Here is a 57,671-nt window from a genome sequence, read left to right as displayed (position 1 = left end):
GCATACACCCAATGTTGAAACTTCTGAAGAAAACCCAGACGAGTTATTTGATGCAGTGTTAATGACAGTTAAATATGTAATGAGAGAAGCTAATATTGCTAAAAAAGATCTTAAATTAATCTCATTTAGTGCTCAGATGCACAGTTTGATAGCAATGGATGCGAGTAACCAACGATTAACTGAAAATTTAACTTGGGCAGATAATCGCGCAAGCCAATATGCTGAACAGATTAAAAATGAACATAATGGTAATGAAATTTATCAGAGAACTGGCACGCCAATTCATCCTATGTCCCCATTAGCTAAAATATTTTGGATGAAACACGAACAACAAGAAATTTACAATCAAACTGCTACTTTTGCTGATATTAAGACATATATTTTCTATCAATTATTTGAGCAATTTGTTATAGACCAATCTATGGCATCGTCTACAGGGATGCTGAATTTAGAAACATTAGCTTGGGATAAAGAAGCGCTGGAATTGTTAGGTATTGAAGAAACACAATTACCAGAAGTTGTACCAACAACACACGTATTAAAAGGTATGAAACATCGCTATGCAAGCTTGATGGGCATAGATGAAAATACACCGATTGTCGTTGGTGCTAGTGATGGTGTGCTTTCCAATTTAGGTGTAAATGCATTTAAAAAAGGTGAAGTCGCTGTGACGATAGGAACGTCAGGAGCGATAAGAACCGTGATAGATAAACCACGTACAGATTATAAAGGACGTATCTTCTGTTATGTGTTAACTGAAGATCATTATGTGATAGGAGGTCCCGTAAACAATGGAGGTGTCGTATTACGTTGGCTTCGTGATGAATTATTAGCTAGTGAAGTAGAGACTGCCAAACGTTTAGGCGTCGATCCATATGACGTGTTAACTAAAATTGCTAACCGAGTTAAACCAGGTGCAGAAGGATTGATTTTCCATCCATATCTCGCGGGTGAACGTGCCCCATTATGGAACGCAGATGCTAGAGGTTCATTTTTTGGATTAACACTAACTCACAAAAAAGAACATATGATTCGTGCTGCATTAGAAGGTGTACTTTATAATCTGTATACTGTTTATCTTGCGCTAATCGAAGTAATGGATGAAACGCCATCCACGATTAAAGCAACAGGTGGTTTTGCGAAAAGTGAAGTGTGGCGTCAAATGATGGCAGATATTTTTGATACCAATTTAATTGTACCTGAAAGTTATGAAAGTTCTTGTTTAGGTGCATGTGTATTAGGAATGAAAGCACTTGGAGAGATTGATGATTTTTCTATTATTGAAGAAATGGTTGGTACTACAAATGAACATAAACCAAACCAAGATAATGTGAAAGTGTATCAACAACTTATTTCTATATTTATCAACTTAAGTCGTTCATTAGAGGAGCGCTACACAGAAATTGCAACATTCCAACGTGAACATATGACGGATGACAAATCATAGTAAGGATATATAGATAATACCTTTAAAGAGAAAAGTGACAAGTAAACAAATAATAGTTATGTTATGAAAACTTGTCATATACTCTTTAAAATTTTAATTATGAAAGAAAGCGGTACCATGATTGATTAGTTACATGTCTGTTAAGTTCTAATTCAATCTTTAATTTGAAAGGGGAGAACGATTATGTTTGAAACAATTTGGCCATTGATTACGGTGGTAATAGGAATTATCGTATTATTATCACTGATTATTTTCTTGAAGTTAAACACATTTATTTCATTAATTATTACATCAATTGTAACTGCAATTCTACTAGGTATGCCTTTAGATAAAATCATTGAAACAGTAGAAAATGGTATGGGAAGTACTCTTGGACATATTGCATTGATCTTCGGGTTAGGGGCTATATTAGGGAAACTGCTCTCCGATGGTGGAGGCGCGACACGTATTGCTGACACGCTTATCGATAAGTTCGGACCTAAACACGTACAGTGGGCAATGTTGGTGGCTGCGTTTATTGTAGGGATTGCCTTATTCTTTGAAGTAGGTTTAGTATTATTGATTCCTTTAGTATTTACAATTGCTAAACGTGCGAATGTTTCACAGTTAAAATTAGGTTTTCCAATGGTTGTGGCGTTATCCGTAACGCACGGATTTTTACCACCACATCCAGGGCCAGTGGTTATAGCTAAAGAATTAGACGCAAACCTAGGACACGTATTACTTTACGGTATGATTATTGCAATTCCAGTTACAATTATAGCTGGACCATTATTTAATAAAATTGCACAAAAAATTGCACCAACTGCTTATACACGTGAGGGAGATATATCAGCCTTAGGTGCACAAAAAGAATTTTCAGAAGAAGAAATGCCTGGATTCGGAGTCAGTTTATTAACTGCGATTTCTCCTGTTATTTTGATGTTGTTATCAACAATTGTACAATTGATTACAGGTCATGAAGAAGCTACAAATGGCTTTGAATCATTTATTTACTTTATTGGTACTGCAGCTACGGCAATGCTTATAGCCGTACTGTTTGCAATCTTTACTATGGGTATTAAACAAGGACGTAAAAACTCAGAAATTATGGATTCAGTATCTAATGCGATTTATCCAATTGGGATGATGATCTTAATTATTGGTGGTGGCGGTACTTTCAAAGAAGTATTAATTGAAGGTGGCGTTGGAGATACCATTGCTACATTGTTTGAAGGTACAGAAATGTCTCCGATATTCTTAGCATGGCTTGTTGCTGCAGTACTTCGTATTGCCTTAGGGTCATCAACAGTAGCAGCAATCTCATCTACAGGTATAGTCTTACCATTGCTACAAGTATCAGATGTTAACGTTGCACTCGTTGTGCTTGCAATAGGTGCGGGTAGTGTTATTTTATCTCACGTTAATGATGCAGGATTCTGGATGTTCAAAGAATATTTTGGTTTGACTGTTAAAGAGACTTTCTTAACATGGTCATTACTTGAAACTGTGATTTCAGTATCTGGTTTAATCTTTATACTTATACTTAATATATTTGTTTAAAATAGAAAGAAAATCTGTCGACAAAGTCTCACGACTTTGTTGGCATTTTTTTTATGCACGCTTTCCGCGGGTACAGCCTCATCCTATAGTCTTCGGCTAGTGTTTTCCCGCAGGACTCGGCTCAAATAACTACCGTTTTAAACTAAAATAATATAATAGATTAATATCTTGATTGAACTCATATAAAACCAAACACATATAAAAAATATATAACTCAATTAGCAAAAAAGATTATCTTCATTTCGAATAAGAATTAATGAACGAATATTATATCAATAAAGGAGAACCTAGGGCATAAATACATATGTCAAACTCAATTGTTATACTGACAGTAGTTGACTGAATTGAAAATACACTTATATCAAGATTTTGTATTCCATTTCTTAGACATCCTTGACGGGAGATAAATGAAAGCTTATTAGAAAAATTAGATTTCTGTCTACTCCCTTGTTAATTCATTTGTTATGAATTTTTAAATTTTTGTTGTGATTTTACGTTACTAAAATATAGATGTGGTGGAGAAGAACAACATCAAATCGTTTTAAAATGATAAAATAGAATCAATATCATATTTTTAAACGGTGTCGAAACGTCTATCTCAACCTTTTCGAGTAATAGAAATGTGAGTTATTGATGTTACACAAATATACAAGTATTGAAAATTTACACAACTCATTTATAGTAAGTAAAATAGGGGGCTTAATTATGAAAAGAATATTACTGATCGCAAGCGCATTTATCGGCGTCATTGTAGGAGCTGGATTTGCATCAGGGCAAGAAGTACTTCAATACTTCACGAGCTTTGGCATTATGGGGACATTTGGCGCTATCATTACTACAGCATTATTTGCTTATGTGGGTATGATGCTTGTTTGGTTAGGAAGTAAATCTAAGACGGATTCTCATAAAGAAGTTATACATAATATCACAGGAAAATCTATATTTGGTAAAATTTTAGGCTGGGTTATTGATTTAGTCATTATCTTTACACTCTTCGGTGTAGGTGTCGTTATGATTGCAGGGGCTGGATCAAACCTTAACCAACAATTTGGATTACCTTCAATAGTTGGTACCATACTTATGACAATACTTATTTTACTTGCAGGTATGATGAAAGTAGAAGGGGTTGTTAAAGTTATTGGGAATATCACCCCATTTTTAATTATATTCATTATAATAATTTCAGTTTATAGTTTTATGACAACAGATACATCATTTTCACAACTTAATACAATTTCAGATGCGAAACCATCAACATTACCTAACTGGTTTGTAGCAGGTGTAAACTATGCATCATTTAATACAGCAGTTGGGGCTTCTATGGCAATTGTTATGGGTGGTTCTGAGAAAAATACAAAAGTTGCAGCATTAGGTGGTTTATTCGGCGGACTTGCATTAGGCGTTATGATTGTATTAAGCCATTTAGCTATCTTTACACAAATCGATATTGTTGGAGAAATGGAAATGCCTATGTTAGGTATCGTTAACCATATTTCACCTATACTCGGTGTCGTTATGGCTTTCGTCATTTTCGGTATGATTTTCAATACTGGTTTAGGTATGTTCTATGCATTCGCAACACGTTTTACAATGGTAGATACAAAACGATTTAAACTTTTCTATACAGTTACAGTCATTATTGGTTTATGTTTGAGTTTCGTAGGTTTTACAGATTTAGTGGCAATCTTTTATCCATTAATTGGTTATTTAGGACTTGTACTAATATTTGTATTATTCTATGCACCATTTAAACTCAAATTTGGTAAGAAAAATTTGAATAAATAAGCGTGTGATTACACTGTGGGTAACCGTTTATCCAGTTTGAATTAATATTTTTAATGAATTCTATTGATAATAAAAAGGAATTACTTATAGAATTATTTGATAAGTTCAAAGAAATTTAATATAAAATTCACACCTCAGTCCTTATTTTTAGATATAATAAAAATATAAGGAATGGGGTGTTTTTATGAATGAGGAAACGCTAGAGATTTTACAGATGCATGCGCTACAATTATTGGGAATACGGCTAGAAGGATATGATATGAGAGATATGAATGGGGTGGTTAATCATATCAAGACGCCGTTTACAAATACTGCACGCAAGCAGTTCAAAAATGAGTTAAAACATTTTATTGTACATATGCATAGTAATAAAATTTATCATTATACGAATCGTTTTGGTGTAAACTTTTTAATCTTCAAATTTAAAAAGTATAAACAGATTTATATAGTTGGCCCATATATGGAGAAGCGGCCTAATGAACGTCGTTGTAATGAGTTGCTCCAAAGCTTGGATATTAAAATATCTAAACTTGCTATATTGAAGCAATATTTACTGACGATACCTTTGTGTCACCAAGTTAAAGCACAAAAAATGTGTCGTTTAGCAATTCGGTTCTTGAAAAAAAGAAATATCAATTATGAAACTGTTAAAATTGATTTTAGTTTTCATTCAAATACAGAAGACTTAGCAGAATCCAAAGCGCAAATGGATTATACGTTAAAAGAAATAGAGTATCGTTATAATATGGAGAATCAGCTACTTACTGCAGTTGAAAATGGCGATGCTAACGAAGCGTTATCAATACTAAATGCGATGAATTTATCAGTGGCAGGATTACGACGTGTAAGAGATGATATTTCAAATGAGCAATATAAGGCATATTTGATTAATACGTTGTGCCGTAAAGCTGGTGAAAAAGCAGGTGTAAGTTTGCTTCATATCGATGAAATATCTGCAAAGTATGCAGCTTTGATAGATCAAACGATGGACATAGAAACTTTAGATGAAATTACTCATTCCATTGTTCAAGAATATACAGATAGAGCGATGAAGGTAAAAGCGAATGCATATAGTCCAAAAGTAAGTAAGGTAATTCAATATATAGAAAGAAACTTAGATAGTGCATTGTCATTAAACGAACTCGCCGCATATGTTGGTTTGGCACCTAGTTACTTATCTAAAATATTTAATAAAGAAATTCATAAATCCATTTCACAATACATCATTGAATCAAGAGTAAAAAAAGGACGGGATCTTATTGCGAGAACTAAAATGACCGTCGCTGAAGTTGCAAATTATGTAGGCTTCAAAGAACAAAGTTACTTTACGCAGTGTTTTAAAAAACAATACGGGACAACTCCATTAAATTATCGAACGAAACATAAAGAGTTTTATTAAAATAATTACAGAAAATGGTAAAATCATCTTTAATCATTCATTTTTAGTTAATATATTATAAAAAATATTAATAAAATGATAATTGTGATGTAAAACCATTGATTAACGTACAAGTTTACAACGTTTATTAATGAAATATATTGTCTGCCAAAGAAAAAAACAAACCGAGTTGATATGACAAAAAGAAGTTGTAGTTACAGAGTTTGTGAATACCCCTATGCTTACGCAGTGTCTATTAAGCGAATTTCATTTTATAACAACGTTGTTATTTTAATGTTGACTGTTCTGTATTTAAAAATATAATAAAGTTAAGGTTCCTATAAATAAGGGTGAGGGATGTGTCTCTATCGACGCCAAAAGCGATTTGATTTATTGGGATAAAAATTTTTAGGTATATAAGAAAACGCTTACATATTCGTGTATCTTATTACCGCTTAATTGTAACAATTACTAATACATACTAAGAAACGATTTTAACATAAAAGTGCAGTCGGAACGTTTCTATAGTGGAAAGAGGTTATCAACATGGTTACAGCAAAATTAAAACCGGCAAATAGTAAGTTAAAGAGTTTTAAAGAAATTCAATCACCAAGATTAAAATTCAAAGAAAAAATTGCGTATGGATTTGGAGATTTAGGTAATGGCTTAATGTTTGATATGGGACAAATCTACTTACTTTTATTCTATACAGATATTTTGGGCATACCATCAGTAGTTGGGGGAGCTGTGTTTCTTGTTGCGAAGTTCTTTGACGCATTTGTAGATACTGGAGTGGGGACTTTAGTAGATAATCAAAGGAACTTTGCTAAACGTGGTAAGTTTAAGCCTTTTATTTTATACGGTACTATACCGCTCGCCTTACTTACAGTTTTAACCTTTATGTCACCAGATATTAGTCAAACGGGGAAAATAATATGGGCATTTGGAACTTACTTATTATTTAATGCAGCATATTCATTTGTGAATATTCCATATGGCTCATTGTCAGCATCTATGACAATTAATGCAGATGATCGTACGCAATTATCAGTATTCCGTAACTTAGGTTCACAAGGAGCTATGTTTATTTCTGGTATTGTAGTTATTCCATTAGTTAGTCTATTCCCAAGTCATGCATTGGGTTATCCAGTTGTAGTAGGGATACTTGCTGTCGCTGGTGTTATATTCCATCTATTGTGTTACAGAGGAGTTAAAGAACGCCATACAGTAGAAAGACCGAAAGAAAAAGGTATTGGTCGTAAAGCATTTTTAAATTTATTGAAAAATAGACCATTTATCATTTTAGCGTTATATACATTAATGACGATTACAGCATTGTTCTTACAACAATCATCGCAACTATATTACTTTAAATACGTACTAGGTGAAGCTAACTTAGTCGGCGTAGTAAGTACATTAAACGTCATTGTTTTAGTGCCAGCGTTGTTCTTAACCACATTTTTAAGTAAAAGAGTAGGTAAGAAAATGACTGCAATCATTGGTGTTTCAGGTTTTATTGTATTCCAATTTATTAACTTCATGTTCTTCTCAGATAATGTGATGTTATTCTTGATTGTTAATACGATTGCGCAATTATTCTTAGTTATTCCTAATACAGTGACATGGGCATTTATTGCAGACGTTGTAGAATATGGCCAATGGCAATCAGGTATTAGATCAGAAGGTATTATTTATGCAAGTTACAGTTTCACTAGAAAAATATCACAAGGGTTAGCTGGCTTCCTACCAGGTTTAGCTTTAACGCTGATTGGTTATGTACCACAAGCAACCCAATCAGCTGAGACAATGACAGGATTAAAAGTATTGTTCTTTATTGTACCTGCTACTCTTTGTTTAATCGCAGTGATATTATTCTTCTTTGCATATCCATTAACTGACCATAGACATAAACAAATTGTTAAAGAATTGGCACTTAGAGAAGAATTATAATACATTTTTAATATAAGTGAACTGTTTTGGAAGGAGTTAAATCATGTTATATCCAGTGATAAATAAAAATAGAAGTATCATTGATTTAAATGGCATCTGGGACTTTAAGTTAGAGGACGTAGATGATCAAATTGATGTGACACGAGCATTAGATACGGATTTAATTATGGCGGTGCCAGGATCATATAACGACCAAGGTGTTACTTCAGATATTCGTAATCATGTAGGTAACGTTTGGTATGAAAGAACATTTACAATACCTAACGTGTTAAGAAGTGAACGTATTGTATTAAGATTTGGTTCCGCAACACATAAAGCAACAGTATATATCGATGGTAAAGAAGTAACATCGCACCAAGGTGGTTTCTTACCATTTGAAGTTGATATCGATTCGGAATTTGGTTCTGGTCAGCATCGATTAACAGTTTGCGTGAATAATATTTTAGATGAAACCACTTTGCCAGTAGGTGAATACAGTGAAACGACTGATAAGGGCGGTAAAATAATTAAGAAAAATTCACCAAACTTTGACTTCTTTAATTATGCAGGTTTGCATAGACCTGTGAAAATATATACGACTCCTAAAGTATTTATACAAGATATTGAAATTGTACCGGAAGTATTATCAGACCGCGCTAACGTAAAATATAAAGTCACTACGAATGAAGCAGTGTCTACAATAGCAGTTAAGTTACGAGATGAAAAGAATAATATTGTAGCTGAAGCATCAGGTGCAGAGGGTATTATAGAAGTAGATAAACCTCATTTATGGCAACCATTAAATGCCTATTTATATCATCTAGAAGTGACCCTGTTAGATAATGACCAAGTCATTGATACGTATGCGGAGCGTTTTGGTATTCGCTCTGTAGAAGTAACAGATGGACAATTTTTAATTAATGGAGAACCATTTTACTTTAAAGGGTTTGGTAAACATGAAGATGCTTATTATAGTGGTCGCGGTATGAATGAAGTTACAAACGTATTAGATTTCAATCTGATGAAATGGATTGGTGCGAATTCATTTAGAACGTCACATTATCCTTATTCAGAAGAAATGATGCGCTTAGCAGATGAACAAGGTATCGTCATCATTGATGAGACGACTGCGGTAGGTGTACATCTTAACTTTAGTGCTATTTTATCTGGTACTACGACGCGAGATACGTTTAAGGAAATTGGTACAAAAGAGGCACATGAAGCGGTGATTAAAGGTCTTATTGATCGTGATAAGAACCATGCATGTGTAGTGATGTGGTCTGTTGCTAACGAACCGGCTTCTACTGAAAAAGGCGCTAAAGCGTACTTTGAGCCTTTAGTAAACTTAGCAAGAGAATGTGATCCACAACAACGTCCGGTGACGATTGTGACAATTCTCACTTCCCAACCAGACACATGTGAAGTACAAGATTTAGTAGACGTGTTGTGCTTAAATCGATATTACGGTTGGTATACACAGACTGGTGATTTAGAAGCAGCTAAAGAGGCATTGAGAACAGAGTTAGATGCTTGGAGTAAGAAACAACCGGGCAAGCCAATTATGTTTACGGAATACGGCGCAGATACATTAGCGGGGATGCACGCAATTAATGATGAATTATTTACGGAAGAATATCAAATTCGTTATTATGAAGCCAATCATGAAGTTATAGATAACTATCCTCAATTTATAGGCGAACAAACATGGAACTTTGCTGACTTTGAAACATCTAGTGGAATTATCAGAGTCCAAGGAAATAAAAAGGGTATCTTCACTCGTGAGAGAAGACCGAAAGCAGTCGCACATTATTTCAAAAAACGTTGGGACAATATTCCTGATTTTGGATATAAAAATTAATACATTTAAGATGCATATTAAAAAATTAAACATAGCTTTCTATTTAAAATTTTCCGATTTTGAAAGTGCGTGATTGCCTGATCTTTTTATCAATACTTAGCCTTATAATTAATTCTTATAACTACGTATATATAAAGTACGATAAATAAAAAAGGGATTTTCCATAAGTGGAAAATCCCTTTTAGTCGTTGATAAGTATTTATGTTCTTAAAAATGTTTCAAAAATATAATATATAAAAATTACTTAATATTATAATTTTGCTTGCCATTTATCTGTCCAAACTAAGTCGTTATGAGTACCTTTGAATTCACTTTCCCCCATGATTTTATCTACTGTTTGTTTGATTGTTTCTGGGTTTGAATGGTAGGCATTGATATAAGCTTTGACCATTGTCGCATCGTGCAAATGAGTTGTGAAGTTTAAAGAAATGAATACTGTTGGGACTTCATGCACATACCAAGGAATTTCATTACTCATGGCAGTACCCCATTTAATACGGTAATTATTTTCAGCAGCGTAACCAATAATATTAGCAAAGACGAGCGCTGCGTCTACTTTTTCACGATAGTCTAACGTTTTACCTTTAACACGTGTAGACCCATCATTCAAGGTCACATGGAAACCACGTGATTCTAATTCTTGAATAATATCTTCTTCTACATTGTTTGCAGATTTATAGATACCATCTTTTTCACCTTCAATAATATATAATTGAATATTTTTATGGGTTTCAGGGCGAATCGGTAATTGATCTAAAGTGTTTTTAACTAAAGTGATACCTAAGTCAGCAGCTTCAGTACGCATTGCTAAATGTTCATCACAACCAATAATAGCTAAATCTTCTTGTGGGCGAATAAGCGTACCTTCTGCTTGTTGTTTATGCAAGTTCATTTGAGCTTTTAAGCCTAATATACGACGTACTGCATCATTTAAACGTTCCTCAGTGATAACGCCATTTTTATAACCATCTAACATAAATTGATAGTCTTCTTCTAAATCATTAAAGAATAAGAACATATCACAGCCAGCAGCTATAGATTGGGGCACATAGTCTTCACGACGCATTGCAGCGGTCATACCTAGCATATGACTGGCATCAGTAACAACTAACCCATTGAAGTTTAACTCTTCTTTTAATAAGCCTGTAATTAATTCGGGTGCAAGCGTAGCGGGTAAGATATCTTTATCTTCAAGCTCTGGATTTAATTTTTTAGAATAAGCGGGTTGCGCAATATGACCTGCCATAATCATTTGTACGCCGCGATCAATATGGTGTTGATAAACTTTGCCGAAACTATCATCCCATTCTTGCGTTGATAGTTCATTTACACCAAGTACGAGATGTTGGTCACGCTCCTCAGTACCATCTCCTGGGAAGTGCTTGATACAAGTAATCATGTCTCGTTCAGAATTAAAACCATCTATAAAAGCACTAGAATATTTTATAACAGTTTCTGCCTCTGTACCATACGCGCGTGTGTTTACAATCGTATTTCGCCAATTTTGTAAGATATCTACACATGGGTCGAAATTAATATGTACGCCTAAAGCTGAAGACTCACGTGCTGATACGAGGCCAGCATTATAAGCGACTGTTGTGTCTTGTGCTGCTTCACATTGTGCAGCACTTGCGATGTAGGTACCATCTTTACAAGCCCCGTTGCCACCTGAATCACAGTTTGCGGCTACTAAGACTGGAACTTTTGCATGTTTTTGTAGATCATTGAGTAAATTTTGCACATCTTCTTTATTACCACCCTCATAACGTGCGCCACCAATGTGGAAACGTTCTAGGACTTCTTGATTTGTTAAGTCAGCATCGTGAAATTTTTTGCCGCCTTCCAAAGAGAATAGATTAAAAAAGAGTTGTCCAATTTTTTCTTCGTCTGTCAAATTTCCAAGTGTACGTTCTACCCATGAAATTTGTTCATCATTTAAATTATAAGGTGTTGCTTTTAAATTTACATTTGCCATAAATTTAATTCTCTCCTTCGAAATTATTATAAAATATTGTAGTTAAAGATGTTTGAATATCTTGATTGAAACGACCTTCTTTAAATAATTTTAAATATTTATTATTAAAATCTAGCCATGATTGATTTTCATGTCCTGCTAAAATAGGATAAAAATAAATGTCATGCGATTGTGCAGCATCCATGTCACCCTTAGCATCACCTAACATGATGATGTCTTCGGTATTGTAATATTGCTTCAATTGTTCTAAACAATATTCTTTAGTACCAGCTTCTTGAGCAAACATGCCACTTAAATATGGTGTGAGGTGGTATGTTTCCCATTCATAAGCAACTGCGGATAAATTTGCGGAAGATACGATTGCAATATCTGCAAACGCCGAGGCGTTTTTCAACGTACGTTGCACGTGGTTGAATGGGCCAATACTAGGCAAATTTTTGATGTAATCATTTACTCTATGTGACCATGCAAGTGCTTTTTGTAAACCCAACTTTTCAGGGGAGTTTTGAATCGCTTGCTTTAGAGTAGGATTGGAAAAAGATGCTGTGGTTTGAACCCAATGTTGTATATCTTTATAACCTTCAATGTCTAATCCTTTTGCTACAAGTTCATTTAACATTTTTTCAAGGCCTTTAAAACGATTGATACCTCGTGTAATTTCATACAAATTAAAAGCATTCCAACGCTGTAACACGTCTTCTTTGATATCATCGAGTTGCCACTCCTCTACAAGGGCAGGGCCAAAAGCGCGTTCGTGTTTAATTGTCATTGAATCGATGGCACAACCATCTGAATCAACACAAATCAATTTTTTAAACTTAGGTTGATATTGTGATAAAGTTTCGATCATATTTAATACTCCTTTCAAAAATGATTTTTACTTATAACTATTTAAACATTACGAATAAATAGTTAAAGCATTGTTAGTTTAAGCGTAGGTTGAATTATTATAAAGCGCTTTCATTACACTATTAAAATTATCACGCTCAAAGCAAAAATACCACATTATTTCATGAATTAATGTGATAAACTTCACAAAGAATAAACTTTTAGGTGTTTTTTTAATAAAAAGGTTATTTTTTTGATAAAAAAGATGTTTGTGGAAGAGCGTAATGAGGAACTAATTGTGTACGTGTTTTTACAAAAGTAATGCGATATAGCTACTTTCAACAACATGAAAATGAAAGTAATCACTTCAATTAATTTAAGATGTCAATTAATAAATGATGTTAATAAATAGAAAAATGTTAAAAGTGATAAATTTGTGAAAATAATCACATAATGCTTCCCATTTGAGAGACTATCAATTATGATGAAAGTGTAAAAGATAGATAAAGTTTAGCGAAAGAAAAAATACGGAGTGATTATAATGAGAAAAGTAATTGAGGAAGTTATTTTTTCAACTGAAAGCAGTTATGACATTTACACGCACACAGGTGTAAACCAAGGCATTATCAATGATATTAAAGATGGATACAGAAGTATTGATTATATAGCTTACATTGATGCAGAGAAATTATACAACTATGGACTCGCAAAAAAAGTAGCTAGTTAATAATTTATACGCTGTATGTATCGAGTATTTTGGAGTTGGATATTACATTTCGTTATGACTGTGCAATAATTAAAAGTATTCTGACTTCTAGCATGATTTTCTCCCCAGTATCAACTTTCATGATTTACCGTACGTCCGTTAGAAGCTTAAGAAGCCTACACTTACTGTTCATCCAGTAGTGTAGGCTTTTGTTATTGTATATAAAGCGCAAACAGAAAAGTTATCTTAGTATGATGGAATTAAATATAGGCTTTAAAATTATGTTTAATTTCATTGTAATCATAAACCAAATTAAACAAGCGCATACGAATATGATCTTCGGTAGTGTAAGATATGCGTAAATGGTCATTTTGTTCTATAAATTTATGAAATTCACGTTCTAATTGTTTGCGCTGTGGTATGTTCATATTAATCCATTCTTCTTTATCAAATAATGATTCAAATCGAAAATCAAAGCTTGTTTTACCAATCGTTTCACGTAACTTAGTTAAGCGTTCTTCAAAATTCATGAGCCATCCTCCTTTAAGCATTGTATATGTTTCTACTTAAATTTATTATATACACTTACTTTATAACGAAATATGTATTCTGACAAGATAACCAAAATCCAATTATTTATTTATCTATATAACTGCATGATACAATGTGGAAATATAAGGAATGATTTACATACATCATATAGAGAGGAAGTTATAAATGGTCGAATTAAAAAATAAAGTTGCAATTGTTACAGGTGCAAGTAGTGGTATTGGTGCAAGTATTGCGCAAGTACTTGCAAGTCATGGAGTGAAAGTGGTGTTGTCAGGTCGTAATGCATCACGTTTAAATGATACTGCTCAACGTATTCAAACAGCGGGCAATACAGACGTTGAAATATTAGCAGTCGATATTACAGACAAACAGGACGTTGAGCGTTTAGTTGAAACGGCAAAAGACAAATTTGGTCGTGTAGATATATTAGTAAATAGTGCTGGTCAAATGCTGTCTTCAGCAATTACAGATGGTGATGTAGAAGCTTGGGATGCAATGATTAATGTAAATGTTAAAGGAACACTTTACGGTATAAATGCAGTATTACCAACGTTTTTAAATCAATCAAGTGGCCATATTATAAACATAGCTTCTATATCTGGATTTGAAGTAACAAAAAAAAGTACATTATATAGTGCGTCAAAAGCAGCTGTCCACGCAATAACACAAGGCTTAGAAAAAGAATTGGCTAAGACAGGCGTTAGGGCGACTAGTATTTCACCAGGAATGGTCGATACGCCTTTAAGTGGAGAAACGGATTGGGGAGAACGTAAGAAGTTAGATCCTGAGGATATAGCAGAAGCAGCTATATATGCATTACAACAGCCGAGCCATGTCAATGTGAACGAAGTAACTGTACGACCAGTATAGAATAATATAGTATAAGTGCAGACCCCTAAGTTCAAGCAGAGCTAGGGGTTTATGATTATACTTGTAGCGATAGACTGAAAGGCGTGATTAAATGGACTTTAGATATTTAAGTGAAGCTGATGTATCACAGTATCGATTACTCAGACTCAACTCACTCCAGACAGACCCTAATGGCTTTGCTTCTACTTATGATAGAGAGATTGAATTCCCGATTGAGACATTTAAAGTGAGATTAGAAAATATAGCAACTCATTTTACGATGGGGGTTTTTGATGATGGAACATTGATTTGTATTGCGACATTTTATAGTGAGGTTTTAGAAAAAATAAAGCATAAAGGTAATTTAGTATCAGTATATTGCCATCCACAATATAGACGTCAAGGTATAGCTAAACAACTGATTCAACAAATCATTGATAGCGTCATTGAACAAAATACAGTAAAAACAATCAATTTATGCGTGCTTAGTGAAAATAAAAGCGCAATTAGTTTATATAAAAAATTAGGATTTAAGCGCTATGGGACTGAGCCGAAAGCATTGTATGATGGACATGTTTACTATGATGAAGACTTAATGTGTTTAGAACTTTAAGCTTATTGTAAACCTTGTGATTGATAAGGCGGGGTGAGAAAAATGATGGAACAATATACAGAAGCAGAATTACAACAAAGTAGAGCACAAATATTCTCGCTATTAACAAAATGTCAAAAGGCACTGACGCAATTAGAACAAAAAGGCAATCCCAATAGTAGAACGACATTATTAAAAAATAGAATCCAGGCATTAGAAATTGCTGTATCATTGATAGATGAAAAATTATAATTGCATAAATTACCTAACAAGGGAGTGGGACAGAAAGGATGAGTGGAAAATGGCATACAAGAGTTGAAGCTCTTGCATAAGAACTACTTGACTTCATAAATGAAGTAGTAGTTCTTTAAAAGCTTAATATAAGCACATTTTCAATTCAGTCAGCTACTGCCAAAATAATAATTGAGTTTGAGATATGAATTTATGTCCCAAGCTCATTTTCAAGGAATTTAATAGATAACATAAATTATAACCATTCAATGATTTCAATGCGGTTGCCGAATGAATCATAAATATAAAAACGATCCGCACCCTCAAGTTCATCCCCGTAAATTATTTCTATTGCTTTAGATTCAAGTAATTTTCTTACGTCAGAAGCATCATGAACAAGAAAGGCTGGGTGTGCTTTTTTAGTAGGTGCAAAATCATCTTCAACGCCAACATGTAATTGTTGTTGGCCGACTTGAAACCACATGCCACCTTTTAAAGCTAAGTTAGCAGGTTTGGTAATTTCTTTGAATCCGAGTGTTTCGGAATAAAATGCGCGAGCTTGTGATTCACGATTGGCTGGAGCGGCAACTTGTACATGATCAATGCCTAAAAAGTAATTTTCCATTTCTGTCATCTCCTTAATATAATTTTATAATATCAAAAGATAATTAACTGAACGGTCATTTTTTTAAACTTACTAAATTAAGTATATATTTAATTCTTGTAAAAGTATAATTAAATTGCAATTGATAATCATTTTCGATTAAAATAGAGATAATATATTATGGAAGAGGTTATTACTTTGAAAAAATTTCTATGCTTTTTGTTATGCTTTACGTTGTTCTTAGCGGCGTGTGGTAATGGTAGTGAATCTAATAAATCAGATTCAAAAGATGATAAAGGTACGAAATCTTATACTACAGATGATGGTAGTAAAGTTAAAATACCTAAAGATCCTAAGAGAGTCCTAGTTTTAACAGCGAATTACGGGAACTTAAAAAAATTAGGTGTTAAACCTGTGGGCATTACGAATGTATATCCTGATTCTAAATATTTAGATATGGGTAAAGTTAAAAAAATTGATCCAGAAAATGTAGAAGCTGCTGCTAAATTGAAACCAGATTTAATTATTACATATAAAGAAAATAAAAATAACAAAAAATTATCTAAAATAGCGCCGACAGTACCTATAAAAGTACAAAATATGGACTATAAAGATACTCATATTGAAATTGGTAAGTTAGTAAACAAAGAAAGCAAAGCTAAGAAACAAGCCAATGCACTATCTGAAAAATTAGAAAAAGATGGCGAAGAGATTAAAAAAGCAATTGGGAAAGATAAAACTTTTTCAATTATGGATATTCAAGCAAAAGATATTTATCAATTTGGACCTAGATTTGGACGAGGCAGTGAAGCGATATACGAAGGCTTTAAACTAAAAGAAGACCCCGAAGCTAAAGAAGCGATGCCTAAAGAAAAATTTATGAAAGTGCCTAAAGAAAAATTCAATGCATATTCAGGTGATTACTTACTCTCACCGACAAAAGATGGTGGAAAATTGAACAATGAATTTGTTAAATCGAACATATGGCATAACAACGAAGCGGTGCAAAATGACAATGTAATCTATTATTCAATGGATGAAGCTATTTATGCCGATTTGATTTCAGTAGAAAAACAAGCAGAATTTTTAAAAAAAGAACTTTTGGAAAATAAATAAAGTATAAAATAAAAGAGAGCGGGAATATGAAATCAAATTTTGATTTCTGTACCGCTCTCTGTTTTTAATTTGAAATCGACTGATGACAACAAGCTTGCTACGGCTACCCAAAATAAAACGGATGAGCACCGTAGTAAAGCAATAATTATTTTTACCAATTATCTATATTATTACGTTCGCCTTTAAAATTATTTGAAGTCTGGTGACGTTGTGCTAATACAGCTTCGACGTCTTCAAATTTAATATCTAAAGCATGTAATAACACGAACAGGTGATACATCAAATCTGCAGTTTCATTTGTCACTTCATTACGATCAGACTTCATTGCACCAATAACAACTTCGAACGATTCTTCGCCAAATTTTTTGGTAATCTTTTCAAGACCTTCATTTAATAAATATTGTGTATATGAGTTCTCTTTGTTGGATTGTACACTTGAAGTTACAGTTTGTTCTAATTGCTGGATATTGAAAGGAACATCAGTATTAAAGCAACTTTGGCTCCCAGTATGACAAGTTGGACCATTAGGCACAACATCGATGAGTAACGTATCTTGATCGCAGTCTAAATGAATATTTTTAACAATTTGGGTGTTACCAGAAGATTCACCTTTGGTCCACAAACGTTCTTTAGAGCGAGAATAGAAACAAACCATGCCATCTGCTAATGTTTTGTTATAAGCTGCTTCATTCATATAGCCAAGCATGAGTACTTGTTTCGTATCAACATCTTGCAAAATTGCTGGTAAGAGTCCTTTACTAAAATCAGGTTGTTGTGTCATCTAATCGGAATACCTCCTTGTGCCATTGTCTGTTTTATTTCATCTACAGTGGTTTCTTTGTCGTGTAATATACTTGCGGCGAGACCTGCAGAAACATCTGTTTGTTTAAATAAATCAACAAAATGATCTGGTTTCCCGCCACCACCTGAAGCGATAACAGGAATATTAACAAGCTGTTCAATTTCATGTAAATGTTTCACATCAAAGCCTTGTTTCATACCATCGTGTGTCATGCTGGTGATGAGTAGTTCACCTGCTCCTAATGCTTCTACTTCTTGGACCCAGTCATATACACGTTTATCAGTACGTTGTTTACCGCCATGTGTATAGCAATAATAGTCGTTCAGTTCGTCATCATAATTGCTATCAATAGCGATACAAATGCACTGACTCCCAAATTTTTCACTCGCTTGTTTAATAAATTCTGGATTTTTGAGTGCGCTTGAATTCAGCGAAACTTTGTCTGCACCATGATTAAGTAATTGTGAGATATCATCTAAAGTAGTAATACCGCCGCCAACCGTAAGTGGTATAAATAATTTTTCGGCAGTTTCCCCAATGACATCAAGTACGAGGTCATGACCAGCTTCTGTTCGAGAAATATCTAAAAAGACAAGCTCATCTGCACCTTGTTCATTGTAATAAAGTGCATAGTCTACTGGATTACCAACATCGCGCAAGCCTTTAAATTGAATCCCTTTAACTACGCGGCCATCTTTTACATCTAAACAGGGAATTATTCTCTTTTTAATCATGACAAACCCTCCCAAAAATCAGCATTGTGTGCTGCTTTACCGACGATTGCAGCATAGACACCTAGCGATTCTAACTCTGTTAAGTCTTCTTGGTGTCGTATACCACCTGAAGCTACAATTTGTTTGTCAGATGCTTCGACTAATTGTCCTGTTATTTCAAAGTTAGGGCCTTCAAGCCGACCATCTTTCGAAATATCTGTATAGATAATGCCACCTAGTGGTAAGTGTTCGATTTTGTTAACTAAATCAAATAGATCTAGTTGAGCGTCTTGTTCCCAACCATTGATTTTTACATCACGACGATAAGCATCAATAGAAATATATATACGATTTGGGTATTGATTTGCTATTTGTTTTAGCCATCCTAAATCTTGAATGGCTTTCGTACCAACAATACAATAGTCAATACCGTCATCAAAATATGCTTCTATTGTCTCGATACTTCTAATTCCGCCACCAACTTCCATTGGTTTGTCAGTGAGTTGTCTTAACTTTTTTATATAATTTCTTTCAATAGATGATTGCTGTTTTGCGCCGATTAAATCGACAATGTGAATACGATCAACACATTTAAATTGGTTATAAAATTTGATGCTTTCTTCAGCGCTACGTGGCATTTTTTCTTCTGAATCATATTTACCTTCAGTTAGTCGCACACTTGTAGCATTGATTAAATCAATTGCTGGCCAGAGTTTAATCATAATAAGAAACCGCCTTTCAATGCTTGGTTGAGTATTGTTAATCCATCGGCACCACTTTTTTCTGGATGAAACTGAATACCGATATAATGTTTATATTGAACAATTGCTGGGATAGGATCGCCGTATTCCGCGAAAGCCACGACATGTTCAGACATTTCAGCTTGATATGAATGTACAAAATATACATCTTGTGCCAATTGAGGGTGGTTGCTAATTAGATTATTCCAGCCTAAATGTGGCACAGGATAGGGTGTCTGGATTGGAATGATATTTCCCGGGAAAAGTTTTAAACCTTCGACATTTCCTTCTGCGCTCCAATCGTATAAGAGTTGCATGCCAAGACAGATACCTATAATTGGTTTATCGGTAATTGACTGTAGCACTGACGCTAAGCCACGTGTTTGAATCGCTTGCATTGCATCTTTAAAATGACCAACTCCAGGTAATATGATGATATCTGCAGCTTCTATTTCATGCTGCTTATCTGTCAGTATGGTCTCATAACCTAAATGTTCCACCGCCCGTTGTACATTTTTAATGTTTCCTAGACCGTAGTCTATGATAGCAATCATTCAATCACACCCTTAGAAGAGGGGATGCCTTCTGAATCGTTACTTGCTAATGCTTCTTTTAGTGCACGTGCAAATGATTTGAAAATGCCTTCGATTTCGTGATGCGTATTGCCACCACGCAATAAATCAATATGTGTTGTTAATCGTGCGTTAATCACTAATGCACGAAAGAATTCATCTACTAGCTCTGTGTCAAATGTACCTACTTTTTCTTTACTTAAGTTTGCATTAAATGATAAATAAGGACGACCACTGATATCTACAACTGTACGAGCAAGTGTTTCATCCATAGGAATATAGCTTACGCCGTAGCGTTGAAAACTTTTGCGTTCTTTAACTAATTCTAATAATAATTGACCAAGCACGATACCAATGTCTTCGGTTACATGATGATCATCGACTTCAGTATCACCTTTTGCTTCTATTGTAATTGACAATTTGCTGTGAAAAGTAAAGAGGGTGAGCATATGATCTAGAAAACCCACACCAGTATCAATTTTACTTGTACGATTATCGTCTGCGAGTGAAATACTCAATTGTGTTTCGGCAGTGTTACGTGATTTTTGATAAATCATATTGAGACCTCCAATTTTTAATGATTGTTTCTAATTCATCTAATTGTTCATCTGTAGCTATAGAATAACGAACATAGTCAGCCATTTCGTTTTCGTCATAGACTCTAGGTAGAAAACCGTGCGCTTTAATATATGTACCTAAACTTTGTGCTGCAGTCCCTTTTGTTAAAACAAAGTTAGTCGAGGAAGGAAATACGACCATGATATCTGATACTAAGTCATCAAACATATTGCGTAATTTCATAGCAAGTTGTCTTTGATGAATTATAAAATTGTTAAGCATTTCAGTATGTTCAAACATATATAAAGCAATATGCAGTGTAATTGTATTTAATGGATAAGGGTGTTCAATCCTTTTAATTTCTTGAATCGTTTCGGGCGTACTAATGAGCATGCCTAATCTTAATCCAGCGATGCCAAAGGCTTTTGAAAGTGTACGCATTTGTAAAATGTGCGGTTGCATCTCTATTTGATAAGTATCACCAAAATCTAAATAAGCCTCATCTATTATGAAATAACCACCTAATGTCTTCATTTTATCTCCAATTGCTTTTAAGAACGTCAGGCTATATTGCTTGCCTGACGGATTGTGCGGATTACTCATGATAAAGAACGCTGGCTGAACTTCATCTATACGTTGCAAAATACGTTCCAAATCGAATGATAAATCTGGTTCAGCATTCACAAATTCAATTGGACGATCAACTTGATAAGCATAGGCTTGATACATGAAAAAATCTGGGTTCAATGTAAGTGCTGGGCCTTCTGGCATAATCAGCATTAATTTTTGAATTAATTCATCAGAACCATTACCTGCAATAATTTGTTCAGCTGAAAGGTTATAATAATTTGCGTAAGCTGCTTTAAAACGTTCATACTCGTCATCTGGATAGAAATTAAATGTTGCTTCTTGAATAATTGTTGCCAATTGTGAATCAGATAATGGACGAAGTGGACTTTCATTTTTGTTAATTCTAATCATTACGTGGCTCCTTTGGTGATCTGATTTCTATAGATTGCTCATGGTTATATAGTTGTTCAGTATGAGCGAGCTTACGAGCAGAACCCTCAATTTTTTCAAACGTAGATTCAGATAAATCAATCACAGAATGACGTGTTAAAAAGTCATTAACGGATAAACCATTGGTAAATCTCGCAGTTTGATTGGTCGGTAAGACATGACTCGGTCCGGCTACATAATCACCGATAACTTCAGGAGAATAATGTCCTAAGAATAGTGCCCCTACATAACGGACGTGAGTTAGATAATCACGTGGTGAAGCTGTTTGAATAGAAGCGTGTTCTGGCGCTATTTGATTCATTAAATCACAGGCTTCATTAAAATTATCTACTGTAATTAAAAAATGATTGTTTGCTAAGCTTGCTTGAACGATAGGTTGGCGTTCAATTTGGCTTAAAGTTTGTTGGATGCGTTGTTCGAGTTGCTGTAATAACTCTTTATTTTCACTAATCACAAACGTTCTCGCAAGTTCATCGTGTTCTGCTTGAGCAAACACATCATAAGTTACAGCATCTAAGTCAGCTGTTTCATCTATAATTAAGGCGATTTCACTTGGACCAGCAATTTGATCAATACCTACTTGACCGAAGAGATATTTTTTTGCATAGGCAACATACTGATTGCCGGGACCTACAATTTTATCTACTTTTGGTATTGTTTCTGTACCATAAGCAAGAGCTGCGATACTTTGTGCGCCACCAACCTGGAATACTCTATCGACACCTGCAATATAGCAAGCTGCTAAAACAATATCAGGTAATCCTTGGGCTTGCGGTGGTGTGACAACAAAAATATTTTTAACGCCAGCTACCTTAGCTAATGTGACAGTCATTAACACAGTTGAAGGGTAGCTTGCTTTACCCCCCGGTACATATACACCGACACGTTCTAATGGATGATACATTTCATAACATTCATTTGAACCTTGTTGTTCTGTTGATTTAATAGAAGTTTGATAAGTTTTGATACGACTGTGACTTTGCTGAAGCGCATCACGTAACGTATCGTCAATGCGATTATAAGCCATTTCTAAAGCTTCATAAGGAATTTCAAGTTCTGATGTCTCCACGTGATCAAGTTGTTGGTTATAAGCTTTTAAAGCTTGGTCACCTTGAAGCTTTACATTGTCACAAATATCCTTAACTAGAGGATATAATCCTTCATTTAATGCAGATTGATTTAAATATTCTTTTAAAAATGTAGCTTTATTTATAATCAATGAGAGACACCTCCAATGTTTGTATAAAATCGTCTATCTCGGCTGATTTTTTAAAATAAGATTGTTTATTTGTAATTAATTTAGCATTAATGTTTTTAATTGTATCTTTTTCAACTAGGCCATTCGATTTTAAAGTGGTGCCTGTTTGGACGATATCTACAATACCATCGACCATATCGACTAAACATGCCAATTCGATAGAACCAGATAGTTTAACTAATTCTACATCTAATCCTTGGGCTTCAAAATATTTTCTAGCTGTTTTAGTATAAGAGGTAGCTACCTTCGTAAAAGTAGTTGTATTTGGTTTAGCTGCTAATGCAAAGTGACAAGCCCCAAAAGGTAAATCAAGTAAATTATTGATTGTGTAATTACCTTCCTCTAAAATGTCACTACCTACGATTCCAACATCTGCAACGCCCTGTTCAACATAAATAGGGACATCGCTTCCTTTAACTAAAACAAATTGGATTTCTCCTACAGAGATGAGTAACTGACGTTCTCTCTGTTCTAACGCTCGTACAAGTTCTTGTTCATTTACCTCATTCAAATAAGCAATGAAGCTTTTAAGTAATCTTCCTTTTGCTAAAGCTACAGTAAGCATGATCTTCTCTCCCTTTTATTTAAAGTATAAATCCAAGTCCAAAGCCTTCTAATTCACCTTTGTAAAAACCACCTGTAAGTTGTTGTGATTTATTATTTTTAAGATGACATCTCATAAAAGCACCTTTGTAATAAGAACGTGGTGGTTGTGGCGTGATATCTAAGTGAATATCAGTAATATCTTGAGATTTAAACCACTGTTCCCATCGGCGTAATGCCTGTATTGTTCGATGATCATGTGGAAATAGCTGACTTAATAAATCAAGTTGTTCTGTTGTCTTGGTAGTGAGTAGTTGAACAACGGGATGCGCTATACCTAATTGAGATGTAAGTTCTGAAATATTGCGTTCCTGTATGAGTTTCAATACATCTTCGGTTTGTTCTTTAGGCGATAAAAGTAAATCTATCAGTTGATAATGACCTAAAATCACAAAATCAATATCATCATTTAATGTTGTTTTGATGTAGTCATAAAAAGTGGTGAAGTCGTTTTGCATGTCTGTAATTGTTGGATTGTAATGTTCGATACCTAGTTGAGTATAAACTTCATTATCACGAACAATAGGGCCAGTGTAAGCAACACTTTGATATTGTGGTGGATAATTACTGTAATAACGTAATAATTGATCGGTAAAATCATTGCGTAATGCAAAGATATGATGGTCATGTTGCCAGAAACTGCGCTCAGTCATTTGTTGCAAATCGTCTGTTGTAAGTGTTTGCCATGACAGTGATTCGATAAAACTGAAATCTACGAGTTTGAATTCAGCTTGCTGAAAATGTTTTAAAAAGGCTAATTCAAATTCTTTGTTGTTAATAAGTGTCGTTGTATTCATAATATGACCATCCTTTGTCTTTTTTACTTTGTTACTCTACCGAACTAAAGTGGATTGATAAAGAATACTTTAACATAGTTATTTTTTAAATTCAATAAATATTCAGAAAATAGTGATTTGATTTAAACTATGTATCTAAAAACTGCATATTAAAGAAATATGAAAAAGTTATTAAAAAGGAGCGAGACAGAAATCAAAAATTGAAATTAGATTTCTGTCTCGCTCCTAATAGGCTGACTAAACATCAGTCAGTTACTGACAATTCAACATATTAAATTAAACTTTGACCATAAGCCACATATTTCATCATTTCGTCTTTTGGCACCATGTTTCCACCAGTAGCCCACACGATGTGGTTGGCATTTTCTATATGAATAGCTTTGTTTTTAGCGTGTTTTGTAGCTTCAGCAATGCCAGCAAAACCAGAAGCGGCAGATGGTTCGATAAAGATATCTTCTTTCTCACTTAATATATATAAGTAACGATACATTTGTTTATCATCAACTGTAAATGCGCCATATAAAAGTGTGTTCATGATTTGACCGACTAAACGGGAAGGGCGCGACACAGCAAGACCATCTGCATCTGTACGACCGTCTAACCCAATATCAGTGACTGAAATTTCATCATGCAATTGTGTCATCATACCTAGTAACATACAGGGTGCATGTGTCGGTTCGGCAAAAACGCAATAAACATGTTCACCCAAGACTGTTTTTAATCCAAAAGCAACACCACCAGGACCACCACCAACGCCACATGGTAAATAGACGAAAAGTGGGTGGTCAGCATCTACTTGAATATTTTGACTATCTAATTGCGTTTTTAGGCGTAATGCAGCTACAGTATAGCCTAAGAATAAATCAGCGGAACCTTCATCATCAACAAAATGACAGGATGCATCATTTTCTGCACTTTTTCTACCTTCAGCAACTGCAAATTGATAATCAGATTGATGTTCCACGACTTCTACACCACGCGCACGCAGCAAGTCTTTTTTCCATTGACGGGCATCACTAGACATGTGCACAGTAACGCTGAAACCAAGCTTGGCACTCATGATACCTATACTTAAACCTAAGTTGCCAGTAGAGCCCACTGAGACATTATAATTACTGAACAATGATTTATAATAGGAGTCATCTAGAATACTATAATCATCTGTCCATTTGAGGCCACCATGCTCCATTGCTATCGTTTCAGCCAGTTTAAGTACTTCATAAATACCACCTCGGGCTTTGATAGAACCTGAGATAGCAAGATGACTATCACATTTAAGCCATAATTTCCCGTTAGCTCCATATTGTTCTGTTTGAGCAAGATGGTTGTGCATAAAAGGTATGGGTTTTAATGGTGATTCAATTAACCCATGGTCTTTTTCTGTTTCAGGAAATACTTTACGTATATAACCGCTAAACCGTTCGAGACGTAATGCTGCATCTTCAATATCTGCTATTGAAAAAGGGAGCGTTTCAACTTGACGGAACTTTGGATTTTCCCAAAAGATAGGTTTGTATTGTTGCATATCATTAATTAAAGGGAAGGTTTGTTTTAATTTTTCTAATTCAAGCATAAAAATCCTCCTATAATACGAAATCCTTCATTTATTAATTATAGCAAAAATAGTGTGTTAAAATGCGAATAATACGAATGATATCATTTGGTCTGTCGTTTTTAAAAAATATCAAATCAATTATCAACTAGAGCGTAAATAGGAGCGATAACAATGAAAGTGTTTATATTTGGTGCGAATTGTCATTTAGGTAATCAAGTAATTAAAAAATTACAAAAGCATCATGAAGTCTATACGAATAACAATATTGCGCATCTGAATAGTGTTTTTATGGCAACAAATGTGTTCCAAACTTATGCATTGCAACATACTTTAAAACAAATGCATCATATTATATATATAACTAATAAAACGGCGCTTCCCAATGCATATCTACAAGGACATTCGCATAGTATGCATGTATGGGCTATTGAAAATATATTGCACGCCTTACCTTCTCGTAATGACAAGAAAATTCACATATTGAACGTGGAAAAAAAGTATAATAATCATTTTGAGAACATATTTGATTCACAAAACGTCAAAGTAATCGATATGTCAGCATCTAAAATTATAAATAGGATAAGTAAATGTTCGAGATGTATGCAAAATAAATATAAAAAAGTCTATTCCTTTCAACATATGTTACTTACAAAAGAAATCAATGCCATACAACTTGTTGACATGTATGAGCAGTATTTAAAAGAATGTAGTTTAGGATGGATTCGAATAAAGCAAACAGAGCAACGCTTTGAAATTAGCTTGAAGTTCCTTCCATATCCATTAATAAAAATGGAAAAAGCATACAGCTCACCAACCAAGTTCATTTTAAAAGTAACAGGTGGTTTACTAGTAAGCAGAAAAGGAGAAAAAGATGCAATGCTCGAATTTAGGACATCAGAATCAAGTTACAGATGTGTGATTGGTTTAAATCATTATGAACCCGCATTGCCTTGGGGGTTATATTTATTATCACAAGCTCCGATACACAAGTGGGTGATGTCTAAACTTTATAAATATGTATGGAATCACTATTAATATATAATGGTGAGTAATATTGTATGGAAAAAGGGCACAATAAATAGCGCTGAATGCTCCATTTGAAAGTGAGTATTCAGCGCTTTATTTAATGTATTAGATTATTTTTTGAATGTGCTCCGTATTTTAGAGAACCAACCTTGAGGCGAATTGGCTGATACAATATGAGGTTGTGGTTGGGATGCTTCATCTTGAAGTTGTTGACCATAATTCACCGCTTCCTTCATCAAATAAGCTTGAGAATTTAATGGTGACAAGTTATTTTTGATGTAATGATAGCGTCCATGTGAGTCTTGAAAACGTCCTTTTTGATTATCAGATAACTGAAGGTTCATATAATCTAATAAACGTTTGGCAATTACTTTGTCTTCAACAGGAAATAAGATTTCTACACGTTTAATCATGTTACGCGTCATGGCATCTGCAGAAGATAAATAGATTTTTTCATCTCCATTATTATGGAAATAGTAAATACGTGAATGTTCTAAAAAGCGACCTACGATGCTTACAACTTCTATATTTTCACTAATACCCGGGATGCCTGGTTTAAGACAACAAATACCACGAATAATAAGTTGAACCTTAACACCTGCGCAAGACGCTTCAAATAATTTAAGAATAATATCTTTATCTGTTAAAGAGTTCATCTTCATTATAATATTACCGTTACCATGTTTGTGATGTGTTTGAATTTCATTGTCAATGCGAGCTAAGAAGACGTCTCTGATATCAAATGGTGCAACGATGAGTTTGTTGTAAACAGGTTTGACTGAATAACCACTAAGATAATTGAAAAAGTTTAGTGCATCTTCAGCAATTGCATCGTTTGTAGTAATTAATCCCATATCCGTATATAATTTAGCAGTTTTATCATTATAGTTTCCAGTTCCTAAATGAATAAACGAAGTGAGTTTATTATTGATACGTTTAACTACAAGCGCAATTTTACTATGCGTTTTTAAATGAGTCATACCATAAATAACATGACAGCCAGCATCTTCTAACATTCTTGCCCAATGCACATTATTTTCTTCATCAAAACGTGCTTTCAATTCAACGAGTACGGTAACTTGTTTCCCATTTTCAGCAGCAGTTTTCAAGCTATTAATAATTGGAGAATCTTTACTTACACGATAAAGCGTTTGTTTTATTGCAATTGTATCTGGATCTTCAGCGGCTTCGCGTATGAAGTCGACAATAGGTTCAAACGATTCGAAAGGATGATGGAAGAATATATCTTTTTTCAACGACAAATCAAACACATTATTATTACCTAAAGATTGTGGCGTTTGTGGCACGTATTTTTTGTATTTTAAGTGTTTCAATTTATTAGATAAGTGATCAACTAAATTAGATAGCATCGTTAAATCTAAGGGGCCGTCTAAAAAATAAACTTCATCATCATGTACTTCAACTTGGTTCATAATCCACACAATATCTTCATGCGTGGCGAATCGACCATCCACTTCTAAACGTACGGCAGTACCACGTTTACGTTCCTTTAAGAACCTTTCGATTTCAATAAGTAAGTCTTCCGCACCGTCTTCATGTATAGTCAAATCAGCATTTCTAGTAATTCTAAAGGTAAAAGTATTTAGTACTTCATATCCGCTAAATAAGTCATTAATAAAATATGTGATGATGTCCTCTACCATAATAATATATTGTTTATCACCTTTATTTAATGAATAAAACCTTGGTATTAAAGAAGGTATTTGAACAATTGCAGAGTTGATCGCATCTTCAGTATCTATATCAACAAAGATATTCAGGCTTTTATTATTTAGTTTTGGGAAAGGATGATAGGCATCTATCCCTAATGGAGTTAACGTTGGTAAAATACCAGTTTTGAATTCTGATTGTAATTGAGATAATAACGATTCAGGTAATTCATCCGGTTGAACAATTTCAACTTTGTGTTGACGTAAAACCTCTACCAATTCGTTATAACGCTTATATTGTAAGTCGACGTTTTGTTTGTTTTTGATATTGATTTGGTTAAGTTGTTGTTTTGGTGTTAATTGGGCTTTATTTTCCGGTTTGTCATAACCCATTTTGACTTGATCTTGTAAACCAGCTACTCGTACCATAAAGAACTCATCTAAATTCGAACTAAATATCGAAACAAAATTAAGTTGTTCAAGCAATGGATTGTTTTTATCACTTGCTTCTTGTAATACGCGATAGTTAAAATCTAACCAACTTAGTTCTCTATTATTATAGTATTGTGGTAAGTTCAAATCTTTTGCTCCCAAATTTCTATGCATAACTCTAATTACACCTCGTTGTAGTCTGAATATTGTATTTTGCTACGTATAACTTATCATATAAATTTTAAGATTTTGTAAAGATGATAGAAAGGTCATCTTTTAAGATTTTTTCAATATGCTTTTTCTGTCTCAAGGATTGATATTCTTCAGCGATAGGTTCACCGTTGTAGTATACATATAAGGTGTAACCATCATCATTTTGTTGTAATTCTACTTGCTTAACTGAATTCGTATGAGACACATTAAGCGCATTAACAAATTTGATAATGCCACCTAGGGATTGTATATTATCTAATTCTTTACCACGCAACCACTTTGTTTCATGACTAAAGAATTTCAATAAAGACTTATTTTTAAAACTAGCAAGTAAGGCGAGTTTCACTCGATCTTCATGAGGAAAACCATCAATCATTGAATTTGCGATAATATAATAGGTGTGGGGTGAGCTTGAATCAGCATCAATGAATCTACCTAAGTAGTACAAGAAAGAACCTTCAGCAAATAGTTCATGTTCTTTTTGAGTTACTTCTAATTTTTTAAAGGCTATTAATTGTTCTAATAAGGTTTGTGCTAGCTTCACACGTTGTTTTGCACTTGTTTCCTCAATGCGATATTCGTTAGCTAAATGGTATAAAGCATCTTTACGAATATTCTCTTTTTTAAATTCTTCAGGGTGACGTTCAGAAATTAATTTCATCGCATAACCTTCACGCAACCCTTTTCGAGAAAATGTGAATTGCTTCGCATTAATTCTATTAAATAATGATTTGAAGACAGCTACTGCGGGCAAGATAATGTCTACACGATCTCTACTTAGGCCATCTATATCTTTTAAATCGTCATATGAACTTTTTTTAATGATTGAGTACACTTCATCAATATTTTCTTCAGTCATTGCATAGTTGTGAACACCACCGATAGGATATGAGTGTTCAGATTGATGAATGCGCGCGACGTTACGTGCGGAACCACCAATACCAACTAGGGTGATTTCTTGATTTTTTAACCAAGAAAGTTGCTCAAATTGTTTAACTAAAAATTTCTCCATCTGTTTAATTGCTGATTTATCATTATGAGCTTTGCCATCAAAGAATCGATGGGATAATGTAACAACACCAAATGGAAAACTATGTGATTCTATTAGTTTTTTGTCTTTAAAGAGTGTAACTTCTGTAGAACCGCCACCAATATCGATAGACACGCCGTCATTAACGTCAGTAGTATGAGTGATAGCGTAAAAACCATAAAATGCTTCTTCTTGTTCTGAAATAATTTTAATGTTGATTTTAAGTGTTTTCTTGATATGTTCGATAATCTGATCTTGGTTGATGGATTGTCTAATGGCTGCAGTTGCTACCGGATGTAATTCATCTATATTAAACTTGTCAGCAACCTTTTTAAAACTGCGCAATGCTTTAGTTAATATTTCAATACCGTCATCATTCATAGCCAAATCTTCAGTTAAATATTGGCTTAATCTTGCTGGTGTTTTGATGTTTAATATTTCATTTAATCCTGTTTTATGATCAAATTCAAAAATAACGAGTCGAATGGTATTTGAACCAATATCTATTAATCCTATACGTTCCATAATTTCCTCCTAAGTAAATGAGGTTATTTTACTTTACTTGTACTGTATTTACCCTTTTCTTACTTTTATATTACAACAATTAGAAAAAAATGTGAGCAATAATTTTAATATTACTCGGGAGTGGGACAGAAATCTAATGTTTCTAACAAGATTTTATCGTATGAACCTGGCCCGGCAAAGCTGACTAGAAAATGAATACAAAAGCTGAAGCTCTTGCATAAGAATTACTTGTCTTCATAAATGAAGTAGTAGTTCTTTAAAAGCTTGGTATAAGCGGATTTTCAATTCAGTCAGCCACTGCCAATATTATGAATGAGGCTGAGATATTTATTGTCCCAACCTTATTTCCAAGATTGGTGTGATGAAAGGAAAGAGACAGACACGGAAACTATTTCCTTCGCGTCTGTCTCTTTTTAATAACTTATTTTACATGTAAGGGGCCGCCTGGACCAAGCGGCCAACCTAATAGATACCAAACAATCATGAATAGTGGCCACACAATACTCAATATAATTGTATAGGGCATTAGACTAGATAATAATGAACCTAATTTCATGTCATTATCATATTTTTGTGCATAAGATAATAGCAATGGCAAGTAGGGCATCATAGGTGTTATTGGATTACTAATAGAGTCACCAATTCTGTACAGCATTTGAGTTAATGCTGGATGGAAACCTACAATGATAAGCATTGGGATGAAAATAGGTGCTAAAATACCCCATTTGGCAGAGGCACTTCCAATTAATAAATTAATCAATGCACTTAATATAATAATACCTAGGATAAGTACAACGCCATTTTGGCCTTGAAGAATTGATGCGCCTTTAACAGCAACGATAATACCAAGGTTACTCCACTCTAAAAAAGCGAGTAACTGTGCTGCAAAAAACACAATGACTATAAAGGAACCCATAGATGACATTGAATCAGCTAACATTTTTCCTAAGTCTTTAGAACTTTTAAATTCTTTTATCATAATGCCATAAACTAATCCAGGAACTAAGAACAATACTAAAATGATAAGTCCCACGCCATTAATGATAGGTGCATCATTCAGTAAACTTCCTGTGTTATCATTTCTCAGAAAACTTTGTTGCGGTATGGCTAAGATAATAAGCAATACAATCATCGCAAAAAAACTGATATTAGCCCAAAACACGGCACGGTTTTCTTGAGGTGTGAGCTTTGTATTAGAATCATCTGCTTGAATATCTGAATTGGCATCATCATATTTACCTAATCTAGGAATGACAAAACGCATAGTAACCCAATAGACTGAAGGCAGTAAGACAAGGACACTTGCTGCAATAAAGTACCAGTTCATTGCTACGTTAACATGGACACTATCAGAAACAATGTTTGTAGCTGGTTTTGTAAATGCATAAAGTAATGCGTCTGACATACCAATCATGACATTTGCAGAGAATCCGCCAAGTGCAGATGCGTAAGCCATTGCTAAACCCGCAATAGGGTGATAGCCCAATTTAATAAAGACCATAGCTGCTAATGGTGGTAACACAATCGGTGCTGCATCGCCTGCAGCATTGCCTAAGATACCTATAATAATAATGACTGGTACGATGAAATTCTTTGGTGCCTTATGTACAACTTGAATCATTAATTTATCAAAGTAACCTGTTTTTTCTGCTACACCGATACCAAGCATAACCGCAAGTACAAGACCTAACGCTGGGAATTCTGAAAAGTTTTTTATGGCATCATTCAGAATCATCGACAGTCCATCTTTACTTAAAATACTTTTGATAACAATAGTATCCCCTGTGCCTGGATGTTTTACGGAAATCTGAAACAATGATATAACCCAAGTAAGAATTGCGAGTCCTACACACATTAAGAAAAATAAAATGCTAGGATCAGGTAATCTGTTTCCAACTTTTTCTACAATATTTAAAAATCTATTTATTAGCGTTGGCTTATCTTTAGTATTCGAAACCATCATAACGACCTCCCCAATAAGTTATCGGTAGTATAACAAATTAGGCGTGAAAATAGAATAAATATTCTGAAAACTTTATATTTTATTAAATTTAAATACGTATTACATATATGACTATTCGTGTATTAGATTAAAAAATTCATTTAAAAAGCATGAAAAGGCGAGGATAGAAAATCAAATTTCGATTTCCCATCCCCGCTCTCATAAAGCATATATAAAGCTATTACCTATTGAAGACTGTAACTAAGTTAATTCCTAGATTACCAAATGATTTGGCCAACAACTTCATCATTTAGAGATTTAACAATTTCTGTAACTAATGCTACTGAATTTTTGTAATCATCTGTGTGCAACACAGAGACATTGGAATGCATATAACGTAACGCAACACCTATAGCAACAGTTGGTGTGCCTTCATTTGCAACGTGAATACTTCCTGCGTCTGTGCCACCGCCAGCAGTCGTGTCTAATTGAATCGTAATATTATGTTTTTTAGCCACTGCTTTAATATGTTTTGTAAAACCAACATGACCAATATTAGATCCATCCATTAGAATAACGACAGGACCATTACCAATTGCTGTATCACTTACTTGACCAGACATTCCTGGCGTATCATATGCGACCGCAACGTCTACAGCTATAGCTAAGTCAGGTTTGATTTTGTTGGCAGCTACTTTAGCACCACGGAGACCAACTTCTTCTTGAACATTGGCACCTGAAACAAGATTTATGTCGATAGTGTCATTCTTAAGTTTTTGTAATACATCGACTGCAAGGGCGCAACCATAACGGTTATCAAATGCTTTTGCAGTTAAGTATTTATTATTCGCTAATGCTTCGAATTCACTATACGGTGTTACCATATTGCCTAATTCGATACCGAATTGTTGTGCTTCTTTTTTACTTTTAACGCCGATATCAATAAACATTTCCTTAATATCAACGTTCTTTTTGCGTTCTTCTGGTGATAAAACATGTGGTGGTTTTGAACCGATAATACCTCTAATTTTTCTACCATCATCTGTAGTTACTGTTACTTTTTGAGAGAGCATGACTTGATTCCACCAGCCACCAATAGGGGTGAATTTTAGGAAACCGTCATTATCTATTTTAGTTACCATAAAGCCGATTTCATCTAAGTGACCAGCAACCATTAATGTTTTATTACTTTTAGCGGCAACTTTTTTACCGAAAATACCACCTAAATTATCTTCGATGATTTCATCGCTTACTGGTGTTAAGTATTCGTTCATTAAAGATTTAACTGCCATTTCGTGACCTGCAATACCATCAACATCCGTTAAAGATTTTAATAATTTCACTGAATTGTTCATATTATGCCTCCCATTAAAATTGATAACTTTATTTTAACATGAAGTATGCGATTACATAGCTTTTTGACTATAGAGGAGGTTAAACATGAGGAATGCCGTTAAATTATTCAAAAAGCAGAATTCATACTAAAATACTCAGACTAAAAGTGTGCATAAAAAGAATAAGCATGTTTCAATATAAATATAGACAAAGTGGAGGGATTTTATATGACAGAAGTTAAACATCTTACATTAGGTTCAACAAATGCACCTGTTAAAGTGGAATCATTTATAAATTTGGCTTGCCCATATTGTAAAAATTATTTTAAAGCCGCAGATCAATCACTCAAACCACTGATAGATCAAGGCAAAGTAGAACATGTAATTAAACATTTTGATAAAACAAAGCAAGGATTGTTAAAGGGTACGGTTGCAAATATTCATTTAGATTATCAAAATACTGATGAAACGCTAGAAATTATACGTAAATTGTATGACACTCAGAAAGAATGGACGGTTGATTTTGCTACTATAGAAGAGAAAATGCAACAACAATTAAACTTAGTACCTCAGAAAGAAGCTGATGAACGCTCTTTAGCGATTACTGAAGAAGCGGTTAGTCGTGGAATTAAAGGGATACCAACAGTATTTATAAATGATAAGAAATTTGAGTTCAATCCATTAGAAGATGAGCAAAGTATTATAGAAACAAAACTAACGCAACAAATAAATGAAGCAAATCAATAATAAAAAGCTTTATTACTTTGAAAAGCAGTTTAATTGCTTATAAGTAATAGAGCTCTATTTATGTCATCGATGTTGATCAATCAATTTCAGTTTATAATCTCGTATTGATTGAACACCGCCATCTTTATTTTTAATAATGAGGTGGTCTTTAGAAATCTTTGTGGGTGATTCCACACCGACTGCAGCTGCTATATTAAATAAGCCCTCATGCAAACTTGTTACAAAATTAGTGACACGATATTTTTTCTCATCGATAATCAATCCTTTTTCAAGTTTGGGATCTGTAGTAGCTACGCCTACTGGACAAGTATTCATATGACATTGTTGGCTCATAATACAGCCGACACTAATCATCATGCCACGTGCCACGTTTACTAAGTCTGCGCCAAGTCCTAAAGCAATTGCGATTTTATCCGGTGTGATAAGCTTTCCGGATGCGAAGATTTTAACACGATCACGGATGCCATGTTTTTCAAGCAACGAAGTTACAATAGGCAAAGCCGTAAATAAAGGTAAACCAACACCATCTTGTAATTCTTGGAAAGTTGCCCCAGTGCCACCCTCACCGCCATCAACAGTTATGAAGCTTGGATACTGATTCGTCTCAACCATAGTTTGTACAAGTTTTTCTACTTCTGAAACTTTACTTACAACAATTTTAAAGCCAACCGGTTTTTGACCTTGTTGTTTGAGGTGAGTCACCCAATTAAGTAAAGCTTCTGGACTATCGATGTTATCAAAGCGGTTAGGAGAGTTGATTGTTTTCCATGGTTCAACATTACGTATAGTTGCAATTTCTTCAGTTACTTTATTTCCTTGCATATGTCCACCACGTGTTTTTGCACCTTGTGCGAGTTTGATTTCAAAGGCTCTAATCTTATCTTTATGTGCTAACTCGAGAAAAGTGTTTATATCAAATACGCCAGCTTTATCACGTACCCCAAATAACCCAGGTCCAATTTGAAAGATGAGATCTACACCTCCAGAAAGATGGTGCTTAGATAATCCCCCTTCACCTGTGTTCATCCAAGTACCTGCTTGAGCAAGTCCTTTAGACAGTGCAGTGATAGCATTACTACCTAATGCACCATAGCTCATGCCAGATTGACCAACTAAGCGCTTAGGTTTGAATGGATGCTTAAGTTCTGCGCCCAAAGTGATGCGATTTTCTTCTGATATATAGTAAGGATTAAGTTCAGCTTGAACTTCATGTTCATCACGATTGAATAGACGTTCATTATCGATTTTATAGATAAAAGAAGAAATCATAGGTGACTGATCAATGTGGAGTTCTGATGTTTGTAATGGAAACATTGTGTTTTGTAAATAAAAACCATCTTCATAATCTTCTTGTGTCCCAAAACTTGTCATTCTAGAATTGTATTTTCCAGATAATACGATGTTAGTAAAATCATTTCTGGAAAATGGTTTACCTTTCGTATCCGCTAAAAATAAATATTGACGGAGTTCAGGGCCAATTTTTTCTCCAAAATAGCGAACACGCGCAAGCAATGGGTAATTACGTAATACACTATGTTGCTTTTGGTGTTTATCTTTAAATAGTAAAAATCCCCCAATAATTAATACACTTAATAGAATTAGCACAATGATGATATTTACGATAAATTGTAATATTGTCAAAATTGCCATGTAACATCCCTCCCTATTTATATATATACTACAACAAAATATGCTTTTTACAATATGATAACTACTATAAATTAGGGTTGACTAATATACCAATGCCGAGGATAGATGCCAAATAAATATATTATAAAATGTATATAAGTAATTTAAAACATGGTATATTCTTTGTATACAATGATAAGGAGGGTGTCATATGGCTCAACAGTCAACTCAAGAGATAAAAAAAGAGCAAAAGGAACAAAACATATGGAACAATGACAAGGTTGTAAAAAAAGATTTCTGGCTTTTCCCTATATACATTGTCGTGAATAATATAGTGCCTCTTATTTTTTTCGTTTTAATATATGGAATATATTCTATTATTGACATAAAAAATGAATCGTTTGTTACTGATGAAAATATATTAATCATGGGCGCGGTGATTGCAGAAATAATAATTATATATAGTTTTTATGCAATGCATAGAAAAGATAGAATGATACCGATTGCAATGAATAGGTTTAAAAAAGTACCTCGATATTTATTGATGATTATTGCTACATATTTAGTGATTTTATTCTTAAATTCAGCATACGCTTGGTTAATGGAATTTTTGCCTAAGTCATTACAATTCAATGAAACACAAAATCAAATGTTCTTAGAGGAAATGTTCGCAGACAACAGGATGTTACCATTTTTATTTATCGATATTGTGATTTTAACGCCTATTATTGAAGAACTATTATTTAGGCACTTAATCATCCATGAACTAGGCAAAAAAATTACGTATGGTTTTGCGACAGTACTTTCAATTGTACTTTTTGCAGGTGTTCATGTGATTGGCGCCACATCTCCATTTGAAATAGGATCATATATCATTATCGCGATGGGAATTGCTTTTGTTTATTTGAAGAGTGGTATGAATTTGGCACTGGCTATAACGTTACATGCTGTAAATAATTTAATTTCATTCATAACTATCGTCTTTATGAGATAAAAAAAGTAAATGAAATTTGATGTAGGATATAAATCATTAGGTAAATGCCACAACCTAACTACTTGTTGAAAAGATTATTAAAATAAGTGATTTAGGGAATAAATCATATAGCATAATCTATAATTTAAGGAGGTCAGATGATGTTAGAAGTTAAAAATGTTTCTTATAAAATAGGCAATCGATACATCATCGATAATATCAATTTGAAGATAGAAAAGGGAGATACAATTGCTATTATAGGGCCTTCTGGAAGTGGTAAAAGCACATTGTTGCGATTGCTTAATAATTTAATTAGTCCGACGCATGGTGAAATATATTTTAACGGCAAAGCTTATGAACAAATCAGTCCTGAGTCATTGCGTATGGATATTAGTTATTTATTACAAGAAAGTGATTTGTTTGATCTTACAATTGGTGACAATATGGCATTTCCTGCTGTAGTTCGAGAGGATAAATTTGACCGTAAAAGAGCTAAGACATTACTAAAAGCTGTCGGTCTAGGTCACTATAATTTTAATACAAGTGTAGAGCATCTTTCGGGTGGGGAAAGGCAGCGTATTACGATTGCTAGACAATTAATGTATAAGCCTCAAATCCTCTTATTAGATGAAGCAACAAGCGCACTAGATACGCAAAATAGTGAAAAAGTAGAAGACCTCATTTTTAAGCTTGCCGCTGAAGGTGTTGCAATTTTATGGATTACACATAGTACGAATCAGAGTATTAGACATTTCCAAAAAAGAATCCGAATTGTTGACGGCAAAATTGACAAGCAGGAGGATTTATAATGAGTACAACGGCTTTAGTGTTAACAGGATTACTCCTAATATTTCCCATGATTGTCTCATATAAAGAAAAATTACATATTATTAAAGATTTACTCGTTGCAACAACGCGGGCTGTCGTTCAACTCGTTATTTTAGGGTATCTTTTGCATTTTATCTTTGATGTGAATCAAAAATGGTTGTTGCTATTATTTGTACTCATTATCATTATTAATGCTTCTTGGAATACAATAAGTAGAGCTTCACCAGTGATGCATCATGTGTTTTGGATCTCTTTTGCAGCGATATTTATTGGCGTTGCATTACCATTAGCAGGTGTTATTATAACAGGTGCAATTCAATTCAAGCCTAATGAAGTCATTCCGATTGCGGGTATGCTTGGGAGTAATGGACTGATTGCTATTAATTTGGCTTATCAGAATTTAGATAGAGAATTTGTTAAAGAGATGAGTAGGATTGAAGCTAAATTAGCATTAGGTGCTACACCGAAACTTTCTTCTAAAACAACGATACGTGAAAGTGTAAAGACAGCAATCGTACCAACAATAGATTCTGTTAAAACATATGGCATTGTATCTATACCCGGTATGATGACAGGGTTAATTATTGGTGGTGTTGACCCATTAGAAGCTGTGAAATTTCAATTGATGGTTGTGTTTATTCATACGACAGCAACAATTATGTCAGCGCTAATTGCTACATACTTAAGTTACAAACAATTCTTTAACCATCGTAACCAACTGATAGGACGTCACTTGCACGATAACCAACGTTAATTTTTATATTTAAAATCATTAAAAGTATGTATTTTAGTACAAAAAAATAAAACAATTTCGTATAATGAATTTACCATCACATAACTTTAATGACGAGGTACCTTATATAAAGGTTATATTATGACCCAACTTTCACTACCAATTGGAAGCTTCAGTTTTAATTCTTATAAATGATATATCACGATTTTTGAATGAAATCGTTGAAACAACACCTAAAAGTGAATTCGATGAATTCAAACATTATCGTGGTGCTACATCTTATCACCCCAAAATGATATTAAAGATTATTCTATATGCGTATACACAATCAAAGAAAGATTGATGTAGTACGAGCTTTTGGATTTATGAAAGCTATTTTGGATTTTACTCGAATATTGGTTCGAGGAATAAATAAATTTAAACGCGAACTTAGATTTGTACCAATGGCTTTAAATATAAGGAAAATAGCAGCTCAACAAGCTGGAAAATTTCATACTAATAAAGAAAACGACAATTTCTATCTTATTTTAATAGAAATTGTCGTATTTTCATTAGTCAGATATATTTATGCCCAGACTCTTTAATCATTGTCATTTTAAATTTTATTAGCTAATTAATGAATACTGCGGTACTTTGTGACTTGTTAAATCATATTAATAAGTCAGAGATGACACTAAGTAAATTTATTCAAACCTGTTGACGAATGGTTTATAATATAGTGGTTATGTAAAAATTACAAAGCAATAAAAGAAAGGAGTGAAACGTATGTCAGCTATGCGAATTACAACCTTTATTTTAAGCATATTTATCGTAGGTATGGTTGAAATGATGGTTGCTGGGATTATGAATTTAATGAGTAATGATTTAGGTGTTTCTGAAGCAATTATTGGTCAATTAGTAACTTTATATGCAATTACCTTTGCTATTGCAGGACCAATCTTGGTTAAAGTCACAAATCGTTTTTCACCAAGACCAGTTTTATTATGGGCATTAGTAATGTTTATGTTAGGGAACGTAATTATTGCAGTTGCACCTGATTTTACTATTTTAGTATTTGGACGTATCTTATCTTCAGCGGCTGCAGCTTTAATTGTAGTGAAAATACTAGCACTAACTGCTTTATTAACTGCACCTCAACATCGTGGGAAAATGATAGGTATCGTTTATTCAGGTTTTAGTGGTGCTAACGTATTCGGTGTGCCTATTGGAACAATTATTGGTGACTTAGTTGGTTGGAGATTTACGTTTCTATTTATAGTGGCTGTAAGTATACTCGTGGGCGTTCTTATGTATTTTTATGTACCTGATCCAGAGTTTAAAGCACCTACAACAGGCGCAAGTAGTCAAAAACGTGGAAGCAGTTATTCTAAAATCTTAAGACCTGCAGAAATCACAAAATATTTAGGGATTACATTCTTATTACTAGTAGCGAATTCCGTTACATTCATCTACATTAATCCGTTAATGTTATCCAGTGGACATGATTTATCATTTGTCTCTATAGCATTATTAATTAATGGTATTGCAGGTGTAATAGGAACTTCAATGGGTGGAGTACTATCAGATAAATTAACAAGTAAACGCTGGTTAACGATTGCGACTTCTATATTTATTCTTATGATGTTAATATTGAATGTTTTCTTACCAGGTACTGGCTTGCTATTAATGGTCATCTTTATTTGGAACATCATGCAGTGGAGTACAAATCCAGCAGTTCAAAGTGGTATTATTGAACACGTAGATGGCGATACGAGTCAAGTGATGAGTTGGAATATGTCGAGTTTAAATGCCGGTATTGGTATAGGCGGCATAATAGGCGGGTTAGTTGTTTCGAAAATAGATGTTTTCGCAGTGACTTACTTTAGTGGTGCAATCGCTCTAATAGCACTCATATTGATTATAAGCTTAAAAAATGTAGCGAAATATAATAAAGCCTAAAACAATTAATTCAGAGTATCAAAAATAATTGAGTGACATACAAAAATTATTAATAAATAAGTTTTACTTATAAGTAGATTCAGATCTACTTTTTAAGAAGAAATCAGATGATTCTCAGTAGACCAACAGTAAAGAGGAAGGACACATATCAATTTTTAATTGATATGCGTCCTTCCTCTTTTTTATTAAGTTATATAATTATTAGAAAAGTTGATTTGTTGTTTCGGAAATTTCTTTAGAATTTAATCGTATTTCACTAATATTTAAATTGGCTTTTCTATTTGAAAAATGCGCAATCAAAGCTGAAAGTAGAATATATATTAAAATACCTATTATATAACCTACTTTCAAATCGGAAATTAATAAATAAGATTGATATAATAATATGATAATTGCAACAATTGCGATGATGACTAGTATTGGATAAGGAACCTTAAATGGTGATTGGCTATAGGCCTCTGGGTATTTTTTGGGTAATTGTGTTGCAGCTAAAGCAGGAAAAGCAAATACAATTAATGAGATACCTGTACCTAATTGTGCTACTACATTTAAAGACATGCCGGTAATAATAGGTAGAGCACCAATAATATAAAAAATGAGTAATAGCCAATGTGGTGTACCAAAACGTTTGTTTACTCTGCCTAAATATTTAGGGAGATAACCATCATTAATTGCCACTAATAAACTTTTCGTTACCCAAGTAAAAGTCGAATTAAGTGTTGTTGCTAAAGCAAACATTGCGCCACCAACCATGAAGAAGATAAATGCCGGGGTTGGTAACACTTCTTTTGCGACACTCGTTAATGGTCTACCTGCTACCTCTGGAATAGGTAATACACCTACAGCAATTGAGGCAATAAATGCATATAATAATCCGACAAATATAGTAGCAACAATAATAACAATTGGGATATCCCTTTTAGGATTTTTCATTTCTCCACCAAGTTCAGCAACTACTTGAGCGCCTCCAGTCGCAAAAGAAACAAGACCGACAGCAGTAAAGAATCCTGTAAAACCATCTGGCAGCATAGATTTCGTATTAAATACACCAAGGTTAACATGTGGAATACCAAATATGATAAAACAAGACAAAGCAACTATTAAAGTGATCACCATTATATTTCCAATAATAGAGGCAGATTTAATACCAACGACATTTACGATAAATAAAATAGTTAATAATGAGAAAGCGACAGTTCTAACGGGGACCCCAGGAAAAAGACCTTCTAAATATTGTGCAAATGACAACGCATATAACGACAACGTGATCTGTAAAAAGATAAATAACAGCAACCAAAAAATGCCAGTCTTTGGAGACAATAAGCGGCTAGTATATTGATACATTCCGCCAGTAGTAGGTAATGTCGAACCTAATATTGCGATAGGGAACATCGTAAGTAAGGTAATGATGGCAGATAAAATAAATGCTGGGGTTATGCCACTACCAGTCATCTGTATACCAATTCCAGTCAGTGACATGACACCAGCACCTATTATTTGACCGATAGCAATACCCAAGACGTCAGTTAAACCTAGTACTTTTTTTAAATTTGTTGCTTGTTGCATTCAAATCACCTCTCTATACTATGTAATGATCTAAATAATACAAACAGAACATAATTAAATATTTAATTCCTAGTATATCAATCGGAAAACTTGGTGTAAATGTTAAAATGATTAAATATAGATAAAATTAATCAATTCATAGTAGAATAAAGATAAATAAAATAATTATAAAGAGGTGCGATTTTTATGGCTAATGAACAAGGAAACCATATCAAAGTAGATGCATTTATCGATAGACTGAAGCAGTGGCAAGATGAATTTAAGACGATGAGATCGATTATTCGAGAAACTGAATTAGTAGAAGATTATAAATGGATGCACCCTTGTTACACGCTAGATAATAAAAATGTTGTGATTATTCAAGACTTTAAAAATTATTGCGCTTTGCTTTTTGAAAAAGGCGTTATCATGGATGATCCATATCAATCACTTATTCAACAAACGAAAAATGTCCAAGCTGCAAGACAATTGCGCTTTGAAAGTTTAGAAGAAATTGAAAAACGAAGAGATGAAATTAAATGGTATGTAGAAGAAGCAATAAGAATTGAAAAATCAGGCAAGCAAGTGCCAATGAAAAAAACAGAAGATTACGCAATGCCTAAAGAACTACAAATAAAATTAAATGATAGCCCTGAACTTGAAGAAGCATTTTATAACTTAACACCAGGTAGACAGAGGCAGTACATGTTCCATATAGGACAGGCTAAAAGAGCGACAACACGTGAAAAACGTGTTGAAAAATATGTGGATCATATTTTAGAAGGTAAGGGTATAGATGATAAATAATATAGGCTCGAAGTTGATATTAAAATAACGAATTAAGTCTAAAAAAATAGCAACATAATTTAAGCACATGTGAAAAAGATAGAGAAGTTTTTTAAGGTGTAATCATATTTATCACAAATAAAATAAAATGTGTACTTAGGTCATATTGATTGTTTAATGGTCATTATTTTAATTAATAATAAAATGATACAGTTGCAACTTTAACAATTATCGTTTATAGTTTGCTCGAATATAAAAAGTGTTACGAGACATCAACTCGTATAGTACTTTTAGAGAGAAGGTGTATTAATGCCAAGAGTTTCTAAACGGATACAATTACTAGAAGCAGCAGCTTCTATCGTTAATGAACAAGGTAGTGAATATTTAACTTTAGATGCTGTTGCTAAGAAGGCAGGCGTAAGTAAAGGTGGCTTATTGTATCATTTCAAAAACAAATTCGCATTAATTCAAGGTCTTGTCGATCATGCAGACGAAATATATCGAATTAACGTTGATAAACATGTGCAAGCTGATGAGCAACAACAAGGTAAGTGGATACGGGCATTTATAGGTGCCACACGCGAATATAGTTCAGAAAATGCATCTATCACTTCAGGAATGTTAGCGGCACAAGGTATAAATAGTAATTTATTATTACCTTTACAAGACACATATAAAGAATGGCAATCCAATATTGAAAATGATGGCTTAGACAAAGTTGATGCAACAATTATCAGATTAGCAGTTGATGGGCTATGGTTGTCTGAAATATTTGGTTTAGCCGCAATTGATGATTCGATGCGAGCTGAGGTTTTAGAAAGGTTAACAGCTTATACAAAAAATGAAAAAATCGATTAAAATGCGTCGATAAGAATAGAAATTATAAAAAAATAATTTAATGAAAATTTCATAAAAAACGCTGATAGTAAAGGGATAGTCAATGATTCAAAATTGATTAATCCCTTTTTTTATATTTTATAAGGTTGAAAGTAAACCGTCTGGTTGGTACACTAATCGATGTATTAAAAAACTCTGTTGGAGGTTTATATTAATGAAGAAAGTTATGCTAACAGCAGCTATAACAGGTGCTGGAGATACTACAGAAAAAAATAAAAGTGTTCCTGTAACACCTCAAGAGATTGCTGATTCAGCCATAAAATGTGCAAGAGCAGGAGCGACTGTGGCACATATACATGCTAGAGACCCAGAAACTGGTGGCATAAGTCATAACGTTGAATTTTTTAAAGAAGCAGTGAAATTAATTAGAGAAGCAGACGAAGATATTGTTATAAATATTACTTCTGGTGGCGGAGGAGACTTCATTCCGAATTTAGAAGATCCATATACTGGTGCAGAAGGAACTGACATGCAAACGCCAAAAGAAAGACATGAACCCGTAGGCGCATTATTACCAGAAATGTGCACCTTAGATTGTGGAAGCGTCAATATGGGTGATACGCTTTACTTAAGTCCAGCAGGTTGGTTAAGAGAACAAGCACAACTTGTTAAAGATGCTGGTGTTAAACCTGAGTTAGAGTGTTTTGATAGTGGTCACATTTCATTTGCTAAACAACTTATAAATGAAGGTTTAATTGAAGGAGAGCCAATGTTTCAATTCTGTCTTGGTATTCCGTGGGGAGCAGAAAACGACGCGGAAACGATAGAATATTTTAAGACACGTATACCTGAAAATGCACATTGGTCAGCATTTGGTATTGGTAGAATGCAATTTCCAACAGTAGAAGAAGCAGCTCAACGTGGAGGTAACGTACGTGTTGGCTTAGAAGATAATCTATATTTGGCAAAAGGTGTCAAAGCAACTAATGAACAACTCGTTGAAAAAGCTATAGAAATATTAAAAGGTTTAGATATAGAACCAATGACGCCGGCTGAAGCGCGTGAAAAATATCAACTTAGAAATCCACAAGGAGGCGCAAAATGAAATTCGCAGTCGTAGGAACAGGTGTTATTGGTAGTGGATGGATCACAAGAATGTTAGCACATGGACACGAAGTAATCGCTACTGATCCAAGTGAAGGTGCATATGAAAGAATGTTGAAACAAGTAAAACAAAATTGGCCATATGCCGAAGAACTTGGCTTAGCAGAAGGTGCTTCATTAGAAAACCTTACATTCACGCCTTATTTAGAAGAAGCAGTTAAAACAGCGGATCATATACAAGAAAATGTGCCTGAAATTGAATCATTAAAAGAACAAGTGCTTACTGAAATAGACTTTTATGCACGACCTGATGCAACAATAGGCTCAAGTACTTCAGGTATTAAACCTTCCGAGTTACAACAAAACTTGCAACATCCAGAGCGTTTAGTTGTTGCGCACCCATTCCATCCGGTATATATTTTACCGCTTGTAGAAATTGTTCCAGGACAACTAACTGCAGAAGAAACGACAGTAAAAGCTGAACAAGCTTATGAAAGTATTGGTATGGACGTACTGCATGTGAGACATGAAATAGAAGGTCATATTGCCGATAGATTAATGGAAGCACTTTGGAGAGAAGCATTGCATATCGTAAATGATGGCATAGCTACTACAGAAGAAGTAGATAAAGCATTCACGCATGCTGCCGGCTTACGTTACGCACAATACGGACCATTCATGACTTTCCATTTGGCAGGCGGGGAAGGCGGTATGCGCCACATGTTAAAACAATTTGGCCCAGCTTTGAAAAAGCCATGGACTAAATTAGTTGCGCCAGAATTAACGAAAGACTTATATGATGAAGTTGTTAATGGATGTGAAGCATCATCACAAGGCCAAACGATGTCAGAGCTTGATCAAAAGCGCAACGAATTCTTAATAAAAGTTAAAAAATTAGCAGAAGAATATTGGCCAGAAGATACACCATCAATGAAAAAATCTACAAGTCCATCGGTGTATTAATATGATACGTTCACAATTTGAATATACGACTAAAGTGAAAGATATTTGGGTAGACCACAATGGCCATATGAATGATGCCGAGTATAATCGTGTTTTTAGTGATGCGACAGATGCTTGGCTTGCCTATCTAGGATTAGATAAGGAAACGATAGCACAAAGCCAATACACAGTATTTACTTTAGAAAATCATGTGATGTATTTAAAAGAAATTAAAGTAGATGAATTAATCTCGGTTAACGTTGAGTTATATGATTATGATGCGAAACGTTTACATGTGTTTATGACGTTAACAGATGCACATCAATCTCGTTGTGCAACTTATGAAGTGATGCTCATGGGTATGAATACAACCATAGATAAGCCTGAAGCATTTCCAGAAATGATAAAAAAATCAGTTGAAGATTATGCTGCTATAATTAATGTTAAAAATAAGCCCAAAGAGCTTGGACATCTGATTGGTATTAAGCATAAATAATATAATTGAAATGAATTTGAAACGATTGATCATCTATGTTTATTGAATGTTTTAATAAACAAAATTCATGAGTATAAATTGTTTATTTTTATTAATTAAGGTATCTTATTATATAGGGTAACAAAATCAAATTTTAATTTATTGTATAATTGATTTGTTTTTTAACAACCATAACGAATAAATTAGGGCTATTTGTAGCTATGTTGTTACTTATTTTAGAATTTGTATAACATTCACAAGTAGTCCTAAATTTATTATGAAATATTTTTAATTTAAATATGTACATAGAAAGGAATTGAACCATGTTAAGTATTAAAAACTTATCAAAAGTCTACGGTGGTGGGAAGAAAGCTGTAGATAATATATCATTAGATGTTGAAACTGGTGAATTTATTGCGTTTATAGGAACAAGTGGTAGTGGTAAAACAACTGCTTTAAGAATGATTAACAGAATGATAGAAGCTACTGAGGGACAAATAACTATCAATGGTGGTGATGTCCGCAAAATGAATCCAGTAGAATTACGTAGAAAAATTGGTTATGTAATTCAACAAATAGGACTCATGCCTCATATGACAATTAGAGAAAATATCGTTTTAGTGCCGAAATTATTAAAATGGTCCCAAGAAAAGAAAGAACGTAAAGCGAAAGAATTAATTAAACTCGTAGACCTACCGGAAGAGTTTTTAGATAGATATCCATCTCAATTATCTGGGGGACAACAACAGCGTATTGGGGTAGTGCGTGCATTAGCTGCTGAACAAGATGTCATATTAATGGACGAACCATTTGGTGCATTAGATCCGATTACGAGAGATACATTACAAGATTTAGTAAAAGAATTACAACAAAAATTAGGTAAAACATTTGTTTTTGTTACACATGATATGGATGAAGCGATTAAGCTAGCAGACAAAATATGTATTATGTCTGAAGGACAAGTTATACAATTTGATACGCCAGACAATATCCTACGTCATCCTGCAAACGATTTCGTACGTGATTTTATTGGTCAAAATAGATTAATTCAAGATCGTCCAAACATGCGTACAGTTAAAGATGCAATGATTAAACCTGTAACTGTACACGCAGATAGTTCATTGAATGAAGTAGTTAAAGTCATGAGAGAGCGTCGTGTAGATACTATTTTTGTTGTAGGTAATAACAGTAGATTATTAGGTTACTTAGATATTGAAGATATTAACCAAGGATTACGCGCAAACAAAGAACTTATCGATACGATGCAACGAGATATTTATAGAGTAAGAATAGACAGTAAATTGCAAGATTCAGTACGTACAATATTAAAACGAAATGTAAGAAACGTTCCGGTAGTGGATAAAGATGGTGAAACATTAATTGGATTAGTTACGAGAGCAAACCTAGTGGATATTGTTTATGACAGTATTTGGGGCGAAATAGACGAAGATGACAATGCGAATCAAAATGCAATAGTCGAGCCCGAAAATGTAGGAGCTGATAAATAATGAAAGTTTTCATAGAGCAATATGGTGGGCAACTGATATCAAAAACAGCTGAACACTTTTATATCTCAATGATCGCATTGTTAATCGCTATCGTAGTTGCTGTTCCATTAGGCATTATCTTATCCAAAATGAAGAGAACTTCAAATATCGTACTCACAATTGCTGGTGTGCTTCAAACAATACCAACGCTTGCGGTATTAGCTATCATGATACCGATATTTGGTGTGGGGAAATTACCTGCAATTGTAGCATTATTTATCTATGTACTTTTACCAATATTGAATAATACTGTGTTAGGCGTCAAAAATATCGACAATAATATTAAAGAAGCTGGCACAAGTATGGGAATGACGAAGTTACAACTTATGAAAGATATTGAGTTACCATTAGCCTTACCACTTATATTAGGTGGCATTCGATTATCATCTGTATATGTAATCAGTTGGGCTACGCTAGCAAGTTATGTTGGTGCAGGCGGTTTAGGTGACTTTGTATTTAACGGGTTAAATTTATATGATCCATTGATGATTGTAAGTGCAGCTATACTTGTAACAATTTTAGCTTTAGTTGTAGACGTATTACTTTCAATAGTCGAAAAATGGGCTGTTCCAAAAGGATTAAAAGTATCCAGATAATAAAAGGAGGACATTATGAAGAAGTTTAAACAGTATAGTATCGTGCTTGTACTGTGTCTGACGGTGTTATCTGGATGTAGTTTACCTGGTTTAAGTGGTAGCAGCTCAGATGATGAAGTTAAAATTACAGCACTTGCAACGAGTGAATCACAAATTATGTCTCATATGCTGAGACTCATTATAGAACATGACACAGATGGTAAGATTAAACCATCATTAATTAACAATTTAGGTTCAAGTACCATTCAACACAATGCTTTAGTGAATGGTGATGCGAATATGTCTGGGGCAAGATACACTGGCACAGATTTAACAGGAGCATTAAATGAAGACCCAATAAAAGATCCTGAAAAAGCGATGACAGCCACTCAAGATGGATTCCAAAAGAAATTTGATCAAACATTCTTTGATTCATATGGTTTTGCGAACACATACGCATTTATGGTTACTAAAGAAACGGCTGAAAAATATAATTTAGAAACTGTTTCAGATTTGGAAAAACATAGCGATGAGTTAAGACTAGGCGTAGACAGTTCGTGGTTACATCGTGAAGGTGATGGTTATCCTGGGTTTACGAAAGAATATGGATTTGATTTTAATACAGTTCGCCCAATGCAAATCGGACTTGTATATGATGCATTAAATTCAGGAAATCTAGAAGTCGCAGTTGGTTATTCAACGGATGGACGTATTGAGGGGTATGACTTAAAAGTACTGGAAGACGATAGACGCTTTTTCCCACCATACGACGCAAGTGCAGTAGCAACTAACGATTTATTAGAAAAACATCCAGAATTAAAACCGAGTATTAATAAATTAGATAAAAAAATATCAACAGAAGAAATGCAAAAGCTTAATTATAAAGCAGATGGCGAAGGCCAAGAACCAGCCGTTGTAGCTGAAAATTTCTTGCAAGAACACAACTATTTTGAAGACGATAAGAAAGGTGGTCAAAACTAATGGAAGGTAATTTATTACAGCAATTAGTCGAATATTATTCAGTCAACTTTGGCTACCTATGGGATTTATTTATTATGCATTTATTAATGTCGGTATACGGTGTTTTATTTGCAGCAATTGTAGGTATACCATTGGGTATTATGATCGCTAGATATAAAAAATTATCATGGACGATTATTACAATTGCGAATATTATACAGACTGTACCAGTTATTGCGATGTTAGCAATTTTAATGTTAGTGATGGGCTTAGGTCCAAACACAGTTGTTTTAACGGTGTTCTTATATGCATTGTTACCTATAATTAAAAATACTTTTACAGGCATTATTGGTGTTGATGAAAACATTAAAGATGCGGGTAAAGGTATGGGAATGACACGAAACCAAGTATTACGTTTGATTGAGTTGCCATTGTCTTTATCTGTTATTATAGGTGGTTTAAGAATCGCACTTGTTGTAGCAATTGGTGTTGTAGCAGTCGGATCATTTATTGGAGCACCAACTTTAGGTGACATTATCATTCGTGGTACAAACGCAACAGATGGAACGACGTTTATTCTTGCGGGGGCGATTCCAATTGCATTAATTGCAATTCTAATTGACGTCGGATTGAGATTTTTAGAAAAACGTTTAGATCCTTCTAATAAAGCACAGAAAAAAGAAAAACATAAGCCACAAAGTATTAATTAATAAAGGGTAGTGAATAAAGTTGGCAATTTTATCAATTAATTATAATTCTAAAACGATAGGTATGCATCATCATTTTATGGTGATTTTACCGGAAGATGAAAGTTATTTTAATAAAGCAGCACAACCGAAACCATTGAAAACTTTATTATTACTACATGGTCTTTCAAGTGATGAAACTTCTTATATGCGTTATACGAGTATCGAACGTTATGCCAATACTTATCAATTAGCAGTTATTATGCCAAATGCTGATCATAGTGGATACAGTAACATGGCTTATGGCCATAACTATTTTGATTATGTATTAGAAGTGTTAGATTATGCGCACCAAATTTTACCATTATCTGATAAAAGAGAGGATAATTTTATTGCTGGTCACTCTATGGGAGGCTATGGCACAATAAAATATGCTTTATCACAAGGTCATCGTTTTGCTAAAGCTTGTCCATTATCAGCAGTATTTAATGGGCAACACCTTATGGACTTTGATTGGTATGATTTCTCAGGTGAAGCAATAGCAGGTACCAATAAAATAGTTAAAGGCACTGATTTAGATCCATATCATTTAGTCGATGAAGCAATCGACCAAAATAAATCTATTCCAGAGTTACTCATCATGTGTGGCACGGAAGATGAATTGCATGAAGATAATCAACAATTTATTAAGTATTTAGATGAAAAAGCAATTCCATATCAATTTGAAGATGGACCTGGTGAACATAATTATGCTTATTGGGATCAAAGTATTAAACGTGCAATTGAATGGTTTGTCAAAGCATAGTAACAGAAAAACAGCGAACAAATGTGTAAACACATTTGTTCGCTGTTTTAACGTCTCGATAAATTCTACGACTTTGTTGACTCTTTTTTGCAAAACTTCAACGGGAACAGCGTTAGTCTGTAGCCTTTGGTTAATGTTTTTCTTTTAGGAGTTGCCCGAATAATTGTCGTTTTTCAAATAATATAAGAAATAATTCATTATTTTTCATTAGTTGAACTTATATAAAGACAAACGAATATAAAAATGCGTTTGTCTGTTTCATAATAGTTATTACTGTTTCTAAATTGATTTATTAAACTGAAGAATTGCTACTTTTGAATTCTTCTTGTAGTTTACCTAAATGTCTTAATGTTGGTGTTAATGCTGCAAAGAAAAAGCCTTCTTTTAATTTACGCGCCTGTGGTGCACGAGGTGAATATGCTCTAGAACCACCGTTCACCATAGATGCTTGATTAACTTCAAGTAGTAAATAACCAGCTTCTTTTTTTAGATCAATTAGGTCACCAAATTGATTGTGTAAATCATTTGTATCTAATAAACTGTAAAATTGTTTCTTTATATTGTTAAAACGTGTTTCAAAGTCTTGAACATCATATTCTAGATATTTGTTAATACCATTTTGTGCATTAGAGAATTTATGAATTAAATCAAGTGACGAACGGACTGAACCTAATGCAATCGGTATTTGTAACGCTACAAATTGCGGACGTATTTTAGAAGCGAATGTTTTAGCGTCGTGTGTAATAATATGTGCTTCAGGAATGTCCACATCATTCATTTCAATTGAAAATGTTGCCGAACCATTTACACCCAAGAAACTAGACATTTCATTTATATTAACACCTTCTTGATTGGCTTGAACAATAAACATTACAAGTTCATCTGAGGTTTCAGACTTAGAAATAGCGCCAAAATAATGCTCTGCAGCAATATTACTAATCGCAGGTAATCGACCATTCACAATGAATTGCCCATCATTATAGTGATGTGACAAGTTGAATGATTCTAAATCATTAAATGATTTCATGGGGTTTGATAATCCTGTAGCACCTAAAATTTCTCCTGATAGTAATTGCTGTTGTAAGTCTTTATTTAAATGAGGTTGTTCTGCATTTTGTAAATAGGTAGAAAATGCAAGTTGGCACCACAAACAGAAGCCAGTTGTTAGACAAGATTGTGATACTTCTTCGATGACTTTTGAATTTGCTTTGACATCCTTTTCTTTAAAATAACCTTCTTTAAATAAAGTTTGAATGAAGGCTTTAGGATAGTGTGAACCGTCATCAATTTCTACTAAATATGGATCTAATTCGTTTTCAATATGTGTTTTTAAACTCATGAATTTGCTCTCCTTTATTCACCAAAACGTGTTAATATCATTTTCTCTAAATAACTAATGAGGCGATCAATTAAGAATCCGAATACCCCAATAAAGAATATAGCAGATAAAACATCTTCTAGATTCAACATATTTCTGGAATCAACAATTAAGAATCCGAGTCCAGATTGTGCGCCAATCATTTCGCCAGAAACTAAGAATATCCAGCTTGTTCCAACTGCCATATGTATACCACCCATAATATGTTTAAATGCACCAGGGAAGAGGATGTTTCGATATAATGACCATCCCTTTAAATTTAAATTAGATGCAATCTTCAAGTATTGGGGTTCCACATTTCTAATCCCTTTGATTGTATTAAAAACAATTGGGAAAAATGCTGCGATAAATATAATTGCCATTGCAGGTAAACTTCCGATACCAAACCATAAAACGACGAACGGTGACCATGCAATAGGCGAGACTGGTCTGATTAATTGAAATAGCGGTTCTATTGCATCAAATAACGCGTTACTGCGACCTAATAAAAAGCCAACTGGAACGCCTATGATAACTGCAAATCCAAATCCTACAATAAAGCGAAATAAACTGATGCCTAAGTGGGCAAATATTTCCCCGGTAATAATGAACTCCCATATACTTTTTGCTACTAATAATGGTCCAGGCAAAAGAATAGGCTGATATTGTCCAATCCATATTACGCATTGCCATATAAATAGGAAAATGATAAAAGTAAGGATTGGTAATGTCCATTTTTTGACTATATTAGCTGTCATTTCATTTATCCCTCCTTATAGAGCGTAGGATCAACAAAATCTTTATAAGCAGGTGCTTTAAAAAGATTATGATCATTTACTAAATCTGTAATTTTACTGTAACCATCTTTTTTAATTGTTAAATCGCCGTATGAAGTCCATTCGGCTGATTGTTTTAGAACTTTTCTATCTTGCTTAAAGTTTTTTGTCATGACATCAACACTTTTTTCTTTATTGTCCATTTTATAACCAGCTTGTTTATAATCTGACATGAATTCTTTGGCAACTGTATGATGTTGATCAATAAGATCACTTCTAAGTACGAGTGCGCAACAATAAGCATCTGGAACGATATCGCTACCATGTTTTAAAGTGTCGCCTTTGCCTAGTTTTTCTCCAAGTGCACCGAATGGTTCTGCCACAGAATAACCCGAGATTCGATCTTCGCTTAACGCTGCAGGCATTTCTGCAGGGGCCATTTCATGATAACTAAACGTGTCAGACTTTAAGTTCATTTGCTTTCGCATTTCTTCTAGTAATAAATAATGTGTTGAATAACGATGCGGTATAGCAAAACTGTACTCTCCGTGATTGTGGAAATCAGAAGCTTCTTTGCCTTTTTGCCCCATAATCACATTACCTTCATGATGACCCAAAGCGACTGCTTTAATATCTGAACCCTTTTGCTTTGATTTCATTGCAAGCTCAATCAGTGTAGATGCACCATCGATTTTACCGCTGTTCAAAGCATCCATAAGGTCTGGCCAATTATTAAAACGGATGAGTTCAAGTTCATAGCCGGATTTTTTAGCTTTTTGTTGAATTTCTTCTGTCATCATCAAATTTGCTGAATGTGTTACTGGAAGATACCCTATTTTTATAGTTTGTTTTTTACTTTCATTATTTTGACTATCTTGATTTTTATTTGGGCTACAACCAGAAAGAATAAGAAGGAGTATTAAAGTAAAAACGATATATTTTTTCAATTTACAACACTCCTTATAAATAATATTCTGGCTCTGCCATATGATGATTTAAAGCAAATTTTTCCATAATATCATTTCTAACTTTTAATAAATGGCTATCATTGCGGTTACGAGGATGAGATTGTTTTATATTGTACTGGCTAATAATCTCACAACCTTCACCGAGTAGCACGATATCATCTGAAAGATAAATCGCTTCATCAATATCATGAGTAACTAAAATGATTGTTGCTTTTGTGCGTTCTTTTAAACGTACAAGTTGATCTTGTAATTTATAACGTGTAAAGGCATCTAAGGCGCCTAAGGGTTCATCCATGAGTATGACATTTGGTTGATGCACCTGTGCTCTACAAAGCGCGACACGTTGTTTCATGCCACCGGATAATTCTTCTGGAAATAATTTTCCTTTATGATTTAAATCTACAGTTTTTAAATGTTTGTTTATGTCTTCATTGTTTATGTATTGAGATAAACCAATACGTATGTTGTCGTTTATATTTTTCCAAGGAAGTAAGTTGTGGTGTTGAAATATCATTAAACAATCAGGTGATGGCGTTTGCTTAACTTTTCCATCAATATTTACTGCACCTGAAGTAGGTGTTAAAAAACCACCAATAATATTTAATAATGTAGATTTACCACAACCACTTTTACCTATAAAAGTTACGATGTTACCTTTTTCTATATTTAATTCAAAATCATTAATGACTTGGTTATCGCCAAATTGATGTTGAACGTGGTCAATGTGAATCATTACAACACCTCGATTATCCTTATCGTTTTAGTATGGTTTATCCTTACACTAAAGGGCTATGCATACACATAGCCCGTGAAGTGATTGGTTTTAATGTTTTGTTTTTAAAAAGTGCATAAGAACTACTAATCTCAATTTCATTGAGAAAGTAGTTCTTTATATTTTCTCGATATCATCGATAGGTGTATCTACAGCTTTACGTGCGCGGCGAACAGCATCTTCGTCTGGTGCGTCGTATAAACAGATACATTTTGACATATCTTCACAAACGTAAGTACGTTGGAATTGTACTTCTGGTACTTCTTCATAATGTACTGAGTTTTTCTTTTTACGTGCTAAGTATTGATCCATAGAAACGCCTTCTGGAATATTCCAAGTTACTAGGTAATCTACATGTGCATCACCTTTTTTAACGTCTTCTAATTCTTTACCAACTAAACGTACTTCTTTAGCAAGATTTATATTAATTGAAGCATCTTCTAAAAATTGTTTTGCTTCAGTATCATCATTAGCTTCAACGATAAAGTAACCATGTGTAAGGTCTTCTGTCGCTTGTACTTCGATAAGCGTTGGTACTTCAGCAGTTGTTAAATCAGCTGCTTTCTTTTCTAATTCGCTTTTTGTTGAGGCAAAAGCTAAGTCATTTGCTTCTAGTAAATATAATGTCATAAATATTAACCTCCAAGATTGATAATACATGAATAATACAATAATCCTTATCAGATTACAAGGATATAATGATATGTAATTTTAATTTTCTGAAAAATGTTAATTAATTTATAGAATATTATAGATGGAGAGATTCAATTAATAAGTTAAGTAGCGATTTGTATGAGTATTAAAAATGATTGTAATTTAACTTTTTAAATGTAATTAAACACTATTATTCTTTTTTTAAAAGCAAAATTTTAAGGTAAGTGTTATTTTGATTATATTGGATTTTAAAAATAATTTTGAAACAGAAGATTCATTTTTTATCATAAGCAAAGGCTAATAATATATTCTAGTAATTATTTTGAGATAGATATAGACTTTTTTAGGACTAGACACTGAAAATTTTAAAGACGTGTATACCTATTTTGATATTTGCTCTAATATATTTTCGGGGGATAGAGGAGGAAAAGTATTATGGAGTCAGCTCAGTCGTTTGAAGGAGATAATAGATTGCTCCTAGGAATTTTTTTAGGAGTGATAACTTTTTGGTTGTTTGCGCAATCACTAGTGAATATTGTTCCTGATTTACAATCGTCTTTTAATACAAATTATGGAACGATTAATGTAGCTGTTAGTCTCACAGCATTAATGTGTGGTTTGTTTGTAGTTGGAACAGGTGGCTTAGCAGATAGATACGGTAGAGTGAAAATGACATACATTGGTTTAATATTAAGTATTGTTGGTTCACTGTTCATTATTATTCCAGGATTTATTCCATTGCTAGTGGTAGGAAGAGCGATTCAAGGTTTATCAGCAGCGTGTATTATGCCATCAACGTTAGCTATTATCAACGAGTATTATATTGGTCAGCGTCGACAACGTGCCTTGAGTTATTGGTCTATTGGTTCGTGGGGTGGCACAGGTATCTGTTCATTATTTGGTGGTATTATGTCTACATTTATTGGTTGGAGATCAATTTTTATTATATCTATTATTGTAGCTGTTTTATCCATGTACTTAATGAAACATGCACCTGAAACAAAGGGAGTACAATCAGACGCATCACGACGTGCGAAGTTTGATATTACAGGATTAGTCATCTTAATTGTTGGAATGTTAAGTGTCAATTTAATTATTACGCAAGCCTCTACTTATGGATTATTATCGCCATTCATTATGTCTTTAATCGTAATATTTATTGTGTCTATTATTGCGTTTGTTTTATATGAAGGTAGAGTGAAAAATCCTTTGATTGATTTCAGTATATTTAAACATAAGGGTTATAGTGGAGCGACTGTTTCTAATTTTTTATTAAATGCGGTTGCAGGTACACTTATTGTAGCAAATACGTATTTTCAATCAGGGTTACATTTTAATTCATTTCAATCAGGTGCTATGACAATTACATATTTAATTGCAGTCCTTGTGATGATACGTGTAGGAGAAAAAATACTTCAACGGATTGGACCTAAACGACCAATGCTTATCGGTGCGGCACTTAACGCATTTGGTATTATACTTATTTCGCTAACATTTTTACCTACGCCGATATATGTCATTATATGTGTAATAGGATATTTAATTTATGGTATAGGTTTAGGAATGTATGCGACACCTTCAACAGACACAGCTGTTTCTACAGCACCAGTAGACAAAGTAGGTGTCGCAGCAGGTGTGTATAAGATGGCGTCTTCTCTAGGTAATTCATTCGGTGTTGCGATTTCAGGAACGGTGTTTAGCGTAATATCTGCATCAGCAAATATTCATGTAGGCGCTATGTTTGGCTTATGGTTCAATGCGGCATTAGCAATCATTGCATTTGTTGCAGTGCTCGTATTAGTGCCAAAAAATCAATTTAATAATTAATAGAAAGATTAAAAAAACAAATCAA

At 33.8% G+C, this 57,671-nt stretch carries 54 protein-coding genes and 1 pseudogene (1 of these 55 running past the window's edge); 30 read left to right on the top strand and 25 right to left on the bottom strand.

The window, feature by feature from the left end:
• The 6 genes from gntK to uidA form a co-directional block, all read left to right on the top strand.
• Positions 1 to 1,447: the 3' portion of a gluconokinase gene (gntK, locus tag M4L39_RS12680; RefSeq protein WP_277582336.1), read on the top strand. The gene continues 104 nt to the left of window position 1, outside the view; the window shows 1,447 of its 1,551 coding nt (coding positions 105-1,551); its start codon lies off the left edge, out of view; it ends in the stop codon at positions 1,445 to 1,447.
• Positions 1,448 to 1,630: 183 nt separating this feature from the next.
• Positions 1,631 to 2,989, top strand: a complete 1,359-nt coding sequence (locus tag M4L39_RS12675) for a gluconate:H+ symporter (protein ID WP_107514374.1) — start codon at positions 1,631 to 1,633, stop codon at positions 2,987 to 2,989.
• A 705-nt stretch (positions 2,990 to 3,694) separates the two neighbouring features.
• Entirely contained in the window at positions 3,695 to 4,774 is a 1,080-nt protein-coding gene (locus tag M4L39_RS12670; protein WP_277582335.1) for a YkvI family membrane protein, read from the top strand.
• Positions 4,775 to 4,958: 184 nt separating this feature from the next.
• Positions 4,959 to 6,173, top strand: coding sequence for a helix-turn-helix domain-containing protein (locus M4L39_RS12665; RefSeq protein WP_277582334.1), 1,215 nt, complete (start codon positions 4,959 to 4,961; stop codon positions 6,171 to 6,173).
• Between the two features lie 525 nt (positions 6,174 to 6,698).
• Positions 6,699 to 8,102 (top strand): MFS transporter, encoded by a 1,404-nt coding sequence (locus tag M4L39_RS12660; RefSeq protein ID WP_277582333.1) that lies wholly within the window; start codon positions 6,699 to 6,701, stop codon positions 8,100 to 8,102.
• Positions 8,103 to 8,145: 43 nt separating this feature from the next.
• Positions 8,146 to 9,939 (top strand): beta-glucuronidase, encoded by a 1,794-nt coding sequence (uidA, locus tag M4L39_RS12655; protein WP_277582332.1) that lies wholly within the window; start codon positions 8,146 to 8,148, stop codon positions 9,937 to 9,939.
• A gap of 250 nt (positions 9,940 to 10,189) precedes the next feature.
• Here the strand turns inward: uidA and M4L39_RS12650 are convergent, their stop codons facing one another.
• Together M4L39_RS12650 and M4L39_RS12645 are read right to left on the bottom strand one after the other, a co-directional pair.
• Entirely contained in the window at positions 10,190 to 11,914 is a 1,725-nt protein-coding gene (locus M4L39_RS12650; protein ID WP_277582331.1) for a glycoside hydrolase family 3 protein, read from the bottom strand.
• Positions 11,915 to 11,918: 4 nt separating this feature from the next.
• A complete protein-coding gene (locus M4L39_RS12645; RefSeq protein WP_277582330.1) occupies positions 11,919 to 12,764 on the bottom strand; it encodes an HAD hydrolase-like protein in 846 nt (281 codons plus the stop codon).
• 519 nt (positions 12,765 to 13,283) lie between these two features.
• Between M4L39_RS12645 and M4L39_RS12640 the strand changes: the two genes are divergently transcribed.
• On the top strand, positions 13,284 to 13,469 hold the full coding sequence (locus tag M4L39_RS12640) for a hypothetical protein (RefSeq protein ID WP_277582329.1): 186 nt from the start codon (positions 13,284 to 13,286) through the stop codon (positions 13,467 to 13,469).
• 239 nt (positions 13,470 to 13,708) lie between these two features.
• Here the strand turns inward: M4L39_RS12640 and M4L39_RS12635 are convergent, their stop codons facing one another.
• Positions 13,709 to 13,978 carry a DUF1413 domain-containing protein gene (locus M4L39_RS12635; RefSeq protein ID WP_277582328.1) on the bottom strand — a complete coding sequence of 90 codons (270 nt, stop codon included), beginning with the start codon at positions 13,976 to 13,978 and terminating at the stop codon, positions 13,709 to 13,711.
• Positions 13,979 to 14,165: 187 nt separating this feature from the next.
• Between M4L39_RS12635 and M4L39_RS12630 the strand changes: the two genes are divergently transcribed.
• The 3 genes from M4L39_RS12630 to M4L39_RS12620 all read left to right on the top strand — a co-directional run bounded on the left by M4L39_RS12630 (position 14,166) and on the right by M4L39_RS12620 (position 15,693).
• The gene (locus tag M4L39_RS12630; protein WP_277582327.1) at positions 14,166 to 14,870 is read left to right on the top strand and encodes an SDR family oxidoreductase; all 705 of its coding nucleotides are present in this window, start codon (positions 14,166 to 14,168) and stop codon (positions 14,868 to 14,870) included.
• A 91-nt stretch (positions 14,871 to 14,961) separates the two neighbouring features.
• Positions 14,962 to 15,462: a GNAT family N-acetyltransferase gene (locus M4L39_RS12625; RefSeq protein ID WP_277582326.1), complete on the top strand. Its 501-nt coding sequence runs from the start codon at positions 14,962 to 14,964 to the stop codon at positions 15,460 to 15,462.
• Positions 15,463 to 15,504: 42 nt separating this feature from the next.
• Positions 15,505 to 15,693 (top strand): hypothetical protein, encoded by a 189-nt coding sequence (locus M4L39_RS12620; RefSeq protein WP_277582325.1) that lies wholly within the window; start codon positions 15,505 to 15,507, stop codon positions 15,691 to 15,693.
• Between the two features lie 235 nt (positions 15,694 to 15,928).
• On the opposite strand, the gene M4L39_RS12615 is transcribed toward M4L39_RS12620, so the two are convergent.
• Complete coding sequence (locus tag M4L39_RS12615; RefSeq protein WP_277582324.1) at positions 15,929 to 16,297, bottom strand: VOC family protein; 369 nt, start codon at positions 16,295 to 16,297, stop codon at positions 15,929 to 15,931.
• 198 nt (positions 16,298 to 16,495) lie between these two features.
• Here M4L39_RS12615 and M4L39_RS12610 point away from each other — a divergent pair, with 198 nt between their 5' ends.
• On the top strand, positions 16,496 to 17,392 hold the full coding sequence (locus M4L39_RS12610) for an ABC transporter substrate-binding protein (RefSeq protein WP_277582323.1): 897 nt from the start codon (positions 16,496 to 16,498) through the stop codon (positions 17,390 to 17,392).
• Positions 17,393 to 17,543: 151 nt separating this feature from the next.
• On the opposite strand, the gene hisIE is transcribed toward M4L39_RS12610, so the two are convergent.
• The 10 genes from hisIE to M4L39_RS12560 all read right to left on the bottom strand — a co-directional run bounded on the left by hisIE (position 17,544) and on the right by M4L39_RS12560 (position 26,028).
• Entirely contained in the window at positions 17,544 to 18,173 is a 630-nt protein-coding gene (gene hisIE / locus M4L39_RS12605; protein WP_277582322.1) for a bifunctional phosphoribosyl-AMP cyclohydrolase/phosphoribosyl-ATP diphosphatase HisIE, read from the bottom strand.
• The gene (gene hisF / locus M4L39_RS12600) at positions 18,170 to 18,928 is read right to left on the bottom strand and encodes an imidazole glycerol phosphate synthase subunit HisF (protein ID WP_277582321.1); all 759 of its coding nucleotides are present in this window, start codon (positions 18,926 to 18,928) and stop codon (positions 18,170 to 18,172) included. The genes hisIE and hisF overlap by 4 nt, the downstream gene beginning before the upstream one ends.
• Complete coding sequence (hisA, locus tag M4L39_RS12595) at positions 18,925 to 19,629, bottom strand: 1-(5-phosphoribosyl)-5-((5-phosphoribosylamino)methylideneamino)imidazole-4-carboxamide isomerase (RefSeq protein WP_277582320.1); 705 nt, start codon at positions 19,627 to 19,629, stop codon at positions 18,925 to 18,927. The genes hisF and hisA overlap by 4 nt, the downstream gene beginning before the upstream one ends.
• Positions 19,626 to 20,201 (bottom strand): imidazole glycerol phosphate synthase subunit HisH, encoded by a 576-nt coding sequence (gene hisH / locus M4L39_RS12590; protein WP_277582319.1) that lies wholly within the window; start codon positions 20,199 to 20,201, stop codon positions 19,626 to 19,628. Before hisH ends, hisA begins: the two co-directional genes overlap by 4 nt.
• Positions 20,198 to 20,776, bottom strand: coding sequence for an imidazoleglycerol-phosphate dehydratase HisB (hisB, locus tag M4L39_RS12585; protein ID WP_277582318.1), 579 nt, complete (start codon positions 20,774 to 20,776; stop codon positions 20,198 to 20,200). Before hisB ends, hisH begins: the two co-directional genes overlap by 4 nt.
• On the bottom strand, positions 20,754 to 21,758 hold the full coding sequence (locus M4L39_RS12580) for a pyridoxal phosphate-dependent aminotransferase (RefSeq protein WP_277582317.1): 1,005 nt from the start codon (positions 21,756 to 21,758) through the stop codon (positions 20,754 to 20,756). The genes hisB and M4L39_RS12580 overlap by 23 nt, the downstream gene beginning before the upstream one ends.
• Positions 21,751 to 23,013, bottom strand: coding sequence for a histidinol dehydrogenase (gene hisD, locus M4L39_RS12575; protein WP_277582344.1), 1,263 nt, complete (start codon positions 23,011 to 23,013; stop codon positions 21,751 to 21,753). Before hisD ends, M4L39_RS12580 begins: the two co-directional genes overlap by 8 nt.
• Entirely contained in the window at positions 23,003 to 23,620 is a 618-nt protein-coding gene (gene hisG, locus M4L39_RS12570) for an ATP phosphoribosyltransferase (RefSeq protein ID WP_277582316.1), read from the bottom strand. Before hisG ends, hisD begins: the two co-directional genes overlap by 11 nt.
• Before the next feature lie 19 nt (positions 23,621 to 23,639).
• Positions 23,640 to 24,455, bottom strand: a complete 816-nt coding sequence (locus M4L39_RS12565; protein ID WP_277582315.1) for an ATP phosphoribosyltransferase regulatory subunit — start codon at positions 24,453 to 24,455, stop codon at positions 23,640 to 23,642.
• A 271-nt stretch (positions 24,456 to 24,726) separates the two neighbouring features.
• Complete coding sequence (locus M4L39_RS12560) at positions 24,727 to 26,028, bottom strand: D-serine ammonia-lyase (RefSeq protein WP_277582314.1); 1,302 nt, start codon at positions 26,026 to 26,028, stop codon at positions 24,727 to 24,729.
• A 153-nt stretch (positions 26,029 to 26,181) separates the two neighbouring features.
• On the opposite strand from M4L39_RS12560, the gene M4L39_RS12555 reads away from it, so the two are divergent.
• The gene (locus M4L39_RS12555; protein WP_277582313.1) at positions 26,182 to 27,045 is read left to right on the top strand and encodes a hypothetical protein; all 864 of its coding nucleotides are present in this window, start codon (positions 26,182 to 26,184) and stop codon (positions 27,043 to 27,045) included.
• Positions 27,046 to 27,146: 101 nt separating this feature from the next.
• On the opposite strand, the gene M4L39_RS12550 is transcribed toward M4L39_RS12555, so the two are convergent.
• The 4 genes from M4L39_RS12550 to M4L39_RS12535 form a co-directional block, all read right to left on the bottom strand.
• Positions 27,147 to 29,312, bottom strand: a complete 2,166-nt coding sequence (locus M4L39_RS12550) for an RNA degradosome polyphosphate kinase (RefSeq protein ID WP_277582312.1) — start codon at positions 29,310 to 29,312, stop codon at positions 27,147 to 27,149.
• A 67-nt stretch (positions 29,313 to 29,379) separates the two neighbouring features.
• Positions 29,380 to 30,909, bottom strand: coding sequence for an exopolyphosphatase (gene ppx / locus M4L39_RS12545; RefSeq protein ID WP_277582343.1), 1,530 nt, complete (start codon positions 30,907 to 30,909; stop codon positions 29,380 to 29,382).
• A gap of 418 nt (positions 30,910 to 31,327) precedes the next feature.
• Positions 31,328 to 32,866: an AbgT family transporter gene (locus tag M4L39_RS12540; RefSeq protein ID WP_277582342.1), complete on the bottom strand. Its 1,539-nt coding sequence runs from the start codon at positions 32,864 to 32,866 to the stop codon at positions 31,328 to 31,330.
• A 260-nt stretch (positions 32,867 to 33,126) separates the two neighbouring features.
• Positions 33,127 to 34,203, bottom strand: a complete 1,077-nt coding sequence (locus M4L39_RS12535) for a M42 family metallopeptidase (RefSeq protein WP_277582311.1) — start codon at positions 34,201 to 34,203, stop codon at positions 33,127 to 33,129.
• A gap of 207 nt (positions 34,204 to 34,410) precedes the next feature.
• Here M4L39_RS12535 and M4L39_RS12530 point away from each other — a divergent pair, with 207 nt between their 5' ends.
• Positions 34,411 to 34,929 carry a thioredoxin domain-containing protein gene (locus M4L39_RS12530; RefSeq protein WP_277582310.1) on the top strand — a complete coding sequence of 173 codons (519 nt, stop codon included), beginning with the start codon at positions 34,411 to 34,413 and terminating at the stop codon, positions 34,927 to 34,929.
• Positions 34,930 to 34,992: 63 nt separating this feature from the next.
• Here the strand turns inward: M4L39_RS12530 and M4L39_RS12525 are convergent, their stop codons facing one another.
• Positions 34,993 to 36,579 (bottom strand): FMN-binding glutamate synthase family protein, encoded by a 1,587-nt coding sequence (locus M4L39_RS12525; RefSeq protein ID WP_277582309.1) that lies wholly within the window; start codon positions 36,577 to 36,579, stop codon positions 34,993 to 34,995.
• Positions 36,580 to 36,769: 190 nt separating this feature from the next.
• Between M4L39_RS12525 and M4L39_RS12520 the strand changes: the two genes are divergently transcribed.
• From M4L39_RS12520 to M4L39_RS12495, 6 genes and pseudogenes are all read left to right on the top strand, one after another.
• Positions 36,770 to 37,552, top strand: coding sequence for a CPBP family intramembrane glutamic endopeptidase (locus M4L39_RS12520; RefSeq protein ID WP_277582308.1), 783 nt, complete (start codon positions 36,770 to 36,772; stop codon positions 37,550 to 37,552).
• Positions 37,553 to 37,689: 137 nt separating this feature from the next.
• A complete protein-coding gene (locus tag M4L39_RS12515; protein WP_277582307.1) occupies positions 37,690 to 38,340 on the top strand; it encodes an ABC transporter ATP-binding protein in 651 nt (216 codons plus the stop codon).
• Positions 38,340 to 39,113 (top strand): ABC transporter permease, encoded by a 774-nt coding sequence (locus tag M4L39_RS12510; protein ID WP_277582306.1) that lies wholly within the window; start codon positions 38,340 to 38,342, stop codon positions 39,111 to 39,113. The genes M4L39_RS12515 and M4L39_RS12510 overlap by 1 nt, the downstream gene beginning before the upstream one ends.
• A gap of 120 nt (positions 39,114 to 39,233) precedes the next feature.
• Positions 39,234 to 39,423 (top strand): annotated as a pseudogene (locus M4L39_RS12505) (IS5/IS1182 family transposase); the annotation flags it as partial.
• 34 nt (positions 39,424 to 39,457) lie between these two features.
• Complete coding sequence (locus M4L39_RS12500; RefSeq protein WP_431197652.1) at positions 39,458 to 39,676, top strand: hypothetical protein; 219 nt, start codon at positions 39,458 to 39,460, stop codon at positions 39,674 to 39,676.
• Between the two features lie 181 nt (positions 39,677 to 39,857).
• Positions 39,858 to 41,030 (top strand): MFS transporter, encoded by a 1,173-nt coding sequence (locus tag M4L39_RS12495; protein ID WP_277582305.1) that lies wholly within the window; start codon positions 39,858 to 39,860, stop codon positions 41,028 to 41,030.
• A gap of 201 nt (positions 41,031 to 41,231) precedes the next feature.
• Here the strand turns inward: M4L39_RS12495 and M4L39_RS12490 are convergent, their stop codons facing one another.
• On the bottom strand, positions 41,232 to 42,596 hold the full coding sequence (locus M4L39_RS12490) for an APC family permease (protein ID WP_277582304.1): 1,365 nt from the start codon (positions 42,594 to 42,596) through the stop codon (positions 41,232 to 41,234).
• Between the two features lie 186 nt (positions 42,597 to 42,782).
• Here M4L39_RS12490 and M4L39_RS12485 point away from each other — a divergent pair, with 186 nt between their 5' ends.
• The 10 genes from M4L39_RS12485 to M4L39_RS12440 all read left to right on the top strand — a co-directional run bounded on the left by M4L39_RS12485 (position 42,783) and on the right by M4L39_RS12440 (position 51,292).
• Positions 42,783 to 43,382 carry a YdeI/OmpD-associated family protein gene (locus M4L39_RS12485; RefSeq protein ID WP_277582303.1) on the top strand — a complete coding sequence of 200 codons (600 nt, stop codon included), beginning with the start codon at positions 42,783 to 42,785 and terminating at the stop codon, positions 43,380 to 43,382.
• 288 nt (positions 43,383 to 43,670) lie between these two features.
• The gene (locus M4L39_RS12480; RefSeq protein ID WP_277582302.1) at positions 43,671 to 44,219 is read left to right on the top strand and encodes a TetR/AcrR family transcriptional regulator; all 549 of its coding nucleotides are present in this window, start codon (positions 43,671 to 43,673) and stop codon (positions 44,217 to 44,219) included.
• 193 nt (positions 44,220 to 44,412) lie between these two features.
• Complete coding sequence (locus M4L39_RS12475) at positions 44,413 to 45,303, top strand: 3-keto-5-aminohexanoate cleavage protein (RefSeq protein ID WP_277582301.1); 891 nt, start codon at positions 44,413 to 44,415, stop codon at positions 45,301 to 45,303.
• Positions 45,300 to 46,265, top strand: coding sequence for a 3-hydroxyacyl-CoA dehydrogenase NAD-binding domain-containing protein (locus M4L39_RS12470; RefSeq protein ID WP_277582300.1), 966 nt, complete (start codon positions 45,300 to 45,302; stop codon positions 46,263 to 46,265). Before M4L39_RS12475 ends, M4L39_RS12470 begins: the two co-directional genes overlap by 4 nt.
• A 1-nt stretch (position 46,266) precedes the next feature.
• The gene (locus M4L39_RS12465) at positions 46,267 to 46,740 is read left to right on the top strand and encodes a thioesterase family protein (RefSeq protein WP_277582299.1); all 474 of its coding nucleotides are present in this window, start codon (positions 46,267 to 46,269) and stop codon (positions 46,738 to 46,740) included.
• Positions 46,741 to 47,042: 302 nt separating this feature from the next.
• The gene (locus M4L39_RS12460; RefSeq protein WP_277582298.1) at positions 47,043 to 48,227 is read left to right on the top strand and encodes a betaine/proline/choline family ABC transporter ATP-binding protein; all 1,185 of its coding nucleotides are present in this window, start codon (positions 47,043 to 47,045) and stop codon (positions 48,225 to 48,227) included.
• On the top strand, positions 48,227 to 48,862 hold the full coding sequence (locus tag M4L39_RS12455) for an ABC transporter permease (RefSeq protein WP_277582297.1): 636 nt from the start codon (positions 48,227 to 48,229) through the stop codon (positions 48,860 to 48,862). Before M4L39_RS12460 ends, M4L39_RS12455 begins: the two co-directional genes overlap by 1 nt.
• Positions 48,863 to 48,877: 15 nt before the next feature.
• Positions 48,878 to 49,822 carry an osmoprotectant ABC transporter substrate-binding protein gene (locus tag M4L39_RS12450; RefSeq protein ID WP_277582296.1) on the top strand — a complete coding sequence of 315 codons (945 nt, stop codon included), beginning with the start codon at positions 48,878 to 48,880 and terminating at the stop codon, positions 49,820 to 49,822.
• On the top strand, positions 49,822 to 50,511 hold the full coding sequence (locus tag M4L39_RS12445) for an ABC transporter permease (RefSeq protein ID WP_277582295.1): 690 nt from the start codon (positions 49,822 to 49,824) through the stop codon (positions 50,509 to 50,511). Before M4L39_RS12450 ends, M4L39_RS12445 begins: the two co-directional genes overlap by 1 nt.
• Before the next feature lie 19 nt (positions 50,512 to 50,530).
• Positions 50,531 to 51,292, top strand: a complete 762-nt coding sequence (locus tag M4L39_RS12440; protein WP_277582294.1) for an alpha/beta hydrolase — start codon at positions 50,531 to 50,533, stop codon at positions 51,290 to 51,292.
• 292 nt (positions 51,293 to 51,584) lie between these two features.
• On the opposite strand, the gene M4L39_RS12435 is transcribed toward M4L39_RS12440, so the two are convergent.
• The 5 genes from M4L39_RS12435 to M4L39_RS12415 all read right to left on the bottom strand — a co-directional run bounded on the left by M4L39_RS12435 (position 51,585) and on the right by M4L39_RS12415 (position 55,795).
• A complete protein-coding gene (locus tag M4L39_RS12435; RefSeq protein WP_277582293.1) occupies positions 51,585 to 52,631 on the bottom strand; it encodes an acyl-CoA dehydrogenase family protein in 1,047 nt (348 codons plus the stop codon).
• Positions 52,632 to 52,645: 14 nt separating this feature from the next.
• Complete coding sequence (locus tag M4L39_RS12430) at positions 52,646 to 53,407, bottom strand: ABC transporter permease (protein ID WP_277582292.1); 762 nt, start codon at positions 53,405 to 53,407, stop codon at positions 52,646 to 52,648.
• 5 nt (positions 53,408 to 53,412) lie between these two features.
• Positions 53,413 to 54,372, bottom strand: coding sequence for an ABC transporter substrate-binding protein (locus M4L39_RS12425; protein WP_277582291.1), 960 nt, complete (start codon positions 54,370 to 54,372; stop codon positions 53,413 to 53,415).
• Between the two features lie 13 nt (positions 54,373 to 54,385).
• Positions 54,386 to 55,126, bottom strand: coding sequence for an ABC transporter ATP-binding protein (locus tag M4L39_RS12420; RefSeq protein ID WP_277582290.1), 741 nt, complete (start codon positions 55,124 to 55,126; stop codon positions 54,386 to 54,388).
• A gap of 156 nt (positions 55,127 to 55,282) precedes the next feature.
• The gene (locus M4L39_RS12415) at positions 55,283 to 55,795 is read right to left on the bottom strand and encodes a DUF4242 domain-containing protein (protein WP_277582289.1); all 513 of its coding nucleotides are present in this window, start codon (positions 55,793 to 55,795) and stop codon (positions 55,283 to 55,285) included.
• 459 nt (positions 55,796 to 56,254) lie between these two features.
• Here M4L39_RS12415 and M4L39_RS12410 point away from each other — a divergent pair, with 459 nt between their 5' ends.
• Complete coding sequence (locus M4L39_RS12410) at positions 56,255 to 57,646, top strand: MFS transporter (protein ID WP_277582288.1); 1,392 nt, start codon at positions 56,255 to 56,257, stop codon at positions 57,644 to 57,646.
• Positions 57,647 to 57,671: the final 25 nt, after the last annotated feature.

This window comes from Staphylococcus equorum, from assembly GCF_029531845.1.
GTDB lineage: Bacteria > Bacillota > Bacilli > Staphylococcales > Staphylococcaceae > Staphylococcus > Staphylococcus equorum_C.
This window is presented reverse-complemented; position numbering and strand designations above follow the sequence as displayed.

What these genes read in the sequence shown, in the direction of transcription:
- M4L39_RS12675 (WP_107514374.1), top strand. Translation starts at nt 1,631, where the DNA reads ATGTTTGAAACAATTTGGCCATTGATTACGGTGGTAATAGGAATTATC.
- M4L39_RS12670 (WP_277582335.1), top strand. Translation starts at nt 3,695, where the DNA reads ATGAAAAGAATATTACTGATCGCAAGCGCATTTATCGGCGTCATTGTA.
- M4L39_RS12665 (WP_277582334.1), top strand. Translation starts at nt 4,959, where the DNA reads ATGAATGAGGAAACGCTAGAGATTTTACAGATGCATGCGCTACAATTA.
- M4L39_RS12660 (WP_277582333.1), top strand. Translation starts at nt 6,699, where the DNA reads ATGGTTACAGCAAAATTAAAACCGGCAAATAGTAAGTTAAAGAGTTTT.
- uidA (WP_277582332.1), top strand. Translation starts at nt 8,146, where the DNA reads ATGTTATATCCAGTGATAAATAAAAATAGAAGTATCATTGATTTAAAT.
- M4L39_RS12650 (WP_277582331.1), bottom strand. Translation starts at nt 11,914, where the DNA reads ATGGCAAATGTAAATTTAAAAGCAACACCTTATAATTTAAATGATGAA.
- M4L39_RS12645 (WP_277582330.1), bottom strand. Translation starts at nt 12,764, where the DNA reads ATGATCGAAACTTTATCACAATATCAACCTAAGTTTAAAAAATTGATT.
- M4L39_RS12640 (WP_277582329.1), top strand. Translation starts at nt 13,284, where the DNA reads ATGAGAAAAGTAATTGAGGAAGTTATTTTTTCAACTGAAAGCAGTTAT.
- M4L39_RS12635 (WP_277582328.1), bottom strand. Translation starts at nt 13,978, where the DNA reads ATGAATTTTGAAGAACGCTTAACTAAGTTACGTGAAACGATTGGTAAA.
- M4L39_RS12630 (WP_277582327.1), top strand. Translation starts at nt 14,166, where the DNA reads ATGGTCGAATTAAAAAATAAAGTTGCAATTGTTACAGGTGCAAGTAGT.
- M4L39_RS12625 (WP_277582326.1), top strand. Translation starts at nt 14,962, where the DNA reads ATGGACTTTAGATATTTAAGTGAAGCTGATGTATCACAGTATCGATTA.
- M4L39_RS12620 (WP_277582325.1), top strand. Translation starts at nt 15,505, where the DNA reads ATGATGGAACAATATACAGAAGCAGAATTACAACAAAGTAGAGCACAA.
- M4L39_RS12615 (WP_277582324.1), bottom strand. Translation starts at nt 16,297, where the DNA reads ATGGAAAATTACTTTTTAGGCATTGATCATGTACAAGTTGCCGCTCCA.
- hisIE (WP_277582322.1), bottom strand. Translation starts at nt 18,173, where the DNA reads ATGACACAACAACCTGATTTTAGTAAAGGACTCTTACCAGCAATTTTG.
- hisF (WP_277582321.1), bottom strand. Translation starts at nt 18,928, where the DNA reads ATGATTAAAAAGAGAATAATTCCCTGTTTAGATGTAAAAGATGGCCGC.
- hisA (WP_277582320.1), bottom strand. Translation starts at nt 19,629, where the DNA reads ATGATTAAACTCTGGCCAGCAATTGATTTAATCAATGCTACAAGTGTG.
- hisH (WP_277582319.1), bottom strand. Translation starts at nt 20,201, where the DNA reads ATGATTGCTATCATAGACTACGGTCTAGGAAACATTAAAAATGTACAA.
- hisB (WP_277582318.1), bottom strand. Translation starts at nt 20,776, where the DNA reads ATGATTTATCAAAAATCACGTAACACTGCCGAAACACAATTGAGTATT.
- M4L39_RS12580 (WP_277582317.1), bottom strand. Translation starts at nt 21,758, where the DNA reads ATGATTAGAATTAACAAAAATGAAAGTCCACTTCGTCCATTATCTGAT.
- hisG (WP_277582316.1), bottom strand. Translation starts at nt 23,620, where the DNA reads ATGCTTACTGTAGCTTTAGCAAAAGGAAGATTACTTAAAAGCTTCATT.
- M4L39_RS12565 (WP_277582315.1), bottom strand. Translation starts at nt 24,455, where the DNA reads ATGAATACAACGACACTTATTAACAACAAAGAATTTGAATTAGCCTTT.
- M4L39_RS12560 (WP_277582314.1), bottom strand. Translation starts at nt 26,028, where the DNA reads ATGCTTGAATTAGAAAAATTAAAACAAACCTTCCCTTTAATTAATGAT.
- M4L39_RS12555 (WP_277582313.1), top strand. Translation starts at nt 26,182, where the DNA reads ATGAAAGTGTTTATATTTGGTGCGAATTGTCATTTAGGTAATCAAGTA.
- M4L39_RS12550 (WP_277582312.1), bottom strand. Translation starts at nt 29,312, where the DNA reads ATGCATAGAAATTTGGGAGCAAAAGATTTGAACTTACCACAATACTAT.
- M4L39_RS12540 (WP_277582342.1), bottom strand. Translation starts at nt 32,866, where the DNA reads ATGGTTTCGAATACTAAAGATAAGCCAACGCTAATAAATAGATTTTTA.
- M4L39_RS12535 (WP_277582311.1), bottom strand. Translation starts at nt 34,203, where the DNA reads ATGAACAATTCAGTGAAATTATTAAAATCTTTAACGGATGTTGATGGT.
- M4L39_RS12530 (WP_277582310.1), top strand. Translation starts at nt 34,411, where the DNA reads ATGACAGAAGTTAAACATCTTACATTAGGTTCAACAAATGCACCTGTT.
- M4L39_RS12525 (WP_277582309.1), bottom strand. Translation starts at nt 36,579, where the DNA reads ATGGCAATTTTGACAATATTACAATTTATCGTAAATATCATCATTGTG.
- M4L39_RS12520 (WP_277582308.1), top strand. Translation starts at nt 36,770, where the DNA reads ATGGCTCAACAGTCAACTCAAGAGATAAAAAAAGAGCAAAAGGAACAA.
- M4L39_RS12515 (WP_277582307.1), top strand. Translation starts at nt 37,690, where the DNA reads ATGATGTTAGAAGTTAAAAATGTTTCTTATAAAATAGGCAATCGATAC.
- M4L39_RS12510 (WP_277582306.1), top strand. Translation starts at nt 38,340, where the DNA reads ATGAGTACAACGGCTTTAGTGTTAACAGGATTACTCCTAATATTTCCC.
- M4L39_RS12500 (WP_431197652.1), top strand. Translation starts at nt 39,458, where the DNA reads ATGAAAGCTATTTTGGATTTTACTCGAATATTGGTTCGAGGAATAAAT.
- M4L39_RS12495 (WP_277582305.1), top strand. Translation starts at nt 39,858, where the DNA reads ATGTCAGCTATGCGAATTACAACCTTTATTTTAAGCATATTTATCGTA.
- M4L39_RS12490 (WP_277582304.1), bottom strand. Translation starts at nt 42,596, where the DNA reads ATGCAACAAGCAACAAATTTAAAAAAAGTACTAGGTTTAACTGACGTC.
- M4L39_RS12485 (WP_277582303.1), top strand. Translation starts at nt 42,783, where the DNA reads ATGGCTAATGAACAAGGAAACCATATCAAAGTAGATGCATTTATCGAT.
- M4L39_RS12480 (WP_277582302.1), top strand. Translation starts at nt 43,671, where the DNA reads ATGCCAAGAGTTTCTAAACGGATACAATTACTAGAAGCAGCAGCTTCT.
- M4L39_RS12475 (WP_277582301.1), top strand. Translation starts at nt 44,413, where the DNA reads ATGAAGAAAGTTATGCTAACAGCAGCTATAACAGGTGCTGGAGATACT.
- M4L39_RS12470 (WP_277582300.1), top strand. Translation starts at nt 45,300, where the DNA reads ATGAAATTCGCAGTCGTAGGAACAGGTGTTATTGGTAGTGGATGGATC.
- M4L39_RS12465 (WP_277582299.1), top strand. Translation starts at nt 46,267, where the DNA reads ATGATACGTTCACAATTTGAATATACGACTAAAGTGAAAGATATTTGG.
- M4L39_RS12460 (WP_277582298.1), top strand. Translation starts at nt 47,043, where the DNA reads ATGTTAAGTATTAAAAACTTATCAAAAGTCTACGGTGGTGGGAAGAAA.
- M4L39_RS12455 (WP_277582297.1), top strand. Translation starts at nt 48,227, where the DNA reads ATGAAAGTTTTCATAGAGCAATATGGTGGGCAACTGATATCAAAAACA.
- M4L39_RS12450 (WP_277582296.1), top strand. Translation starts at nt 48,878, where the DNA reads ATGAAGAAGTTTAAACAGTATAGTATCGTGCTTGTACTGTGTCTGACG.
- M4L39_RS12445 (WP_277582295.1), top strand. Translation starts at nt 49,822, where the DNA reads ATGGAAGGTAATTTATTACAGCAATTAGTCGAATATTATTCAGTCAAC.
- M4L39_RS12435 (WP_277582293.1), bottom strand. Translation starts at nt 52,631, where the DNA reads ATGAGTTTAAAAACACATATTGAAAACGAATTAGATCCATATTTAGTA.
- M4L39_RS12430 (WP_277582292.1), bottom strand. Translation starts at nt 53,407, where the DNA reads ATGACAGCTAATATAGTCAAAAAATGGACATTACCAATCCTTACTTTT.
- M4L39_RS12420 (WP_277582290.1), bottom strand. Translation starts at nt 55,126, where the DNA reads ATGATTCACATTGACCACGTTCAACATCAATTTGGCGATAACCAAGTC.
- M4L39_RS12415 (WP_277582289.1), bottom strand. Translation starts at nt 55,795, where the DNA reads ATGACATTATATTTACTAGAAGCAAATGACTTAGCTTTTGCCTCAACA.
- M4L39_RS12410 (WP_277582288.1), top strand. Translation starts at nt 56,255, where the DNA reads ATGGAGTCAGCTCAGTCGTTTGAAGGAGATAATAGATTGCTCCTAGGA.